The sequence below is a fragment of the Pedobacter sp. Leaf216 genome (assembly GCF_001421515.1).
Taxonomy (GTDB): domain Bacteria; phylum Bacteroidota; class Bacteroidia; order Sphingobacteriales; family Sphingobacteriaceae; genus Pedobacter.
On record NZ_LMKM01000012.1, the window covers coordinates 576,714 to 634,384 of the forward strand.

Consider the following 57,671-nt stretch of genomic DNA (forward strand, 5'->3'; position numbering starts at 1 on the left):
ATGGCTCCGTTAATTTTTGCCGGCACAATTATTACTCATTTATTTGGAGGATCAGCCGGAAGAGAAGGTACTGCCGTTCAAATTGGTGGTGCATTTGCCGATCAGTTTACCAAACTATTGAAACTTAATGCCAGAGACAGGAAAGTTATTCTGATTTGCGGCATCAGTGCTGGCTTCGCCTCCGTTTTTGGAACTCCACTAGCTGGTGCCGTATTTGGGTTGGAGGTTTTTGTGGTTGGAAGTTTAACTTATAGTGCAATTCTACCTTCGTTTATTACCGCAATAATTGCCGATTATGCATGCAAGGCCTGGGGCGTTGGCCATACCCATTATAGTATCTCTGTAATACCTGAACTAAACTCGGTTAACCTGCTGCTATCATTAGGGGCCGGTATATTGTTTGGACTTACAGCAAGATCTTTTTCTGCCTTAAACCATGGTTTATCCAAGATTTTCAGTAAAATTAAGTATCCGCCGCTTCGTCCTTTTATAGGTGGAATAATTTTGATTGGCATTATTTACCTGATTGGAAATACGCGTTACATTGGTTTAGGGATACCTGTTATTTCAGCCTCATTTACACAACAAGAAGCTTACTATACCTTTGCCATTAAATTATTTTTAACAGCTTTAACATTAAGTGCCGGGTTTAAGGGAGGGGAAGTAACCCCACTTTTTTTTATTGGAGCAACATTGGGTAGCTTTTTGAGTTTTTTTATTCCATTGCCATTAGGATTGCTCGCGGGAATGGGTTTTGTAGCTGTTTTTGCAGGCGCAGCAAATACTCCGTTAGCCTGTATTTTTATGGGTGTAGAGTTATTCGGAACCTCCTCGGGAATTTACATCGCCCTTGCCTGTGTTACTGCATACCTGTTCTCGGGCCATACCGGGATTTATCAATCACAAACGATTGGAGCCCCGAAACATTTGTTGCTGAAGAGGCGTTGAGGGAACGGGGGGATTCATAAAGATGGCCGTCATCCCAACTAAAGCACGAGGCACGAAACAATCCTAAAGCACACGCCAGTAGCGATCGTTGTAAGATTGCTTCGTCGGCTGAAAAAGCCTTCTCGCAATGACGATACCCTTAGGATATTCATTTCCTTAAAATCATGTCACTTAGATTGATTGTTATAAAAATTATCCCTCGAAAATACAATCCTGGTTAATATAGTACCCTAAACTTTATGGTTTGTTCAATTTTTTTAAGCGATTTAAACAATTGTTTATCGTATTGGGCATTTATATCGGTAATGGCATAGCCTATTTCGGGGTTGGTCATTAAAAACTGGCTTACAATATTGATATCGTGTTTCGCAAAAACAGTATTAATTTTAGCCATTATACCTGGCACGTTCTTATGAATATGGATTAAACGGTGCGATTTCTCAATTTTTGGCAATTGTAAATTCGGAAAATTACTGCTTAAATAGGTTGCTCCGGTGTTCATAAAATCGGCAACGCGTTTGGGAATAAAATCTATGTTGCGCGGGTTATTTTTTGGATCGTCGAAAACTACGATTCCCTGTTTGGTACAAAGGTCAAGATCTATTTTATTCTTTGCACTTCCTAAATACCCAATTGTTTTAAGTTTGGCTGCATTTTTCAACTGCTCTTTATCTATTTTTTCGCCATCAGCCAACAATATTATGCCAACATCTTTTACATATTTCTCTTCGAAAGTGGTTTTATGGCGAATAGATAATCCATCATTTTTAAGAATTGAGATGGTTAAAGGATCAACTTCGCCAATTACCAGACAAAGAATTCGGTTTTTTGGATAAGAGATTGCCCGTGGAAGATCATTTACATACAAAAACTCATCAAAACTTGGCGTAACATGGTCTGCTTTAGATACAATGCTTTCGCGCGCAATGTTCTCGGTAAAAGCAAAAAATTTATTGATAATTCCGCTTTCACGCAACTGGAAATCTGAGTAACCATCTCCGATGCCAAACAGTTCGCCTTCTAATTTTAAATGTTTAAGCAACTTTACTTTACCACCTTCTTCGCTTAGCGGGTTGGCATGGTCGTAATCTATAATTTTACCATCGCCGGTGGTAACAAAGGTATTGGCATAAATATTTTCTTTCTTAATGTGATATTGGCTTACTACTGGCGTAATAAACTCCTTAAATCCGCCGGAAACAATCAAAACCTCGTCGGCATGTTTTTTAAAAAACTCTGCATTACGCGAAAAAGACGTTGATACTTTCTTTTTTAAATGTTTAATCAGCTGTTTTAAATGCTCCTCATTTGCTTCGAGCAGTTTAACGCGTTGTGCTAAACTTTCGGAGAAGGAAAGTTTCCCTTCCATAGCAAAATTGGTATAATCTTCAATTTTTTGAAAAATCGCTTCTTTATCTGGGTGGTTCTTCAGCGAAATGCGGGCAAGTTCATCAAGTGCTTCTACCTGGGTAAAGGTACTGTCAAAATCGATGATGTAATAGGCTTTTTGTTTGGGCATTATCTTAAATGTTGGGTAATTTCTTTTATGCTTTCGGCAACGGGCTTAAAGTTAATGCCAGTTTCCGTTTTTACTTTATTATTATTGTAATAACTCAAGGTTAAACTGCTTTTTGCTGCATCTTTGGTAATAGAAGGCTGTGTACCGGTAAACAAGGAAGCAAATTTAAGTGCCCGCCAGGCTATTCCGAGCATCCATGGTTTCGCTTCTTTTACAGGTGCTTTAACTCCAAAACCCTGAGCAATTTCGCCAAACAGCGCTTTATAATGATAATCGTCAGCAGATACGATAAAACGTTCACCAGAAACTTCGGCATCCATTAAAAGGATCATGGCTTTTGCCACATCTTCAACATCAACAAAGCCTGATGCGCCATCTGTATAAAACGGAAAACCTCCTTTTACCAATTTAAAAATAGCTCCACTCCCTTCAAAACCTGCATTTTTACCAATAATAACCGATGGATTGACTATAACCGCATCCAAACCTTCAGTTATACCCCGCCATACTTCCATTTCGCCTTCATACTTTGATAATCCATAGGCATGGGCTTTGGCATCATACTCCCAGAAATCTTTTTCCGTTATTTTTTGTCCTTTTTTTGCATTTCCAAGGGCTGCTACCGAACTAACATGCAACAAACGGCAGTTATTTTCGGCACAAAGGTTTACGATGTTAGATGTTCCTTCAATATTTACATGAAAAAGTTGTTTTTTATCTTTTGGGTTAAAAGATACAAATGCAGCGCAATGGTAAACTTTGGTAATTCCCTCAAAGGCATCCTCGAGTATAGAAGGTTCATTAATATCGGCTTCAAACCACTCAATTAATTGAATATCTTTTATCAATGCAGGGACTTTAGATTTCGCCCGCCTCAGTGCCCGCACAGTTAAACCTTTATCAGTTAACTGTTTAATTAATTCAGATCCTAAAAATCCAGTTCCTCCGGTTACCAGTATCATTTTATTTTTTTCGGGCTATATGTGGAAATACGCATTCAAAAATAGATATTTGAGCCGAGAGTTTTAAATATATGTCATTAACGGATTTCTTTTCACCCATAAACCCCGATAGTTTTACACCCAGGCAAGGATTTTTTACAAGTCAGCTGGGTTTAAAAGCGCAGATTTACACCGAAACCTTTCCCGATTTTGAGGAGCATACCTACGATCTGGCTATTTTTGGCGTGCTTGATGGAAGAGGGGCGGTGAATAATGAAGGCAGTGCCCTTGCTCCGGATTATTTTAGAGAGAAATTTTATAAGCTCAATGAAGGTCCTTTTAGTACCAGAATTGTAGATTTAGGCAATATTAAACACGGCGCAACCATTGCTGATACATATATCGCCATTAAAATGGTGGTTTCTGAACTCATCAAAAAAGACATCATCCCAATTATTATTGGTGGCGGGCAGGATTTAACCTATGGCCAGTATCTGGGTTATGAAGATTTAGAGCAAAAAGTAGATCTGGTTGTTATTGATAACCAATTTGATATCGGTGATGATGACCATGAAGGAATTGCCACCCGATCGGACTGTTACCTGAATAAAATTTTCTTACACCAGCCTAATTATCTGTTCAATTTTAGCAATGTAGGTTACCAAACTTATTTTGTAAACCAGGAGAGTTTGAGCGTGATGGATAAACTGTATTTTGATGTACATCGCTTGGGCGAGTTTGCCCAGGATATTACTTTGACTGAACCCATTATCCGCAATGCAAACATGATCAGCTTTGATATAGGCGCAATCCGATCTGCCGATGCTGCCGCAAATGCCAATACCACACCGAATGGTTTTGATGGTGAAGAAGCCTGCCGCATTGCCCGCTATGCAGGCATGAACGATAAATTAACCTCAATTGGCTTTTACGAATTCAACCCTGCTTACGACAATAACGGACAAACGGCTTTTTTACTCGCCCAAATGGTATGGTATTTTATAGAAGGTTATTACGCCCGTAAAAAAGATTTTCCGCTTACACCAAAATCTCAGTTTATGATATACCGTACCAGCTTAAAAGATGGTTCGGGCGAAATGATGTTCGTGAAAAGCAAAAAATCAGACAGGTGGTGGATGCAGGTACCTTATCCATCCGGACAAACTAAAAACGAGCGTTACCACCTTGTACCTTGCCGATATGATGACTACCAGACTGCCGTAAATGGCGAAATGCCTGATTTGTGGTGGAGAACCTATCAGAAATTAAATTAAGAACTGTATTAAAAATAAGTGTTGCTAAAAGAGTTGTCAACTTTAATAACATGGTTGCCAGAAAGTTGACAACTCTTAAATAGTATTATAATAATAAAATTCTGTAAACGATCTGGGCATGCCCCAAGCTGCGCAAGGGTTGGGCTATACGTTCCAATCTTTTTTGATGAAGGATCAAAAAAGGATTTCCACTGCTATCTCTCATGCAAAAAGAAAACCATTGCGCCTTTGTTTTGGGTGGAAAATCCCCATGGTCTGTGGAGAAACAGACCATGGGGATTTTCCCAAAAGAGTTGTCAAATTAATAACACGGTTGCAAGAAGGTTGACAACGCTGAAATTATTTGTTTCATAGTAGAAATAAGTGGAGCTAAATGAGTTGTCAACTTTAATAACATGGTGCCAGAAAGTTGACAACTCTGAAATAGTATTATAATAATAAAATTCTGTAACCGATTTGGGCATGCCCCAAGCTGCGCAAGGGTCGGGCTATACGTTCCAATCTTTTTTGATGAAGGATCAAAAAAAGGATTTCCACTGCTATCCCTCATGCTAAAATAAAACCATTGCGCCTTTGTTTTGGGTGGAAAAGTATTAAATGGTCTGTGGAGACACAGACCACGGGGATTTTTCCTAAAAGAGTTGTCATTGTAATAGCAGGGTTGCAAGAAGGTTGAGAACGCTGAAATCAATATTTGTCTCTTGCTGGTAAAAATAAGTAGTACTAAAAGAGTTGTCAACTTTAATAACACGCTTGCCAGAAAGTTGACAACTCTGAAATAGCCCCAAGCTCCGCAACGTATAGTCCTTATGCAAAAAGAAAATTAGTGAGCCTTTAAATATTCTATCATAATTTTACACAGCTATTTACGTTTTTGCAGTACAGATTTCTATATTTGAAAAACGATTAACAAACCCCACATGAAAAAGATATTATTATCTGCAATGGCACTATTGCCACTTGCAGCTTTAGCACAAAAACCGTTTACCGTTAGCGGTGATATAAAAGGATTAAAAAGTGGCGATAAGGTTTATTTAATCTATCAAAGCGAGGGTAAAAGTGTTACCGATTCTGCAACTGTTGCCAATGGTGCTTTTAACTTTAAAGGTACCTTAGTAAACCCTGCGCAAGGAAGCCTTTACTTAAATAAAAACCCATTTGTAAACCGCCCTGCACAGGGTGAAAAATTAGATGGGCTTTCACTTTACGTAGAACCAGGAAATATTAAACTTGCAGCCGCCGATTCATTAAAAAATGCAACGATAACAGGTTCTGTTGTTAATGACGATGCTAAAAAATTAAAGGCACTAACCAAACCGGTAACCGATAAGCTTGATGCCATTAATGTAGAATATGCTGCTTATACGCCCGAGCAAAAACAAGATAAGGCCCTTATGGGTGCTTTAGGTGCACGTTATGAAAAAGAAGCTGCTGCAATGGCTCCATTGTTGTTACAATACGCTAGCAACAATCCAAAATCTTACATCAGCTTAAGTGCAATTAGCCAGCTGGCTCCAGATCCTGATCAGGCAGTGGCAGCAGAAAAAGCTTTTAACGGTTTATCGTCTGAACTTAAAGAGACTTCAGGAGGTAAAAAAATCGCAAAATTATTCGACGCTGGCAGAAAAACTGCTGTTGGTGCAATGGCGATGGACTTTACACAAAACGACCCTAATGGAAAACCAGTAAAATTATCTGATTTTAAAGGTAAATATGTACTTGTTGATTTCTGGGCATCATGGTGTGGCCCTTGTCGCCAGGAAAACCCTAACGTTGTGGTAGCCTATAATAAATTTAAAGATAAAGGCTTTACTGTTTTAGGTGTATCATTAGATCGTCCGGGGAAAAAAGATGCATGGTTAAAAGCAATTGCTGATGATAAGTTAACCTGGACACACGTTTCTGACTTAAAATTCTGGGAAAACGAAGTGGCACAAATGTATGGCATCCAATCTATCCCTGCCAACTTCTTAATTGATCCAACTGGTAAAATTATCGCTAAAGGATTAAGAGAGCAAGCTTTACAGGATAAACTTCAGGAATTGTTGGGAAGTAAATCGAAATAATAATTCGGTTATCCAATCGCTGTGCCGAAAGAGATTGTTAAGGTATCTCCTATGTTTGAGATCAGCATGTTTCTTTCAAAATAAGCCAAGAAATAAATCCAGGGTGGTGCTCACAAGGATAAATAAACTGATAAAAAAGAACCCCTCAGATCAATTGATCTGAGGGGTTTCTTTTTTATATACCTGATTAGTTTTAAATTAAATCAAAACCGATATCTTCTCTAAAATATTTACCGTCGAAATAAATTCTACCTGCATCGGCAGTGGCTGATTGCAATGCGGTAAACATATCTTTTTGTAAACTTGTAATCGCAATAACCCTTCCACCGTTTGTTTTAACCACATCATTTTCTAACAGCGTACCAGCATGGAAAGCGTTAGAATGGCGAAGGTTTTCTATTCCGGTGATGGCTTTACCTTTTAAATAATCGCCAGGATAGCCTCCAGCCACAATCATTACGGTAGCAGCGGTTTGATCTGAAATAACAAGATTTACTTCGTTCAGTTTTTTATCTGCGGTAGCTAAAAACAGCTCAACCAGATCGTTTTCAATCCTCGGGATTACACTTTCGGTTTCAGGATCGCCCATGCGTGCATTATACTCAATTACAAATGGCTCTTCTCCTACTTTAATCAATCCGAAAAAGATAAATCCTGTATAATCAATATTATCTTTCTTTAATCCTTCAACTGTTGGTTTAATGATGCGTTCTTCTACTTTGGCCAAAAATTCTGGTGTGGCAAAAGGAACCGGAGAAACCGAACCCATACCGCCTGTATTTAATCCGGTATCATTTAATCCGATCCGTTTATAATCTTTAGCAGATGGCAGTGTGATGTAATTTTCTCCATCTGTTAAAATAAATACCGAAAGCTCTATTCCACTTAAAAATTGTTCGATTACAACTGTTGCGCCAGCTGCACCAAATTTACCACCCAGCATCAGCTTTAATTCTTCCTGTGCTTCGATGGTTTCGGTACAGATTAATACACCTTTACCCGCAGCCAAGCCATCGGCTTTTAAAACTACTGGTAAAGCATGGTTTTGTAGATAAGCCAAACCATCTTCTAAAGTAGCTGGCGTGAAAGATTTTGAAGCCGCTGTAGGAATTCCATGGCGTTCCATAAATTGTTTAGAGAAATCTTTACTTCCTTCTAAAATGGCTCCTTCTTTTTTTGGTCCGATTACAGGAATATGTGCAATGGCTTTATCGGCGAGGAAAAAATCGTGAATACCGTTTACCAAAGGCTCTTCTGGCCCTACTACTACAAGCTGGATATTTTCTGTGAGTACTACTTTTTTGATCGAATCAAAATCGTTTACATTGATATTGATGTTGGTACCGTAAGCTCCTGTACCACCGTTTCCTGGAGCAATAATCAATTTATCGCAGTGCGAAGACTGGCTCATTTTCCAAGCGAATGCGCTCTCTCTGCCGCCTGAACCTAAAAGTAAGATATTCATGTTGACAAAGATAGGATTAGTGTTGGAATGTTGAAATTTTGAACGTTGAAATGTTATCGGCTTTTGGCCTATACCTCCCATTAACCGCATTAGGCTTTGCTAGCTCCCTTTCGCACTGCGCGTCATTTGCTCCAGCATATCCCACATTTCATTAGGGATTGCCTCTAAGCCGTTCATCTGGCCTGCACCCTGCAACCATTCGCCACCATCAATTGTAATTACCTCACCGTTAATGTATCCGGAGAAATCGCTCACCAGAAATGCCGCTAAATTGGCAAGTTCCTGATGATCGCCAACTCTTTTCAACGGTACACGGTTTTTGAAATCGAATTTTTTGGCTAAATCGCCAGGCAATAAACGCTCCCATGCGCCTTTGGTTGGGAAAGGACCCGGGGCAATTGCATTGGTACGGATACCATATTTACCCCACTCTACCGCTAAAGATCTGGTTAATGCTAAAACGCCACCTTTTGCACAGGCAGAAGGCACCACATAGGCTGAACCTGTAAATGCATACGTGGTAATGATATTTAATACAGTTGCTGTTTGTTTTTCCTTAATCCAATGTTTGCCAAAGGTAAGTGTACAATTAACGGTACCTTTTAATACAATATCGATAATAGATGAAAATGCGTTGGCAGACAAACGTTCGGTTGGCGAAATAAAATTACCTGCTGCGTTGTTTAATAACACATCAACCGCACCAAATCTTTCTAAAGTTTTGGCCAGTACATTTTCTACCTGTGCTACCTCCCTCACATCGCAAGCTACAGCCAATATTTTACCGCCTGTTTTTTCTTCCATTTCGTCGGCGGTTTTTTGCAGTACATCTTGTTTGCGACTTGTGATGACTAAGTTTGCGCCTAATTTCAGGAAATAAACACCCATTGCTTTTCCCAGTCCCGTTCCACCGCCAGTAATTACAATGGTTTTTCCTTTTAAAGCGTCTTCTCTAAGCATTGGTGAATTATAACTGAACATAGTGTATTTGGTTATTAGTGGTTGATTGTTGAAATTGGTTAACTGTTGAAACCGGTTAATTGATTAAACTGTGAATTTGCCAGCTGAAAACTAACTACTGCAAACTACTTCCGTTGCAGGTTGGCTAAAATTGTTTTCAGTATGTGGCGTGTTGCCGGCGACCACCATTGTGCCAACATTTTCTCAAGTGTAGCCGACTGATCGGCGGTTACAGCAGTGATCAATTCTTCGCGGATATTTAATTTACTTTGCGACCAGGTATTGCTTTCCAGCTCCATAAATTTTTTAATCTTTCGCTCGGCAGCGGTTAACAAACTTTCATTCCTTACCAGCTCATCTACCAAACCTACTTTTAAAGCTTCCTCAGGGTTATAGAGCTTGCCCGAAAGCAGGCTTTTTGTGGCTTCGGCTTTACCAATCCAAAAGGCGTATAACTGAAAAATACTATTGGGAACGATAATTCCTACCGGAACTTCATTTAAGCCGATAATGTATTGCCCTTCGGCCATTACACGGTAATCGCAGGCTAAAGCCATTACGCAACCACCCGCAGGGCTATGCCCGCTTATTGCTGCTACCATTGGCTTTTTAAACGAAACCAGGTTGGCTGTAAAACCCAGGAACAACTGCCAGAAAGATTTTGCTTCTTCTTCGTTATAATTGTAAAGCTCTACCAGATCCAAACCTGCAGAAAAGAAAGGTGCTGTTCCGGTTAAAATTACACCGCCAATGTTATCATCGGCGGTGATGTTTTTGAGCATATCGTCTAATTCGGTAATCAGCTCGCGGTTTAAGGCGTTTGATTTTCCTCTATCTAATGTTATAGTGGCTAAACGGTCTTTAACACTTACTTTTATTGTATTCATATGTTAAATAGTATCAAGATTATAGGTATTGATTAGCATGATATTTAAGCTAAATATAATTATGCATGCATATCAATTCAAATTTATCTATTTTTCCTTATTTAACATCATAAGTGTAAACTTTTCTACCTAAATGCCCAAAGGCATCTATTCCTTCTATCACCACGCGATATTGTGCAGGCTCATCGGCATTGTAAAAATCAAATTTTCCCTTACCATCTTTATCGGCCACAACCTGTGGGTTCCAATAAATGGTTGTTCTTAAATCGGCCCTGTTACTGTTACTTTCTGTATCGTATTTTGGAGAATAAAATTCTCTTGATATGGTGAAGCCTTTTGGATTAAAGGTTACAATTCCTGGTGCATAACGATCGGTACTTCTGCCTCCATCGCCGCGTTTGGTGGTAATAATAATTACCCCACCGCCACCTTGCGAACCATATATTGCGGTATTACCAATGCTTTTTAAAAGCTCGATGGATTCTACATCTGTCGGCGATACGTTATCCAGAAAATCAGACTCCATTTGCATCCCATCAACGATAATACGAATTGGTGTATCCTGACTGCGCATTAAATACGGCACATTGCCTCTAAAAATTACACCTGGCAAACGGCCCTGCAAACATTGAGATAAGGTAACGCAGGTAGACAACTGATCGGCCGTCATTATAAAATCTGCCCTGCCGGCTCCGTTTAGGTTTGATGAATTTTTAGCAGGATTTTTCTTTTCGGTAATGGTTACTTCCTCCAGCTTAATTGTTCGCTCGAGTAATCCTAAACGGGTCATCTCATTAAAATAACTGTCGCTCTCTTTGATGTATTTCATCAATGTATTGTTCACGTTCACCTCAACATCAGCACCATTTTTATTTTTGGTTACAATCTGATTGGGCACTACATCAAGGTTGATATCAACAAATTTCCTTTCGGTTTTGGTTCTTGCCTGTACTACAAATTTTGTACTGTCGCCAAAACTCAAATTATCAAAAACAAACTTACCTTCGGCATTGGTTACGGTATCTAAAATATACATCGTTCCTTTGGTAGCCATAAGCATTACTTTTCCACCGGGTACTGGCTTATTGCCCTTGGTTATTGTACCACTGATGGTGATGGATTGTTCGGCTTTGTAGGTAATGTTAGGGCCAACGTTATTAACGATATTCTTCCAGATAAATCTTCTCCACCCTTGGGTAAGCATCAGGTTATCGAGCTCTTTTTGCGTTTGTAGGTCATCCTTTAAAAAGTAATGGTTGGGTTTTTCTACATATCCGATCAAATCAGATGTAAGCAATAAGGAGGTTAGGATATTTGTTTCATTGTCTTCATCTGGTGTTACCTTATTGGCGTTGGTAACCGAAACAGAAAAGCTGCCCAAAACAGGTTGCCCTTCATTGGCGGCATCAAAGGCAAAACTGGTTTTACCTTTTTTAGCTGTTGAAACGCCTGATGAATTGAGTGAAACGTCTATCAGTCCGGCTTTATTATTTACAAAAATTAAACGCTCGGCAATAGGCTGGTTGCTGCCCGAAAATAAGGTAAACTGAACAATACCTGTTGGTAGATTTTTTTTAGGGATATTGGCCAGCAACACTTGTTTATCCATTTTGGCTTTCGAAACATAATACACATTTCCACCATGCTGTGCCACCACTTTTAGCTCCTCACCATTAACCAGATCGGCACTGCCCATAATTTTAAGTACAACCTTGCCAGTATCCAAACTGTTTAAAGATATGGTGTAACCACTTTTAGCGGCAGCCGGAAGTTTTACGGTTTTTTGCGACCCATCTTTAAACTTAATTTTCGCAGAATATGTTTTTCCTGCCTGGCTGTTAAATACCAGGTTTCCCATTCCTAAATAACTGGTTGCAAAATTGGTTATTTCTGCACCTGCTTCATCAACAATAACTCCTTCTACATCTTCTCCATGTCCGCTTGCATTAACAGCCTTTATGGCCACCTTTTGAGGCAGTTCTTCAACAAGTGTTCCTCCTTCGGGCATAAACTGCACATCAACATCGTTAGAAGTTGAAGTAATGGGGATGGATTTAACTACTTTTTGTTTGTTATCAAGCGTGATGGTGGCAATTATCTTACCCGATTTATTCTGAAAAGGTTGATTATTGGTGAAATTGATTACGGCATCACCGCCTAAACTGGTTTTCACCTTCCCTTTGGCTACCGAACGGTAATCTAACTGCACATCATAACTAATTTCGTTCTCACTATAGGCTACTCCATTCTTATCTTCGAAATGCACGGTGGCACTCACTTTATCGGTATTGTTTTCTTTACTGAAGTTGTAAGTTGTTTTTGTAAAAACTTTGTTAGCCCAGCTATTTCCGATCTTAATTGTTTTATCGAAGAAGAATTCAGTTCCAAAATTCCGCATATAATTGGTGTACGCCCTAATGCGGTAATTGCCCTCTCCTAATGAATCGGTAAGCTTAAAATCTCCCCAGGATATGCCGCCCATTATTGGTAGTTTGACTACTTTTTTAAGCGAATCTTTTTCGTTAATCAGCTCTACGTACAGAATTTTACTGATGCTGGATGGTGTACCGGTTTTAGTATTTACCACATAGGCTTTAAACCAAACATCATCCCCTATGGCATAATAAGGCTTATCTAAATGAAGGTGAACTTTTTCCTGGGGATATTTGCTGGTATAATCATCGAATTTTTGTAGAAGCTGACTAAATGGATCATCATCCATTTTAAATGCAGTAAAGCCGATTAATAAACAAACAAAGCTGAGTGCGAGAATAATTCTGGGTTTCATGAGGTTAGGTACAAATAAATACGCGTCAAGGTACAAAACCTAAAGCATACTTTTATGAAGTTACCGTGAAATTTAGTTTGAATTCTAAGTTTTTAGTTGATGGCCCAACAGCGTGCACATATAGTATTGTTTCCCCGGAGATTCAGGGTGGGCTGCGCCTCAGCAATCACTACCGGTTGTTCATAAACCCGACAGCAGCAGCGGCTCCCGATTTCTTCTATAGGGACCACAGCGAATGGCGGGGCTACAGGCCGCCAAAAGGCTGTAACGTTCGTTTTCAAAAGAAAAATGTTGTTTTTGCTAATTATTTGGAAATGAAAGGGCCTGAGCATTTGGCCCCTCCAGTCCCGCTTTTGTTTCTGCCGATGAAAAATCGGCATTCACGACAATCGGGTTTACAAACAATGTTTAGTGCTCAAAAAACAGATCATTGTTCATAAACCCGACAGCAGCGGCGGCTTCCGATTTCTTCTATCAGGAACACAGCGAATGGCGGGACTACTGGCCGCCAAAAGGCTGTAACGTTCGTTTCCAAAAGAAAAATACCTGATTTGAATCAGATATTATGCTTCCCATCAGATTTATAATAAACAAGCTCTATCGGTGATGAAACCTTCCTGCCATAAGCGGCGGCAAATCATGAGTAAATGACAATTTTCAGTTCGGCATCTGCAATTTACAGTTTACCAAGCTGACATTTACAGTTAACCGATTTAAACAATTAACCAACAAACAATCATTAGAATTTATTCTTCCACATCATGCTCTCTACCGGCCTTGTGGTTTTATTGTTGTATTTCGCATTACCTTTTGTATTGTACATGGTTTCAATTTTACCATCAACAACAAAATAAATCAATTGACCTATCGGCATTCCGGCATAAATTTTTACAGGCTGGGCTACCGATATTTCCAACGTCCAGGTGTTGCAAAAGCCAACATCACCTTTACCTGCTGTTGCATGGATATCGATCCCTAACCTACCGGTACTGCTTTTTCCTTCTAAAAACGGAACATGGCCGTGCGTTTCTGTATATTCTACTGTTACGCCCAGATATAACGTGCCCGGATGAAGGATAAATCCATCTTTCGGAATTTCAAAGTGTTCTATTTCATTATGAGCCTTGGCATCAAGCACGCGGCTTTTGTATGTAGCCAGATATTTCCCTAAATGAACATCATACGAGTTGGTGCCTAAACATTCGCGTTTAAAAGGCTCAATGATGATTGTTCCCTTCTCAATTTCTTCTAATATCCTGCTATCAGATAATATCATTTTTATACGTATTTTTGGCCTAAATTATCATTTATTTAAGATAATTTTGCATGTAATCTCCAATTTAATCAATGCCAATTATTTACAATAAAAATATTGATCAGCATTCTGTTTTAGCAATTTGGAAAATTGAGGAAACAGAGGAAGAATTGTTGGCCGGACTACAGCTTAAGCAACATGAACGCGATATAATTTCTTCATTAAATAGCGGAAAACGTTTGCTGCATTGGTTAAGCACCCGACTTTTGTTGAGAACGATGCTTAAAACAACTGAATATATAGATTGCCAGTTTGATGAACATGGCAAGCCTTATCTTGTTAATTTCGATTACCATATTTCATTAAGTCACTCTTACGATTACGCTGCCGTAATGATTAGCAAAGATCATCCGGTTGGTGTGGATATAGAATTAATTAAACATAAAATAAAAAGCATTAAACATAAGTTTTTGAGCGATGTAGAACTTGCACAAAAACAGATAGGTGATAATACAGATGGCCTGTATGTAGCCTGGTGTGCCAAAGAAGCAATTTATAAATGGCACGGAAAAAAAGGACTGGAGTTTAAACAGCATATTCACATTAAACCTTTTAAGCTGAAAAGCGAGGGTTCTTTAAATGCAATTGTTGAACTTCCTAACGGCACCCGCGAGCTGGCCGTAAACTATTTTAAAACCAAAGACGGCTATATGCTGGGCTATGTAGCAAGCAATTCTTAACCACACAGAGATGAACGCAACAGATGAAAAAGTAATTGCAGCAGATTTGATTCCAACCTTGTTTACAGATTGGGGCTTAACAGATTATCAGCAGGCCTGGGATAAACAGGAAGATTTATTGAATAAAACGGTGGCCATTAAAACCGAAAACCGTGTAAACAATACCCAAAAACCTACCCCAAACCACCTTGTATTTTGCGAACACCCTCACGTTTACACACTGGGCAAAAGCGGGCATCCTGAAAATTTATTGCTGGATGAGCAAGGATTAAAAGCTAAACAGGCTACTTATTATAAAATAAACCGTGGTGGTGATATTACCTATCACGGACCAGGGCAGATTGTAGGTTATCCGATTCTTGATCTTGATAATTTCTTTACCGATATTCATTTATATCTCCGCACACTCGAAGAAGCGGTTATTCTTACTTTGCAGGATTATGGTGTATCAGCAGGCCGCTACCCGGGTTATACTGGTGTTTGGTTGGATGCAGACAATGATAAAGCACGAAAAATATGCGCCATGGGCGTTCGTTGCAGTCGTTGGGTAACCATGCACGGTTTCGCTTTTAATGTAAATGTAGATCTGAATTACTTTAAAAATATTGTTCCATGCGGTATTGATGATAAAGCCGTAACTTCTTTAGCGAAAGAATTGGGCTATCAACCGGATATGGAAGAGGTGAAAGGGAAGCTTAAAAACCATATTGCCAATCTTTTTAAAATGAAGCTGATTTAATGGTTAGGCTTATTCTAATAGTTGCATTAGCTATAGCTACGAAAGCTGCTTTTGCCCAGAATGTGAATGAAATAATCACATTCATAAAAGAGCATCCTAAAAAGGCAGCTATTGTACTGGTAGAGAACAACAAAGAAGTACTTAATCTCAGAGGCAGCCAGGTAATGCCCTTAGCGAGTGCGGCCAAAACCCTAATCGCGATTGAGTTTGCTAATCAGGTTGTTTCGAAAAGGATAAATGCAACGCTAAGTATTCCTATAGCCGAACTTAACAAATATTATATTCCTTTAGATGGAGGTGCACATCCAGCCTGGCTGAAATCGTTAAAAAAGAAAAAAGGCGACAGTGTTTCATTGTTACAGGTTGCTCAGGGCATGATTAGGTTCAGTTCGAATGCCAATACCGAATACCTTGAGGATCTATTAGGCCTGGAAAACATAAACAGCAACATTAAAACACTAAAAATCAGCAAACACACCCCCTATTATTATTTTACCGCTGGCGCACTTATGACATGTTTAAAGCCGGAAAATATTAGCGAAAATTTATGGGCTGCTCAACTGCAGGCAATGCCAATGGATGAATACAGGAAACGCTGCGAAAGCAATCACCTTAAATTAAAAACAGATTCGGCGTTCATTAAAACTCTTAAGCCTGGTGACCTTTCGTTTAGGCTCCAAAAAATATGGTCGGATAAGTTAGTCGCGTCAACCACTGCTGATTATGCAAACATTATGCGGAAAATTAACGATAGAAATTATTTCAAGCCCGAAGTTCAGCAAACATTAGATCAGATTATGGAGTGGCCAATGCTAAATCCTAGCAATCAGGCAGCATTTGAACATTTGGGGCAGAAAGGTGGATCAACCGCATCTATTTTAACAGATACCTTTTATGCTACAGATAAAACTGGCTTCAAATTATCGTGCGCATTTTTCTTTAATAACTTAACTGAAAAAGAAAATCAAATGATCCAAAATAACTTTGGAAATTTTGAGGCAGGGATTATTACAGATGCTGCTTTTAGACAAAAACTGATCATTGCGCTGAAATAAAACTAAGCTCAAAGCTATTTCGTAGATTAAACTATGAAAATTTTGCTGAACATCATTTTATTTTCTTTACTAACTTCGGGCTGCACAAAAAAAGAGCCCATGTATACCGAACCTACTAGCAGTACGCCTACAACAACCCCGGCAACAACCGGCGATTACACTTACCTGGCCCTGGGCGATTCGTACACCATTGGAGAAGCGGTTAAGCAGGCAGAATCTTTCCCTTATCAACTGCAAAACCTGCTCAAGGCTAAAGGCAAAAATGTAGCAAACCCTAAAATTATTGCTGTTACCGGCTGGACCACCGACGAGCTGCAATCTGCCATAAAAAGAGAAGCCTTAACCGGAACATATAGTTTTGTAACGCTTTTAATCGGCGTTAACAATCAATACCGTGGCTACCCGATAAACACTTATAAAAAAGAGTTCGCAGAATTGTTACAAACAGCGATAACGTTTGCCGGAGGCGATAAAAGCAAAGTCTTTGTGGTTTCCATACCCGATTGGGGGGTTACTCCCTTTGCTAAAAATTCTGGAAGAAACTCCCAAACCATTTCAAGCGAAATCGATAGTTTTAACGCTGCAAATCAAGAAATAACGCTTGCAGCAGGTGTTAGCTACACCAACATTACGCCAGCATCCAGAAATGCAGCTACCGATATTTCTTTAATTGCCAACGATGGATTGCATCCAAGTGGTAAAATGTATGCCGAATGGGCAAGTGCTTTATTCACAAATGTTGCTAATGTGTTAAAATAATTTAGCCGCTTATTTATTCTGTTTTTAAATTAAAAAATTTACTTTAGTTCAACTATTTAAATTAATCACCTTTAAAAACATTAAAATTATGAATGAGTATGAATCAGGCGGAGTAGCCGCGGGTATTGGCTTAGTTGGGGGTATTTTTTACCTTGCGATAATCGTTTTGTGGATTGTTGGCATGTGGAAAGTATTCGAAAAAGCAGGTAAACCAGGCTGGGCCGCAATTATCCCTATCTACAACTTGATCATTTTGTTAGAAATTGTAGGCAAACCAATGATCTGGATTTTATGGTTAATAATACCTTGTGTTAATATCGTATTTGCAGTTTGGCTTTATAATTTAGTAAGTAAAAGTTTTGGCAAATCAGAAGGCTTTACAGTTGGTTTAGTTATCTTTCCATACATTTTTTGGCCGATCTTGGGTTTTAGCGATGCTAGATATTTAGGTCCATCAGCGGCAGAAGCACAAAACGGCGGTTTTGGAAATAATCCTTTCAACAATCCTTTTAACAAACCAACTGATAATCAGAATACACCTAACGATACCCCTCCACCGGTAGTTTAATTCAGGATGTTTATCATATTTATATTTTGCAGCTTAATCAACTTTGTTGATTGGCTGCAAAATCATTTAATAGCCTGCCCATTTAAAGCTTTAACTGGCATTGATTGTCCGGGTTGTGGCTTCCAAAGATCTTTAATTGCTCTTGTTCAAGGCAATCTATCAAAAAGCTGGTCACTTTACCCACCAACTATACCACTCTTATTGCTGTTTATCTCTACAGTAATACTTTATAAATTCAACATTAAGCAACGCACACTCCTATTCAGGATAATGGTTATCACTGTTGGCAATTTTGTAATGATTAGCTACCTGCACAAAATGTTTTTCAGCTAAACGCTCATATTAGCGGTTAAGTGATTATAATCTTTTAACACCGTTTCTAAAAACTGTAATTCATTCATTCCGGATGGGACGGTTGCCAGAATATGTGCTTTGGTTTTAGCGGCCATGGCATAAATTAAATCGGCATTTCCTGTTTGATAGTAACCTGTTAATACCTCATGTATTAACTCAATATCCCTATCATTTAAATGCAAAACCTCTTTAAACTGCGCGTTGTACTCTTCTGGCAAATTAAAGCTAAAGGCTACATTGGTAAATTCAGTTCTGGGCTTTGTTTTAATTAAAGTGGTTTTGGCCAGTATATCGCCCACTCTCTGGTGGTTTTTGGTTACCGCTACTGAAACCAGTGCAACCACGCCCCAACCAAAAGGGAAACCAAAATCAATCATCCTGAATAGCCACCTAAAAACATACTGACCTAAAGTAGGTTGGGATCCATCTAAACTAATTACTTTTATTTTTAATATTTTTTTTCCTAAAGTCTGGCCTTCCATTGTAATTTCACATACCAGATCGTAGAAAGCAAAAATGGCCAGAAATATAAAAAAAACAACCATTGCAGCACTACCCGACATTGCCATCTGGGCTGCCCCCATCACCACCATGGTAATAACCGCAATAACTAAAAACCCGGCCAAATCTATGCAGCGGGCAGCTATGCGTTCTCCCAGTCCGGCAATTTCGTAATCAATATCAATATTTTGAGCGGTGCTAATTTTGATGCTATCCATATTCAAACATAATTTTTTTTAAAGATAATTGCTGTATATCGATCTTAAATTATTTTCAACTAATGATTTCTTATATTTCCGCCAATTATTGCATCTGCATTAAAAATGTTTCGAGATGAGAAACAATGTAAATTTCATTTCCACAAAAAATTAACTATTTTAACCCAAGATTTGGTAACGCCTTAAATGAGAGAAGCATTATTTGTTAAACAGAATTCGGAGAAGTGGCAAAATTACGATTCCATGCAACAGGCCAATCCTGATGAAGTTGCCAATCAGTTTATAGAAATAACCAACGACCTTGCTTACTCAAAAACATTTTATCCCAATTCTAAAACCACAGCTTATTTAAACGGTTTGGCCTCCAAACTGCATCAATCAGTTTATAAAAACAAAAAAGAGAAATCGAACCGGTTTATTCATTTCTGGAAAACCGAACTCCCTTTAATTTTTTTACAACACCGCAAACAAATATACTACGCGCTGGCATTTTTCCTGATTTCGTGTGCAATTGGTGCTTTATCAGCCAAGTACGATGATACTTTTGTACGCCTGATTATGGGCGATGGTTATGTAAATATGACTAATGAAAATATTGCAAAAGGCGATCCTTTTGGTGTATACAAGCAAGAAAATGAGCTTATGATGTTTTTCCAAATTGGGGTAAACAATATTTATGTTGCCCTATATACATTTGTTCTGGGCATTATTTTTTCATTTGGCTCGATAGTTTCACTGTTCAGAAATGGCATAATGCTCGGCTCTTTTCAATATTTCTTTTTTAGCAGAGGCTTAGGTTTTCAATCGGTACTGGTAATCTGGATCCATGGAACATTAGAAATATCGGCAATCGTTTTGGCAGGAGCCGCAGGATTGATATTGGGCAATAGTTTTTTATTTCCTAAAACCTATACCCGAATGGCATCTGTACTCAAAGGAGCAAAAGATGGTTTAAAAATCGTGATCGGTTTGATCCCTATTTTTATCGTTGCTGCATTTTTCGAAAGCTTTGTTACACGGCATACCGGAATGCCCCTATGGCTAAGCATTTCGATCCTGTTATCATCCGCAGCTTTTATCATTTGGTATGTATTTATCTACCCTATTAAAATTTACAATAAACAACAATCACTAGATTAAAATGGCAGCAATTGAATTTAAGAAAAGAAGAGATTTCGGACAGGTGATTAATGATACTTTTACCTTTATGCGCCAAAATTTTAAGCCATTAATCAAAGTGTATTTTACATTTTGTGGCTTATTTGTTCTGGCAAGTATGCTAACCATGTTGTTGCAACAATATAAAATGGTAAACATCATCAATACTTTCGGTAGTGGAACGGGTACAAGCGGATTAGCTTTTGGGCGTTTATACGGAATAGAATATTTCTTATCTATCTTATTTTCTTTGGCCACTTATGCAAGTATGAGTGTAGCCATACTCTCTTATATTGCTATTTATGTGCAAAAAGGCAATCAAACGCCTACCATAGATGAGGTTTGGGGATATTTTAAATACTATTTCTTCCGAATTTTTGGCAGCTCTCTTCTATTGATCATCATGTTGTGTGTTGCTTTTATGTTCTGCCTGATACCCGGCTTTTGGCTATTTCCTTTCATTGCGATGATGTTTCCTATTATGGTAATTGAAAACGGCTCTTTAAGTTATTCATTTAGCAGAAGCTTCAAAATTATTAAGGATAATTTCTGGATTACTTTTGGTACACTGATCGTGGTATGGATTATTGTTTATGCCTGCATGAGTATGGTTATTTTGCCTACCAGTTTGTTTAATATGATCGGGATGTTTACACATAAAACACCCCACATGTCGCTAACCCTTACCATGATTACCACTGTGCTACAATCGCTGTGTCAGGTATTTACCATTATACCCATCATCACCATTTCGCTGGCTTATTTTAGTTTGGTAGAACAGAAAGAAAGTACCGGATTGATGGAGCGGATTGCAAATTTCGGCAATACAGAAAAACCAATAGATACCCGACCTGAAGAATATTAAAATGCAACGTGCTGTAATCCGATATTTTCTTGTTTTTCTGTTGTTTTTTATTCCGGTAATCAGCAATGCGCAAGCTATTAAGCCGAAAGCAAAATCTTTGATCGTCGAGGTAGACAGCACCAAAATTACGCCATCAAAATTTGATAAAGATGCCATTAGTGATTACAAGGCGCAAAAAGAATTTCAGTACGACGAGATAGGACAGCAACAATTGTCGCTTTGGGATAAATTTTGGATGTGGTTTTGGCGTTTGATAGGTGATTTGTTTCAAGGTGCATCATCAAACCCATTTTCTCGGTATATTTTTATCGGATTGGGCGTTGCATTAATTTTATACATTGTAATTAAGATTATTGGTGCCGAGAATATTTTCAGGAAGAAATCAAAAGCAACCATACTGCCTTACGATGTGATTACAGAAAATATTCATGAAATTGATTACGAACAGGAATTGCAAAGGTTGGTTTCCGAAAGAAAATTCCGTTTGGCCGTTAGGCTTTTGTATCTCCGTGCGTTAAAACAACTCAGCGATGCCGAAATAATTCAGTGGCAGCCAGATAAAACGAATTACAATTACCTGATGGAGATTAGCAAACCGGAACTTAGAAACGATTTCAGCAGACTTACCCTGCAGTTCGATTACATCTGGTATGGCGATTTCCCTATTGATGAAGTAAAATTCGAGCCTATAAATCAATCGTTTAACCAGTTTAACAGGCAGATTAAATGAAAGGATACAAAATATACCTGGTTATTGGTGCTTTCCTCATCATTGCTTACCTGGTTGCGCAGTATAATAAGCCTACGCCCACTAATTGGGCCCCAACTTATGCTACAAAAGATAAAATTCCTTACGGAACTTTTATTTTGTACAATAGAATTAAAGATATTTTACCCGCAGCAGATGTTCAGCTATCAAAAATTGCCATTTACAATACCTTAAAAGGAAAAAAACTGAATAAAACAGCCTATTTAATTGTTGCTCAAAAGGCAGAGATCAGCAAAACCGATTTCGGCCAGATGGTTAAATACATGCAGGCCGGAAACGATGTATTTATTGCCAGTTACGATTTAGGTAATTTGGAAAAAGACCTTAAGATACAAACTTCTACCTCGATGACGGCTGAAGGTAATAACCTGAATTTCACTAATCCAAATTTAAAAACCGAAGCCAACTATGGCTTTGAACGAGGCATAGGCAGTCAGTATTTTAGCAAGTTAGATAGCAGCAAAACCACCATACTTGGTGTAAACGGAAAAGGCAGACCTAACTTTATCCGTTACAGTTACGGCAAAGGCAATCTTTACCTGATTGCAGAACCTGGATTTTACACCAATTTTAACCTGTTAAATAAATACGGTGCAGAATATGCCGCAAAAACTTTAAGTTATCTACATGGCAGCAAGCAGGTTATTTTCGACGAATATTTTTCTGTCCAAAAAAATACCACAACCGATATGCTTAGGGTATTTTTTAAACATCCCGAACTTGAGTTTGCCTATTACCTGGCCATTTTTAGCCTGATTCTTTTTGTGCTCTACGAGAGCAAACGCAGGCAAAGAATTATTCCGATAGCAGATCCTTTTATCAATTCTTCGCTGGCATTTGTTAATGTAGTGGGAAGTGTATATTACCACGAACGGAATAACCTGGATATTGGCTTAAAGAAAATAAATTATTTTATGGAGTATTTAAGAACAAGGTACTACTTAAAAACCAATGAGATCGACAGCAACTTTGCGCAGTTGTTAATGGAAAAAACAGGCATTAATGAGGCCCTGGCTAAAACATTGACCAAACATTTTATTCAAACGCCAAAAATGAGCGAATTGAGCGATACACAATTGATTAATTTAAACGAAAGCATAGAACAGTTTTATAAAAATACGCAAAGCAATGGAACAAGAACAGTTTAACCCACGTACCGATTTAAGCGCACTCAATGCGGCGGTGAATCAGATAAGAAACGTACTTGGAAATATTATTGTAGGCCAAAAACAGGTTATCGACTTCCTAATTGTTGGTTTGCTTGCCGATGGACATATTTTAATTGAGGGTGTACCCGGTGTGGCAAAAACGTTAAGTGCCAAATTGCTCGCAAAATCGATTGATGCACAGTTTTCGAGGGTTCAGTTTACGCCTGATTTAATGCCATCAGATGTTTTGGGCACACCCATTTTTAATACTAAAACAGGAGATTTCGAATTTAGAAAAGGTCCGATTTTTGGCAATATTATTTTGGTTGATGAGATTAACCGTGCACCTGCAAAAACGCAATCGGCCTTATTCGAGGTGATGGAAGAACGTCAGGTTACTATTGATGGCCAAACCTATATCATGGATGAGCCGTTTATGGTATTGGCCACACAAAACCCAATAGAACAGGAAGGGACTTATCGTTTGCCGGAGGCACAATTGGATAGGTTTTTATTTAAAATAGAAGTAAAATATCCTTCATTAGAGGAAGAAACGGCCATTCTGATGGCTCAGCACACTTTGGTAAATAAAACACTTTTAAGTGAAGTAAAACCAGTATTATCTGTTCAGCAAATACAGGAAGCCAGGGCCATTATCCGTAATTTATTTGTGGAGCCTAAACTTTTAGAGTTTATTGCAAAAATTGTAAACGAAACCCGTAATAATTCATCGCTTTATTTAGGTGCATCGCCAAGAGCATCATTAGCAATTGTACATAGTGCTAAAGCTTTTGCAGCCATCCAAGACAGAGATTTTGTTACACCTGAAGATATTATTGCTGTTGCAGGCCCGGTGCTTGCCCACAGGATATTGTTATCACCAGAGAAAGAAATGGAAGGATTAACCACAACCGATATTGTTAACCAGATTATTAAAAAAATTGAAGTACCAAGATAGTTTTGAATACCAGAGCTTGAAACCTTAAGTAATATTTAGCCGCAGCAATTATCCAGTTAAAACAATTAGCCGATTAAACAACATTGAAAAAATTCTTTCAGCAATATTATAGCAATCTGTTCCTAACCAACCGGTTATTTATGGCCTTGGGGTTTTGCATTGTGCTTTTTCTGCTGAAATTCTTTTTTGCCTGGCTAGGCGATATTCCTGAAATTGCAACAGGAACAGTAATTATTTTGTTTTTTACCGATATTTTTATTCTTTACCGAAATATCGAAGGTATAGAAGCAAAAAGATTCACCTCAAAACGTTTAAGCAACGGCGACGAAAACCCGGTACAGATTGAGATTAAAAATCATTATGGATTTGGCATAAAAGCAAGAGTAATTGATGAGGTACCTTTCCAGTTTCAGTTACGCGATAAAGATTTTAAACTTCATTTAAAACCTGCAGAAATCAAGTCAATTCATTATAATTTGCGTCCAACCAAACGTGGGGAGTATGATTTTGGATTTATCAGAACTTATATTGGTTCACCCCTGGGTTTAATTAATCGCCGCTATAATTTTGATGGTTCAAAAATTCTACCTGTATTCCCATCCTTTATCAACCTTGGGCAATACGAATTGATGGCTGTTTCACGCTATTTAACTGAATTTGGCATAAAAAAAATCAGGAAAATTGGCCAGAGCAGCGAGTTCGATCAGATTAAAAATTACGTCGGAGGTGATGATATACGCACCATAAACTGGAAAGCTACTGCCAGAAAAGGCGGTTTAATGGTAAATACTTATACAGACGAGAAATCGCAGAATATTTATTGCGTTATTGATAAATCGCGTGTAATGCGCATGCCTTTTGAAGGGTTAAGTTTGCTTGATTATGCCATAAATGCTACTGTAGCACTTTCAAAAGTGGCAATGCTTAAAGAAGATAAGGCCGGTTTAATTACAATAGCTGAAAATATCGGATCGGTTGTTCCTGCAGACCGTAAGGCATCACAGCTGGGCACTATTATGAATGTGCTTTATAAAGAAAAAACACGGTATCTGGAGAGTAACCTCGAAGCCTTATATTCAGCCGTGCGCTCGGTAGTAAAACAACGCGGGCTCCTGGTTTTCTTTACCAATTTTGAAAGCTTATCGGCACTACAAAGGCAATTGCCCTACCTGAAAAGGATTGCCAGATACCATTTGTTAGTGGTTGTCTTTTTCGAAAATACTGAACTGAAAGAATTAAGCACTGAACCTGCAAAAAATGTGGAAGGTATTTATCACAAAACAATTGCAGAGAAATTTATCTACGAGAAAAAGTTAATGGTTAAAGAGCTTAACAAAAATGGCATTCTCGCTATTCTTACGCCTCCACAAAAATTAACGGTTAATGTAATTAATCAGTATCTGGCCTTAAAGGCACAACAGCGGATTTAGTTTGGCGCTTGGAGTAATGAGTTTGGATGCGATGATCCACTGAAACATGCTTAAACCTTGCATTTCATTTTGTCTGTAGGCACACGAACTGAGGGTACGGGGGCGATGCCATACTGAACCATGCCAGGCAACTCCAAACCCCAAACTCATAACCCCAAACTCAAAAACCCTCTATTCCTCTTCCCTAAAATACACTTTATAAAAGTTCATCGATTTATCATCATCGTAACCTTTTTCGATCATATCTTTATTGCCATGTATGTAAATGTGGAAGTTTTTATCCAGCTTTAACACGCTTTTATAGGCACGCGCCTGTTTTTTAACGGCAGATTCTGCAATTTCAAAATTATCAGCAATCGGACTTTCAAATTCCTGCTCGTAATTTTTCTTGTAGTTTTTAAACGACTCGATCCCCTCCGCATTACCAATTACCTCATTACCGAACTCTTCAATATCGAAGGTTTCTTTTTCCTTAAAATACTTCATCGAGCGGTTCAGCAGGTCAATTTTATCTGCTTTGCTGATTTCGTAATCATCATCCAGCTTCTGTGTGACGAAGTTTTTATAAACGCCTAAAACATTATTGGTTTGGTTATAGCTATCGTTTCTGATCTTCAGCTTTAAAAATTCATCTTTCCAGTAAACAGCAGAATCGTTGCTGCTTTTCGATTGATCCAGTACCACAACTTTATAACCTTCTTCTCTATCTACATTAAAAATCAAACAGCCTTTATCCAGTTTGTTAATGCTAATCGCTTCCTGTTCGTAGCTAACGTTAAAGCCATCCTGCTCCGGAAAAACTTTTAAATAAGTATCCTTCGTTTCAGATTTAAAAACGCCTACAACATCCAGTTGCTCTCCTTCTATCTGCACTTTTTCGAAATAAGCAACATACAACTCTCCTGATTTAATTTTCGGATGGTTGGCTACATCATAAAGATGTTTAGCCAATTGCTGTGAATCTTCATGAAAAAGTTCGTTGTTCTCAAAAATTTCGTGAACAAAATGGAACACTTCATTAAGTTCTAAATTATCGTTAGGATGGTAAAAACGGTAAACTTCATTTACCTTTTCGAAAGGCTTTAAGAAATACTGCATCAATAGGTTACCTAACACTTCATCATCAATTTTTAGAGGAGCATCAGATAATTTATAATATTCTTCAAGCAGTTTGTTGCCTGTATGGTGGATGGAAAGTTGCTTGAGTGAAGCCTCGAAAAATGAAATCATGGGGACAAAAATAACAAAATCATTGATTAACCCTTCCGTCATTCAATCTATTGCATTCTCTAGCTAATTGGATGGTTTTTACAAGAATATTCAAATTATGATTTAAACGACCTATTAATTGCCGTTTTTTAATTTATTAAGGAAATCAACAAACTTTTTATCTGCATAATTAGCCACACCTTCATGTTTAAAAGATAATCTTCCTTGTTTATCAAAAATAACGGTTGTGGGCAAAGATCCGGCGAATAGCTTTTCAGGAATATTACTTTCTACTTTAAAAACACGCATGGCATATTTCCGCTCGGTCATAAACCCGGTTGATTTTACAAGGTCGCCATCTGCGTCGGCAAAAATAAAAACAACATCCCTATCATCTTTAAACTGATTATACAATTTGCTGATTGATGGCATTTCAGCCCTGCATGGCGGGCACCAGGTTGCCCAGAAATTAATAAAAATTACTTTTCCTTTTAAATCACCGAGATCTACAATTTTACCTTTTGCATCTTTAAACTGAATGCCGTTAAGATTTGTAAAGTTTTCTTTCGGTACATCAACAGCAGGTTTATAAAAACCTACTTCTATTAATCCTTTAATGAAAAAGGCTTTTGCATCAGGCACAAAAACAATTACCAAAAGGGTAATGATAAACAAAGCATTTAAAATGTTCTTTCTAACAAACCTCATTATTAGTCAATTTTATTTGATGCAAACCATAAAGCGAACATATTACTATTGGTTAAATTCCTTTTAAACTTTTAATAAAACCGTCAGTCATAACATCATAAATACAATGTTACTTTGTAAATATATATAATTGCTTAGGATTTACTACTTTTGGACTGTTGAAAAAGCACAAGCAAAACATTAAGAAATACCTGTCGGCATTTATGCTGATCGTATTTGCTATTGCCTTAACTCCGTGGAGTGTGCTTCATCATCATCCGGCAGCACCAATTGTTCCGAAAGAAGCGCATTGTAAACATGTTAGTCATGTGCAGTCGCACGGCGATACCTGTTTAATCTGTAATGCCAGCTTTGAGAAAAATTATGTGCAAACCCATCACATTTACAGGATTTTCTTATCGGCAAAAATTTTCAGCCGTACTGAGCCTACATTGAAAAATGCCTTTACCGAAATTAAGCGTACTTGCTTACGCGGCCCCCCTTTAGCTTAATTTTTCTTGTAGCGCATTCGCGCTGAACCAATTATTTATAAGAAAAACTGAAACAAGCTTTATTCAAGCTATTGTTTTGGCTTTCCATCATTTTTATTTACACACAAAACATGAAAAAATTACAGCTTATTGGCTTGGTAATTCTATATACATTATTGAGCAGCACCGTTTTTGCTGCAGTACTGAAAGATATAAAAGGTAAGGTTATTGATGCCAGTACCAAACAAACACTGCCTGGTGCAACCATTTTTATACCCGATTTAAAAGTTACAGCCGTTACCAATAATGATGGCGAGTTTGTCATTAATAACCTTCCAACCAAAGGAAGTTATTTAGTAGAAGTGCATTATGTTGGTTATAAAACCGCAACCAAAGTAGTAAATTTGGCCGATGCGGGTGGATTGGAGTTTGCGCTGCAACCTACCGCAATTGAAACGAAGGAAATTGTAATTACCGGAAGTTTAATCAGCAGTACAAGTAAACGAAATAGCGCTTCTTCGGCAGTTATCGGTAAAGATCAGTTGCTTCAGCCTTCTACCAACTTAATCGATGCCCTGACCAAAATTCCTGGTGTATCACAAATTACCACCGGCCCATCCATTTCCAAACCCGTAATCAGGGGATTAGGTTACAACAGAATTGTAACTTTGGATGACGGAATTAAACAACAGGGACAGCAGTGGGGTGATGAACATGGTATTGAAATCGATCAGTTTAAATCAGACCGTGTGGAGGTTTTACGTGGCGCAGCTTCATTAATGTATGGTTCTGACGCACTTGGCGGTGTAATTAATTTACTGGAGCCAAGTTCTGCGCCCGAAGGACAGATAAAAGGTGAATTTATAACCAATTACTCAACCAACAATGGCTTAAGCGCCAACTCTTTAATGTTGAATGGTAATGAAAACGGTTTTGTTTGGAGAGCACGCGGAACCTATAAAAATGCCTATTCTTTTAAAACACCAACAGGGTATTTTCCTAACTCTGGTTTTAATGAAACCGACTTAAGTGGTATGGTAGGCTTAAATAAAAGTTGGGGATACACACATTTAAACGTTTCAAGCTTCCGCAACAATATTGGTTTTTATGAGCCAACGCTTGATGACAATGGAAATTTTGTTAAAGAAGATGGCAGCCCATTTACCAATGACGACAATAAAAGCCGCACTTTAGCATATCCGCGTCAGGATATCCGCCACTACAAAATTGCTTTAAACAACAATTTCATAATAGGAAATGGCAACTTGAAAGCCGATTTTGGATATCAGCAAAACCAACGCCGGGAGTTGGATGGTCCAGATCCAGCTTTATTTTTTGACCTAAAAACCTACAATGCAGATTTAAAATACTATATCCACGAAACCAATGGATGGCAACCAGTATTTGGCCTAAGTGTAGACGATGCCCATAGCCAAAACAAAGGAACAGAATTTTTAATTCCGGCGTATGATACGTTTGGATTGGGTGTTTTCGCCTTTGCAAAGAAAAACTGGGATAACAACACTTTCAGCATCGGTGCACGTTACGATTTTAGAAAAAACAACGGAAAACAACTATTCGATGATGGAGAAGAACTTTTTGCACCATTTAAAAATAAATTTTCCAATGTGAGTGGCGCACTGGGTTTTACGCACCAATTTAATGATGAACTTAACTTTAAGGCTAACGCTGGTAGTGCGTTTCGTGCCCCGAATCCTGCTGAGTTAGGATCTAACGGTGTGCATGAAGGTACTTTTAGATACGAAATTGGTAATTCGGCCTTAAGTCCTGAACGCAGTTACCAAATAGATGCAGCATTAGAATATGAAGGGAAAATTGTTAGTGCAAGTGCCAGCATTTATAATAATTACATCCACAACTACATTTATGCATCAAATAATGGCGAACAGCGCGAGGTTGACGGTACACTTTTCGATGTTTACCGCTACGGACAGGTAAATGCAAATCTTTACGGTGCTGAAGCAAGTTTAACCATTCACCCGGTTCCATTTATCCATTTCGAAAATACATTTGGATATGTACACGCTCAAAACAATACTTTAAACAGGCCCCTTTCATTTATTCCTGCCGGAACATTGAGAAATGAGTTACGTTTTGAACCTAAACTTAAAGGAACAAATGATGCTTACCTATCGGTTGGTATTAACTCTGCATTTAAGCAAACCCGTGTTGATGATGTTTTTGAAACCCCCACAAGTGGTTATACATTGTTAAATGCTGGCATTGGTGCTACATTTAATTTAGGCAAGCAACCTGTAAAATTATCGGTATCAGCCAACAACTTGTTAAATCAGAAATATTATGATGCTTTAAGCAGGTTTAAACCAGGCCGTTTTGACCAGGAAAACCCAAATTTAGGAGTTTATAACACTGGAAGAAATATCACATTCGGACTTTATGTTCCTTTTACCCTGGTAAAATAATTTAAACCAGCAAAATCTTCAATAACAAAAGCGCGACTGGTCGATAAGATTAGTCGCGCTTTTTTTTGTTTCCCTTAAATTATGTAAAATCACAAAACAAACATATCTAAGCAATTGACTGTTAGTAGAGTAGATAAAACCAATCGTTAACCAATAAAACCTACTATGAAAACATCTTTTAAAACCTTTGCATTAGGCCTACTGATACTATTTTGTTTAATATCCTGTTCTAAAAATAGTGACGAAATGGATCCTGAAAACCCAACTTTCACAGGGCCAAATCCAAGTCCGGCAAATTTAAGTGTGAGGGTAATTTATATCGTTCCATCAGATCGATCACTAAATAAAGCATATACAGATGCTGCCGGAAACTGCATTACTCAATTAACACCATGGTATAAAAATACATTGGGCAGCAACAAAACTTTTCATATAAATGGCAATATGCTGGTAGAAACGATGCAGAGTTCGCATCCTGCCGCATGGTTTAATGCACAAAATGGTAATACAGGTGATGCACAATTTTATTTCTATTCTAATGCAAAAAATGATGCTAAAGCTTTACTTGGAAGCAGTTATGATGAAACAAAATACATTTATTTAACCTATGTAGATGCAGCAGGAACAACTGGTGCAGGCGCAGCAGGTTTTACGGCCATGCCAGAAAATGACCTTAAAGGATTAACCGGACAAATGACCGAAGCTGTTCCGAGATGGATTGGTGGTGCCGGCCACGAATTGGGGCATGCTTTCGGGATGCCGCATCCAGCAAATGAAAATCCTCAGGCCTTAATGTGGACGGGTTATACGATTTATCCAAACTGTATTTTACAGGATAACGATAAAGCGATTTTAAATGCCAGTAAATTTTTCTATTAAGGAACCACAGCAATAAGTAGCTTATCTCGAAAAATGTTCACATTGTGAAGTAGAAAGCAATCTTAAAACTCTTGCTATAAGCTCAAGTTTTAAGATTGCTTCTTCAAAAAGGATTGGGGTTAGTAGACATTGAAATCAATTCAGGGTTATTTCTTAGCCGTTTCCCGCCTAGCCCTCACGTATTGATTTGGCCATTCCGTATCATCGCCAAGTACTTGTGCGGCATGAGTAGGGAAATAGGCATCACGCAACGATTCGCGGGCTATAAAAATGAGATCTGCCTTGCCTTGTTCCAAAATTTCTTCAGCCTGGTTGGCTTCTACAATAATGCCAACGGCACCCGTGTAAATGCCAATTTCATTCCTGATTTTATCGGCAAAAGGAACCTGATAATTAGGCCCCGCCGGAATGAAAGCATCAGGTACGTTTCCGCCGGAAGAGGTATCAATTAAATCCACCCCACGATCTTTCAATACTGCAACCAACTGCAATGAATCATTTTCATTCCAGCCGCCTTCTGTCCAATCTGTTGCCGAAATACGCACAAATAACGGCAAATTTTCTGGCCAAACCGATTGTACTGCTTCAACTACATCAATTACCAAACGGATGCGGTTTTCGAAACTACCACCATATATATCAGTACGTTTATTGCTGAGTGGACTAAAAAATTCGTGCAGTAAATAACCATGTGCAGCATGTATTTCTACTACTTTATAACCAGCATCTAAAGCACGTTTTGCCGCAGCCCTGAAAGCAAATACAATATCCTGAATTTCTGAAATCGTTAATTCATGCGGCTCTACCTGGCCTTGTTTGAAAGGGATAGGTGATGGACCAACAGGTTTCCAGCTATTTTCGCCTGAGGCAATCTGCTCTCCGCCATTCCATGGCACTTCGCAACTTGCTTTTCTACCTGCATGTGCCAGTTGAATGCCTGCAATTGCTCCATTGTTGTGAATAAAAGAAACAATCTGTTTCAATTTATCTACATGCTCATCTTTCCAGATGCCTAAATCAGCATAAGTAATTCTTCCATCTTCGGTAACTGCAGAAGCTTCCTGGATAATTAATCCGGCACCACCAACAGCCCGGCTGCCTAAATGCACCAAATGCCAATCGTTTGCAAAGCCATCTATTGAAGAATACTGGCACATTGGAGAAATAACTAATCTATTTTTTAAGGTTACATCCTTTATAGTAAAAGGAGAAAATAATTTCGACATATCTTTTTAATATTTTAACCACGAAGGGCAGAGAGAAATAAACAGAGGATTAAAAATCAGCATGCGCCAGTTCAGTATCAATAAATTGAATTTCTTCAGCATTTAATTTTACGTTTATGGCCTCAGCATTCTGAATGGCTTGTTTTTCATTTCTCGCACCCACCAAAGCAATGGTAATGCCTGGTTGTTCAACCGTCCAACGTAAAACCAGCTGAGATAGGGTTGCATTTTTTTCATCGGCCAATGGCTTAATTTTAGCCAAAAAAGCATTTGTTTTTTCAATGCTTTCTGGTGAGAAGAATTTATTGCCCTGGCGGTGATCGCCTTCTTCAAATTTATAATCTGCCGTCATTTTTCCGGTTAACAAACCCCGTTCCATCGGACTGTAAGCTAAAACTGATTTATTATTTTCGATGCAATAAGGAACAATCTCATCCTCTACACCACGGTTTACCATACTAAATGGAATCTGGTTTGATACAAGTGTTAACGTTTGATCTGCTTCTTTTAATTGTGCTACATCGTAATTGCACACTCCTGCATAACGTACTTTACCCTGCTCAATTAATCTGCTTACCGCTTCAAAAGTTTCATTAATAGGTGTTGTAACATCTGGCCAGTGAATTTGATACAGATCGATGTAATCAGTACCTAAACGCTTTAAGGATTGTTCGCATTCATAAATTACACTCTCTTTACCGGCATATTTATAGATATCGATTTCTTTTCCGTCATTGTTTTTACTTTTAAAGCCGAAATCGCCTTTGGCCAAATCCCACCGCATCCCAAATTTAGTTACCAGTTGCAATTTATCGCGTGAGATGCCTTTTATTGCCTCCCCTACAATCTCTTCACTTTCTCCTTGGCCGTAAATTGGTGCAGTATCAATTGAGGTAACGCCTAAATCGTATCCGGCTTTAATTGCGTTTATGGCATCATTTCTATCCGTACTCCCCCACATCCAACCACCAGCAGCCCATGCACCAAAAGTAATTACCGAGAGTTCTAAATCTGAATTTCCTATTTTTCTGTATTCCATCATTATTTTTTTATGATTTTATCAACCGCATAACTGTTATGCGGTAAGTAAGCCAACAACACCGATAAAAATGCAACATGCAAAAGTTGAGATGGCAATGCTTCCCAGTTTTCAATCAGGGTGGTGCCAAAAATAAGTGCCAAAGTAACTGCCCCAGCTAAAAGCAATCCCTGCCTTGTAAATAAGCCAACAATAATAAGTATCCCGGCCATAAATTCTGCAACAGGCAAAACATAGCTAAAGGGAATTACCAGGGCTTCAGGCAGAATTGATTTAGAAAATTGCCCAACCATCCAGCTGCTGAAACCGGCAAGTTTAGGCAAACGCACCAAGCCATGCCCAAAAAAACTTATGCCTATTGCCAAACGGCCAAGCAAGTATGCCCATTTTGTATCCATTGTTTATCGATCTCTTACAAACATACAATCTACCAGTTAAGGATGTTTTATTGCACCATTATTTAATGGATATTTTACCTTCCAATGGCGGAGGAGATGGCGAAGAGCGCCAAGCGTGTAGCGTTTAGGGTTAACGTATAAATGAAAAACGCCAGCCGCTCTCCACCCAACGTGAAACTTTTTTCGGCAAAAATTTGGAGATAACCGAACAACATCATACATTAGTGTATTATTTAACTAATACAGTAGATATGATCAACATTAACAATCTTAATTTTGGCTACAGCAAGCATAAGCCATTATTTAAAAATATGAGCATGCGGTTAAGCAACGGCCATATTTATGGCTTGCTTGGTAAAAATGGTGCAGGTAAATCTACCTTGCTAAAAAACCTGGCTGGTTTGGTTTATGCGCAAAGTGGCAGTTTGGAGGTAATGGGTTTTAATCCTGCTAAACGGCAACCGGCACTTTTGGAGCAAATCTGTTTTATTCCTGAAGAGTTTTATCTACCATCCGTGAAAATTGATGCTTACTTAAAAGCTAATGCTCCTTTTTACAAAAACTTCGATCATGCTTATTTCGCTAACCTGATAAAAGAATTCGACATTCCGGTTGAACAGAAACTTATTAATATGAGTTATGGACAAAAGAAAAAGGTAATAATTGCTTTCGGACTGGCTACACAAGCAAAACTGGTTATTATGGATGAACCCACAAACGGTTTGGATATTCCATCTAAGGCGCAGTTTAGAAAAATTATGGCTTCGGCCATGACAGATGAACGTTGCATTATCATTTCAACACACCAGGTGAGGGATCTGGATAACCTAATCGACACGGTGATTATGCTTGATGATAATGACATTGCCCTCAAAGCTACTGTAGAAGAAATTACGGCAAAGTTAACTTTCAAAAAAGTGAAGGAAATTGATGATAGTATTATATACGCCGAACCTTCGCTCTCTGGTTATAACGCCGTAATGCCAAACTACCACCAGGAGGAAAGCAAGCTGGATATGGAACTTTTATTTAATGCCATACTTGCAGAAAAAATCAAATTTAAACCTTTATTCAGTTAAGCGATGAACAACACATTTAATATCAATCGATTTGGCTTATTGCTTAGAAGACAATGGCTTGATTTTGGCAAAATTTATTTGATCAGTTTTGGTGTATTAATCGGGATTTTAGCCTTCATTTATGCCATAAGTTTAACTGATGAAAGACTAAAATATATTTCTTTTAACACATTGAACTTCAGGTATCCACTGTTTTTGATTACAGGCTTGCTTTTCGTAAGCATCATAGCAAACAGTTATTTTATGCAATTAGGTCAAAAATCAAAAGCAATAATTAACATTTTGACACCTGCATCCACCATTGAAAAATTTTTATGTGGTATCTTTTACACTGTAATAGTTGCATTACCAAGCTACCTGTTGTGCTTCTACTTAACCGATCTTATTTTTGTTTCTTCTATTAGGGCAACTCATACACTAGTAACAAGTTATAATGATTACAATGGAAAAAAAGTTGTTATAGATAACCTTGCATATTTCTTTTCTACACCTACGGTTAAGCAGTTTCTTCAATTTTATTATGTGCCCTTTTTAATCAACGCAGTTTTTTTACTTGGATCTATTTTTTTCCAAAGCTTCCATTACATTAAAACGGCAATATCGGTAATGGCATTTGGGGTAATTTGGGTTACGCTGACAATTTTTATCATAAAAAAATTAACAGATAACACCGTTTGGGTGGGAAGCCATTATTGGCAGGATGAACAAAATATTTATTTCTTAATAAGTTTAATGAGCATATTAATAACACTGGTATTCTGGTTTATCTCATTTATACGATTAAAAGAAAAGGAGGCCTAAATGGAGTTTAATAATAACAAGGCCATTTACTTACAGATAGCGGAGTATGTTTGCGAACAAATATTGTTGGGTAAATGGAAAGCTGACGAAAAAATTCCATCGGTAAGGGAAATGGCAATAGAAATGGAAGTTAATCCGAATACAGTAATGCGTACCTACGAATTGCTTCAAAGTAAAAATATTCTCAATAACAAAAGGGGAATTGGTTTTTTCCTGGCTGATAATACAATCGATCAGGTAAAACAATATCGTAAAACAACTTTTATAGACGATGAATTGCCCAATCTGTTCAGGAATATTTATCTGCTGGAAATTGATTTCGACGAGCTGAAATCCCGCTACCAAACTTTTGTATCACAAAACTTTAACGCCTAAAAAATGAAAACAAGCAATAAACTTTTAATAGGGTTAGCACTTACCCTACTTATTGTTCCTTTAACAGTAATGATTTTGATTGCCAAAGCGAACCGCATCGACGACAAAACGTATAATAAAATGCTAATGGGAGCCGAAAATATTAATAGTGATTTAGATCGGTTCATTAAAAAATATCCGGTCAAGGCATTTCATAACGTAGTGATTAACGGTTCGGAATCATCATTTCTAAACATAAAAATTATTGCCAGTGATAAGTTCTTGTTTAAGGCAACCAAAGGTATTGCACCAGATATTGATTATAAAATAGATAATGATGGGAAATTGCATATCTCTTTAAAAGAAAGAAGCAAATATCAATATGGAACATTGTTGATTTTCTCGCCAAACCTGAATAGTATCACTTTTAATAATGTATCGATTGATGAGTTATCAGCGAATCAGGAAAGTTTAAATGTGGAAATTGTAAAAGGCATAAACTTCAGATTTGGAGCAGGTTTGAAAATTAAAGACCTGAACCTTTTAAAGCAAACCCTTGATAAACAACAAAATGTAATAATACCAAACATAATGATTGAAGATGCGGAGATCAATAATTTGAAAGTGAATATTAATACCGGACACCTAACTGTAAATAATACTACAATAGGGAATTTAAATCTAAACTTAAAAAATGCAAATGCAGAATTTCAAAATGAGGAAAACAAAAATGTAGCCCCAATAGATTCGCTTATATTAAATAGTATGGGTAAAAATGAAGTTAATTTTCAGCACATCAAGATTAAAAACGCTAAGGGTATGCTCTCTGACGAAACAACGATCCAAATACCTATGGTTAATTTAAAGCAAATAATTAAATAGTGATTTTGCCTGAATGGATAAATAACATTTAAAAATTAACCTAATTATTGTAAAAAAGGGCATGATTTTTAAGCTAACTAATTGGCAAAAGTTTAACTTGGGTCAATTAGCTTTTTTAGTTTTAATATCATTACCCCCATTATGAAGAGATACTTTTTTTTATTTGCCCTATGCCTGTTCGTTTTTAGCCAAGTACACGCACAAAAAACAGATACTTTATCTATTACTTTGGATAATGTTAAATATCCTTACCCTGTTAAATATTTCCCGATCAATACTGAGGGGCAGGATGTAAAAATGGCTTATATGGATGTTGCGCCAACGGCCAATGCAAATGGAAAAACAGCCATCCTGTTTCATGGAAAAAATTTTGGGGGATATTATTGGACAAACGTAATTAAAGCTTTAACCAATGTAGGCTACCGCGTTATTGTACCCGATCAAATTGGCTTTGGTAAATCATCTAAAGCATATATTCATTACAGTTTCCACCAAATGGCCGCCTGGAACAAAAAATTGCTGGACACCCTTGGCATTCGAAAAACAGTAGTTTTAGGCCATAGCATGGGCGGGATGCTGGCCACGCGTTTTGCTTTAATGTACCCCGAAACAACAGAAAAACTGCTGCTCGAAAACCCAATCGGACTGGAGGATTACAAAACATTTATTCCTTACATTACAACAGCACAACAATACCAAACCGAACTTAAAACCACTGCAGAGAGTGTTCGGAAATATTATCAGGGATCTTACTTTACCTATTGGAAACCTGAATACGAATACCTGGTAAATATTGCAGGCGGCGTAACCAATAGCGCCGACTATCCACGATGGGCAAAAGTTGCGGCACTAACTTACACCATGATTTATGAGCAGCCAGTTGTATATGAATTTCAGAATTTAAAAGTACCTACCGTTTTATTTATCGGTAAAGAAGATAAAACCATCGTTGGAAAAGGGTTGCTTACACCCGATCAACAAGCATTGCATGGGCAATACCGACTTTTAGGAAAGCAAACGGCAGCCAAAATTATTGGAGCTAAAATTATAGAGTTTGATGCCTGCGGACACATCCCGCATATTGAAATCCCGACAGAATTTTTGGTGGCTTTAACGGGAAGCTTGTAACTTCATAAAAAGACCTCGCAGGTTTTTAAACGGCAAACTCCGGATTAACCTGCGAGGCCTCGGTCTAAATAAATTAATTAATCTCTTTCCCTACAATCTTATTAATGCCCTGCATTTCGAAATCAATATCTTTACCCATTGATTTCATTTTGCCGTAGAGCTCAACCCTTAGGTGGCTGTTAAGCACAATACCAGTTTTAATATTAAGGAGCGTTTCTCCAGAGTTGGTTCCACTTAAATCAGTTTCCGTTTTATTGCCCATCATTTCAAAAATTCCTTTAGATACCAATGTTCCCTTCACGCTCAATGTGGCAATATCATCTTTCACTTCTTTTAAAGTATACTGCGTAATGGTCTCAATTGGCATGCTCATTTGCATTTTGGTATCAACCGTCCAACTGTCGCCAATTTTAACAGCTCTTTCCGGATAAATTTTAAATGACGACTCCATCGTCTGTTTTACAATATCCATACTAAACTGCTTATTTAAAGCCGCTTTAATCTGCTCAACCTTATTGCTATCTGTACTCATTTTTTTCGCCATATTGTTAAGCATACGATCAATTCCGGCTACTGATTTAATACTTCCATTAGGTGTAACAATCATATAAAATGTTGCCCCCTTTAAACCTCCAAATGGATTTTTCATGGTACTGTCCTGGTCATCCGAATTGTAGGTCAACGTATTCCCCATACCAACAGATTTCATAAAAATCCTGTTATACGTTACCTTAACATCCTTTTCACCACTATGGCCTTCAGTTATGTCAAAAGTATAATCTGTACCAATATTTTGAGTTAAATGTATTTCCTGTGCATCAATTTTCTGGTTAATGATCTGATCAGAAGTAATAGAAAAATCGTATTTATAACCAGTCGGATAATTTTGCTTCAATACATAAGTCTTTTGCGCAAAGGCACTGATTGAGATCAGCCCACAAATAATTGTTGTTACTATTTTCATTTGATAATTATCATTTTACCCTGCAGGCTGTTGCGCAAAAATGCGGCTTAACTGAAAATAAAGTTCGGGATGTTTATCTCTTAACTGTTCAGGTTTTTCAAAGAAATATTCTGAAACCACAGCAAAAAATTCTGCCTCATTGGTGATGGCATAAGGATTAATATCCGATTTGTTATCTTCGATTTTTTGCATCTCCTCATGCATCATTTTAACCCAAGGCAAAGTATATTCGTGGGCAATTAAATTTTCAGGTACGCCATCCGTTGCACCATCCGATTTATCTAAAAGATGTACAAATTCATGTATTGCTGTATTTTCTTTTCCGGCACTTTTAGAAAAACCATGGCGAAGTGCAGAACGCGATAAAATCATCTGCCCGTTCATGTAACCCGTTCCCACCATGCCCATAATATTTCTTTCTCCACCTTCTTCAAACTGAAAATCTTTGTTAAAAGTATCCGGATACAATAAAACGCTTGTTAAGTTTTTGTATTGCCAGTCGTCGAAGCCAAAAATCGGAATCACCGCACTGGAGGCAATCAATAATTCATCTAAGGTGGTCATTTCCAACCCTACTGCTTCAATTTTAACGGTACTAAAAAATGAAGCTACTTTTTGTTCAAACCGAAGTTTATCCGTCGAATCGAGATTGTGGTAATAGCCCACATAATCATCCAATATTTTCTTGTCCACATCTGTTAATGGATCAACAACAACCTTTTTCTTTTTAAGGATGAGGTAAAGGGCAATCAGAAAAATCGGGATCAGGTAGGCAAATGGAAGGGAATTCATAAAAGGGATTACACGGGTTTATAGTAATTACACAGATTTAACAGATGGCACAATAGTGCCTAGCTTTCGATAATTTCTAATTGGGTTAAAACATTTTCGCGGGTAACCGGATAGGGTTTATTGTTAATTATCGCCTGATAAATGGCTTCGAACAGCGGCAGATAACTTCCTACCTCCGATTGGATAATTTCCGCTGTCTTATTTCCATCGGCATCAATGGTGGTTAACGAACACTCTTTACCATCGGCCTCAATTCCGTAACCCTCGTCGCTAAGTTTCATACCCGCCAACAATTGTTCTTCCTGGCTATCGGCTCTTTGCTTAATAAAACTACCATTAACACCGTGCAGCACAAAAGCAGCCTGAGGATCTACCACCAACATGCTCGAGGTAACAAAAACCTGTACACTATCCGGATAACTCAACTGGATGGAAAAATAATCATCAACCAGGGTTCCTACCCTATTTTTACCTAAAATTTTATGGAAACTTAGCGGCTTGCCAAATAAACTGATGACCTGATCCAATAGATGCGGACCTAAATCGTATAAAAGTCCGCTTGCCTCAACCGGATTTTCTTTAAAAGCTTTCGGTCCGATTACATTACGGTAACGATCGTAGCGTAAATGCATTTCATTGAGTTTACCAAGTTTACCGCTTTCTAAAACTTTTTTAACCGAGGTAAAATCGCTGTCCCAGCGGCGGTTTTGATAAAAGAAAATCTGTTTGCCAATACTATCGGCCAATTCAAAAAGTTCTTTGGCCTGTGCCACTGTAGCGGTAAAAGGCTTTTCTACTAAAATGTGTTTATGCTTGGCTAAAGCCGCTTTGGAATGCTCGTAATGTAAATTATTCGGGGTATTAATTACCACTAATTCTATTTCCTCATCATTTAAAAGTTCATCAACACTATTATAACTTGTAATATTTGGGTAATCATTTACCGCATTTTTCTGGCTTCGCTCTACAATCGCTTTTAAATTAAAACCGCTGTGTGCCTGTAAAAATGGTGCATGAAAAACCTTACCCGACATGCCGTAAGCTAATAAACCTGCATTAATTGTTTTATTGATATTCGTATCCATAGATTATAAATGTAACTAAAAATACATTTATCATTCAAGCTTTAATGTTAAAACCGTAAAGCTTTTACTTAAGCCTTACACCATTTTACACTATCTTTGTACACATGAAGCCATCGGAGATTAATGCCAAGTGGAAAGTTTTACAGGAAAGGATTTCTACTGAATTTGATTCGGATTTTCCTGATTTAAAAGTAATGCTTTTCCTTATTGGTGTACAGGAATTGGGCAAAGGGCCGAAGAAATATAGCAAACGTCAAAAAGAAGAGCTGATGCATATTGCTACCTGCCGCTTATTAAGCGAAATGGGTTTTTATGAATTAGAAGGTCTTGATCAGGACGGCTGGCCGCACTGGAAATTGATCAAAGCTATTCCTCCTTACACCATGCTTGAACAGGAAATGTTAATGAAATCGCTTATGGTGAGCTATTTTGAGGATATTTATTCTGAAGATTAACTCCTATCCTACGCTCAGATCTTCCTGTTTCAAAAAAAATAAAATTATTAAGTGGCTTATCTAATAATTTGTCACCTTGTTCTCCTTCGACTTGATCAAAGTTTTGGAAAGCAAAGCCATCTGCATTTTTTAATGGTAGCCGGGCTTTTCGCTATATCTCCCCATCCGATGAAGAATCGGGATCGGGAGGATGCCGCTTCAATCCCGTTTAAGTAATTCTTTTAGTGGTGATATTTGAGGTTGCAGGGCGGCCGGAGTAATGTGCACTACCCTAGGTTAGCTAAACCTGATAGCAACGGAAAGCCCGTAATGAAGTGATGGCTTGAAGTGGATAGCAGGACTACCCTAACCGATAAACACAGGAACCTGATTTTCAAAAAAAATATGTTATCTCCATTTAAAGTTTGTCACCTTGTTCTCCTTCGACTTGATCAAAGTTTTGGAAAGCAAAGCCACCTGCATTTTTTAATGGTAGCCGGGCTTTTTGCTATATCTCCCCACCCGATGAAGAATCGGGATCGGGAGGATGCCGCTTCAATCCCGTTTAAGTAATTCTTTTAGTGGTGCTATTTGAGGTTGCAGGGCGGCCGGAGTAGTGTGCAGTACCCTAGGTTAGCTAAACCTCCTATGAATAAACCTCTTTTTTCAGTGGCTTTGAAAGCTTTTCCTTTTTAATGAGCAAAATAATGCCCTTGCCCTGAGAATTAGCGCTATCTAGAATTTAAATTAATGCCTCTCAGAAGCTGTTTTTTATAAAAGTATTAAAAACTTAGCTATATCCTCCTATTAGCGGTCATTAATTTGCCGCAGGTATTTATTAATACTCAAGTTTAAAGATAGCCGCACACTGATTAAAGCAGGTTGACCCGCAAGGTTTAGAAAGCAGTCTATCATATCTTTACAGCTAGTTTATTTTTTTATTTAACCAGACCCGGCGCATATGGTACCGAATGAATCCAGACATGTCTTATCCTTTGTAATAACTTCCTGGCTACTTTGATTACAGCCCTGCGGGAGCCAATCCTTGCAGACCATTTGCTGTAGCACAGGGTTAGAGCCGGATCTGTTCTTATCCCTACCCAGGCAGACTCCACAAGTAAATACCTGAGCCTGCGGTGCTGTCTGGTTGTTATACTTCCTTTTCTATCGTCCTCACCTGAGGAGTGCTGCATTGGGCATAACCCGACAAATGAATTGAGCCTATCTGATTTCTCAAAGCGGGTAATATCAACGATTTCTACAATCAGCACAGCTGCTGTTACAGGCCCTATACCCGGTATTGAGCAGAGCAGTCTGGAAATATTTTGATAACGTACCTTGTGCATAAGCTTGCGTATCTCCCTTAAGGTATCCAGTTTCTGAGCTCTGATGGTTTCCATTATCGAGAGCTGCCTGTCCAACACAACTCTGATGCTCGACTCCCCACAGCTAACCTGTTTTAACCAGTCCACAAATGCATTGCTCCAGTTGGCCTTCGCAAATCTATGGGGTATTTCAATACCCATCAGGCGCAGAAGCCCCTTTATCCTGTTTTTTGCCCGGGTGAGGTCATTACTGTAGCGCTCGTTAAGGCGTACAAGTTGTCGATCCGCCTCCAGCTCAGGATCAGGAACATAAACACCTTCCAGCTGGCCAGCCTGAAGCGCCTCTGCTATTCGCCGGGAATCATTTCTGTCATTCTTGTTCTTTGTACTCTTATCAGTCCTGGGAACATCTGCTGCATTCACAGCAATGCAGCTTATCGATAGGGCAGCAAAAGCACGCTGTATCCAAAATCCACAGAATCCACTCTCATAGGCACATTCATAATTCGCCTTAGGATAACTGGTTAAAAGAAAATTCCGCAGGCCCTCAACAGAGGGAGGAGACTGAACAAAACTTTTAAGGTACTGCTTCCCCAGGTAAAGGGAAACAGTCCAACTTTTAAGGTGCACGTCGATACCGCAACTTATCGTGTGACCGCTAAAATCTAATTTTTCTGCTAAATTTGTCATGATCTTAGTTCTCTTGTTTATATAAATTTAACTATTGTGGCTTGCAAAAGACCACTCGAACTAAGATCACTTTTATTACATAGATACTGATAGCAACGGAAAGCCCGTAATGAAGTGAAGGCTTGAAGTGGATAGCAGGACTACCCTAACCGATAAACACAGGAACCTGATTTTCAAAAAAAATAGAATTATTAAGTGGCTTATCTAATAATTTCAACAATACATATTTTAAAGAGTTATCAACTTGAATAGCAGGTTTGCGAGAAAGTTGACGACTCATAAACAAAAAACCCCGGTGGATGTACACCGGGGCTGCATTTATAATGACCTCATAGGTAGAGGGAAATTGCGATATTATCCTTGTTTTTGTGCGCTCGCTTTTAATGCATCGTTAGCAACGATAACAATTTCTACACGACGGTTTGCTGCACGGCCTGCATCAGTTTCGTTATCTGCAATTGGCTCTGCAAAACCTTTACCAATGGTAACTAACCTTGATGATGGAACACCTTGAGAAACTGCATAAGCTTTAACTGCTGCTGCTCTTCTTTCTGATAAGCCCATGTTATATTGCTCTGTACCACGGCTATCGGTATGGCCAATAATTTTGATATCTGTATCAGGGTATTGGTTCAATGAAGAAGCTAAACTCTGGATATTTGTTTTAGCTGCATCTTTCAAAGCCGTTTTATCAAAATCGAATAAAATACCACTATCAAATTTTACGATAATTCCTTCTCCCTCACGAATAACCTCTGCATTAGGAATAGCTTTCTGGATTTCAGCTGCCTGCCTGTCCATTCTACGGCCGATAAAAGCTCCCGCTGTACCGCCAATAGCACCACCAATTAAAGCACCAACTGCTGTATTACCGGCTTTTTTACCGATTAATGCACCAATAACACCACCAGCTGCAGCACCGATACCAGCTCCTTTTTGTGTTTTAGTTAAACTATCACAACTTTGGAATGCCATCGAACCTACTGCTAATCCTATACTTAATGTCGCTATTCTTACTCTTGAAATACTCATAATAATTTACATTTATAATTTCTACTCGTGCTATTCAAACACAATGCCAAAAACCACCTGAACTACATTTTATATACATTTTGAACGAATATTGCCACAAACCCGTACATTAAGCATAAAAAAAGAGCCCCTGTTTATGGTAACTCTTTGATAATGTATCATTCTTAGTACAAAAAACTAAGCAGAGAAATAACTCTCCAATTCTTTTAATGTATTCTCGTCTGTTTTAAAATCTTTGATTACCTGTCCTTTTTCTACCAGTACAATCCTACTGCAAACATCTGTAACGTGATTTAAATCATGACTGGAAATAAAAGTGGTCATGTTTCCTGCCTGGTCTTTCAAAAGTTTCTTCAAGCGGATTTGCGTTGTTGGGTCAAGGTTGGCGAAGGGTTCATCTAAGATTAAGATTTCGGGCTTCTGCATCAGTGCAGCAGCTATACCAACTTTAACCTGGTTTCCTTTACTAAAATCGCGGATGTATTTGCCACTGTTCAGAATTTCTGCATTAAAAAATTCATTATACTGCTGTAGGTATGCAGAAACATCGGCAATGCTCATGCTATGTAAACTACCGATAAATATAAAATATTCTTCGGGCGTCAAATAATCGATCAGGAAACCTTCATCTAAAAACGATGCGGTGTAATTTTTCCAATTGTCGCTTTGCATTACGTTTTCACCTTTTGATAAAACTTCGCCATTTGTGGGGCGGATTAAATCTAAAAGCATCCTGAAGAAAGTGGTTTTACCAGCGCCGTTATTCCCCACTAAACCAACAGTTTCGCCGGCAGCAATCTGCAAATCTTCGATGTTTACAACGGTTTTATCGCCATAAACTTTCTGTAAATTCTTAACTTCTAAAATCATAATTATTCTCTAAAGCCTTCGGCTATTTTATATCGTTGTTTTTCAAGTCGTTTTGCAATGTAGTTTACCCAAAACCCACGCAGAAATAACATGGCAAGGCCAAAAATGCCCACTACCGCCAAACCCCAATAAGGTTTATTTAACATGCCAAATGGTACATACATTAAAATTGGAGTTAGTGCATAAGGAAACATTAAAAGCCATTGCGTAGCTCCTGTGCCCTGGTAATTAAAACTTGCTGCTTTTGTAATATCCAGTCTTTTATAATTCAAAGTGGCCAGATAAAGCACCACCACCGTTCCGAAACCGATATTGTATAAATATGCCGCCAGGTGTAATAACAGCAATTTTGGACTTAAAAAGCCATAAAAACTGGCCAATAGGGTAATAATGGTGCAGCCGATGGTAAAAAGCAGGAATTTAGCTTTAATGTAATCTTTAAAGTTAATTTTATTGGCCAATATCCCGTCGAAATGGGCACTTTGCCATGCAAACATAAACTGCCCATAAATAATGATGGATACCCCCGTCATAAAGATTGCGCCAAACATCATCTGCCCAAACGAATCAGTATTTATTGCTTTTTCTTTGTAGAAGATAAATCCATAAAAAAGGAAAAAGAAACCAAGAATGACTGCAGAACGTGGCCTTTTGTGGCGGAGAATTAATTTCAATTCAAGCGCGGCCAACTCGCCTACTTTTCCAAAACGGTTAAGAAAAGCATAATCGGTACTTCCTTTTTTCTCTTGCTTTTTGCTTAACTCTTCTACATATAAATTTTTACGTAAAAAATTAGTGTTAACGAAAAATATGGCAACCGCAGCGATGGTGAAACCAAATGCATATACCGGATGGGCAGCAATGGCCCTGAACACAAAATCAGAAGCGGCCATAATCGAAATTACCTTATAATATTCCAGGGCTGCAAATGCGGCGATAACCACTAGGCCAACAAAAGTATAAAGGGTATTGGTAATCGATTTGCGCTTAATATACAGCACGAGGTAATTGTTAAAAATCATTACCGAAAATATCGCCACAATGTACATCAATGTAACCAGGCCACCATATAGAGGCAGAATTTTAATAAAAAAGAACGGAAGAAAGATAAAGAACGGCCAAAGGTTAAACACCGAAAAGAGGGCTTTAACATTCAAAAATCTAATAATCTTACTTCTTTTTATCCGAAGGTGGAGATACGGTATTATACTAAGTGTTGGTAGTTCCTGAAATTGCAAACGCATAATAAAATCGAATGCGAAGTAAAAAAGAATAATGCCGTTGAAGCTTTTTATTACATCCTGATCAGGAAAAAAGTAATTCAGCAGATGAGACATTCCGAAACCTGCCCCAAGCGCCAAAATAAAAAAATAGAGCATAAAAAACCCCAAAACAACCTGTCCGGCTATACTACTGCCACGGTTCCGCGAACGCCAAAATGATTTTCTTTGATGGCTTAAAAAAGTACTCAGCATATTTAGTTTAGATGTTTGATTTAGTCAATATACCTATTAGTATGCATTATGCAGAAAATGTTACACTAATATTTGTATTTGTCTTTCCAGTTTTGCCTAAGTTTTTCTCTCAGCTTCTCTTCTGCGGCATTTTTACCCGGATCGTAAAGTTTAGTACCACTTAATTCATCAGGAAAATATTCCTGTGGAGAAAAATTTCCTTCATAGCCATGCGAATACTGATAATCTTTTCCATAACCGATATTTTTCATCAGTTTGGTAGGTGCATTACGGATATGCAAGGGTACAGGTAAATTGCCCGTTTGTTTAACCAAAGCCTGCGCTTTATTAATGGCTTCGTATGATGCATTACTTTTAGGCGAACTGGCCAAATAGGTTACACATTGGGAAAGAATTATCCGTGCCTCGGGATAACCGATTACATTTACTGCGGTAAAACAGTTATTGGCCAATAATAAGGCATTTGGGTTGGCATTACCAATATCTTCTGAAGATAAAATCAATAACCTGCGTGCAATAAACAGCGGGTCTTCGCCACCTTCTATCATCCGCGCCAGCCAGTAAACCGCCGCATTGGGATCGCTTCCACGGATAGATTTTATAAATGCCGAAATAATATCGTAATGCTGTTCTCCGGCTTTATCATACAAGGCAAGGTTCTGCTGTGCGTGTGCCAGCACATTTTCGTTGGTGAGCACAATTTTATTTCCGCCAATACCGTTGATGGCAATTTCGAGTACGTTTAATAATTTTCGCGCATCGCCACCAGATAATCGGATTAAAGCTTCGTGCTCTTTTATCGTTATTTTTTTCTCTGCAAGTATTATATCTTTTTTAATGGCCGTTTGCAATAAACCAACCAGTTCGGTTTCTGTTAAAGACTTTAAAATGTATACCTGGCAGCGGGAAAGTAATGCGGAAATGACTTCGAAAGATGGATTTTCGGTTGTTGCACCAATTAGTGTAACTAAGCCCCGCTCTACCGCACCGAGCAAGCTATCTTGCTGCGATTTACTGAAACGGTGAATCTCATCGATAAATAGAATTGGCAAACCCAAAAAGCTGTCTTTTAACTGCGCCGCACGGTCAATTACTTCTCGAATATCTTTTACACCACTATTTATGGCACTCAAATTAAAGAAAGGGCGATCTAATGCCTGCGAAATGATATAGGCTAAAGTTGTTTTGCCAACGCCTGGCGGACCCCAAAAAATCATGGACGGCAGTTGACTGCTTTCTATTGCTTTACGTAAAACTGCTCCTTCTCCAACCAGATGCTGTTGACCAACATATTCATCAAGATTTTGAGGGCGCATACGTTCGGCTAATGGAGGCAGGTTTTGCATAATGGTAAATATATAAAAATTGAGTATTTTGTTTGTCGATTATTTACTAACCAAATATCGACAGCACTTGCTCCTGGCTAAAACAAAAGGACAGCTGCTTTAGTTCTAATTTAATATTATGGACATTAAAAACTTAGATCACCTTGTACTAACAGTTGCCAATTTAGAAAGCACATGCAAATTTTACAGCCTTGCCCTGGGAATGGAAATTATTGAGTTTGGCGAAAACAGAAAAGCTTTAAAATTTGGCGATCAAAAAATTAACCTTCACCAATACGGAAGCGAAATTGAGCCTAAAGCCTTTAAACCCATGCCCGGAACGGCCGATTTATGTTTTATTACCGATTTTCCACTACGTGAAGTAATGCAGGAACTTAAAGAAAAATGCATCGAAATTGAAGAAGGACCTGTGGAACGGACAGGCGCAAATGGAAAAATTACATCCATTTACCTTCGCGATCCGGATATGAATTTAATTGAAGTGAGTAATTACTTGTAACCAAGCAGTTTTTTTGCCACGGAGACACTGATTGACAAGGAAATTATTCAGCGTCATTTCCACGCAAGTGGGAATCATAATGCGCATTACAATACTGAGTAATTTGCTACTAAGTTTTTTCATCCCATCCTTTACTTGCATTAAGATAGCCAATCAAGTTCGGAATGACGTTACTAGGGAATTATGCTTCAAAATCTAATCCTCTATTTTCGAATGGTGTTTGGTATCTTTCATGGTTGTGTACAAAATCAACGAGATTAAAATACATCCGGTTACATACCAATAAAAATAACTTTCGTGCCCTATATTTTTAAACCACAAGGCAAAATATTCTGCCGTGCCACCGAAAATGGCAACAGTTAAAGCATAAGGCAAACCTACGCCTAAAGCCCTGATTTCGGCAGGAAACAGCTCTGCCTTAACTACAGCATTAATGCTGGTATAACCACTTACAATAATTAAAGCACCGATCATCAATAAAAAAATGATTGTGGTATTTGTTTCGCCTGCCAATCCATTTAAAATTGGATAAGTACATAAAGTACCTAGTACACCAAAGCCGATCAATAAGGGTTTGCGGCCTATTTTATCGGATAGTAAACCAAATAAAGGCTGCAGAATGGCAAAAACCAGTAACGAGATAAAGGATAATGTGGTAGAAGTTTCCTTGGTAAGGTGCACTGTATTTACCAGGAATTTCTGCATATAAGTACTAAACGTGTAAAATGCGATTGTTCCGCCTAAGGTTAAGCCTACTACGGTAAAAACTTCTTTTGGGTATTTTAACAATACCGCTATACCGCCTTTTTTATCTGCCGAGCTTTTGTTTTTAAATGCAGCAGTTTCGTCTATATGCCTGCGCAGATACAAAGCGATAAAAGAGAGTATAGCCCCAATAAAAAAAGGAATGCGCCAGCCCCAATCGTGCAGTTCGGCAGGCGTAAGTAACCAGTTTTGTAAAATGAGCTGAATGCCTAAAGCCAACAATTGTCCGCCGATTAGCGTAACGTATTGAAAACTGGAGTAAAAGCCACGGTGTTTTTTGGTAGCCATTTCACTCAAGTAAGTTGCTGAGGTTCCGTATTCTCCACCGGTACTCAAGCCTTGAATTAACCTGGCAAAAATCAGCAATAATGGAGCGGCAATACCAATCTGTTTGTAGCCTGGCGTTAAGCCAATAATTAGTGAGCCTATCGCCATAATGAGCACAGAAAGCGTCATTGATTTTTTCCTACCCAATTTGTCGGCAATACTCCCAAACAACCAACCACCAATAGGCCGCATTAAAAAACCTACGGCAAAAATTCCGGCGGTATCCAATAATTGTGCTGTTGGGTTGCTATTCGGGAAAAATGCTGGAGAAAAGTAAAGGGCAAAAGCCGAATAGGTGTACCAATCGTACCACTCTACAAGGTTACCCACTGAACCACCAAAGATTGATTTCAAACGGTATTCTACACCTTTGATTTCGTTCTGATTTGATGTTTTTTCCATATGGTGAATTATTGGTGAGAAAATTGGACTAACCGAGTTTGTACCGCCAGAAATGAAACTTAAATCAATACCGGTTGTTAATCAAAAATATGATATTTTTATAAAGAAAGAGCGAAGTTATTTTCATTCTGATGTTATTTACTCCTTCTTTCATCAACACTCAATCATAATAAAATGAAAGATAATTTTTCTTCACAATCAGCAGAATATGCGATATACAGACCAACTTATCCGCAGGAGCTGTATGAATATTTATTCACTTTAGTAAAAAACAAGGATGCAGCTTGGGATTGTGCCACAGGAAATGGGCAGGTTGCGCGTATATTGGCCAATCATTTTACGGCTGTTTACGCAACAGATATTAGTGAGAATCAGTTAAAAAATGCTTTACAACTTCCAAATATCACTTACAAAGTTGAACCTGCAGAACAAACTTCGGTAGCCGACAATACTTTCGACTTGATTACTGTTGCACAAGCCATCCATTGGTTTAATTTTGAAGCATTTTATGCAGAAGTTAAGAGAACCTTAAAACCTGATGGCCTTTTCGCAGTAATTGGCTACGGCATCATGTTTATTGATAAAAAAGTTGATAAAGCGGTACATAAGCTTTATGAGGACATTTTAGGCAAGTATTGGGACAGCGAACGGCGATATATTGAGGAGGGTTATAAAACAATCCCTTTCCCTTTTGAAGAAATTGCTGCACCTCATTTCCAAATTAAAACTACCTGGAATTTTAACCAATTAATTGGCTATTTAAATACCTGGTCATCCTTGCAGCACTATAAAAAAGCCAATGACCGTAATCCATTGGAGTATATGTTTACTGAACTTAAAGAAGCCTGGGGCAATGATGCCGAGAAAGGTGTTCACTTTCCGGTTTTATTGCGTATTGGGAGGTAAGTTTAACCACAAAGCAAAAGAAGAAAAATACAATGATCGCAAAGCTGGATATTATCAGTACTCTGCGCTTCTTGGCGAAGTCCTCCATGTTCTTTGCGGTAAAAATCAAAGAACTATTTCAATAATTCAATAATACCTAAAACAGTTAGTTTTTACCACCGAGAGAACAGAGGTAAGGCACAGAAAAAACTGAGTTATTTCCAGGCGGAATATTTATTAACCTCTATGTTCTCTGTGGTTAATTAATCTTTTAGCCAACTTTAAAGAACCTAAAACAGTCAGTTTTTACCACCGAGAGAACAGAGGTAAGGCACAGAAAACACTGAGTTAATTTCCAGTTAGGATAGTTATTAAACTCTATGTTCTCTGTGGTTAATTAATCTTTTAGCAACTCCAGAATACCTAAAACAGTCAGTTTTTTCTGCTCACCACTTTGCATATCTTTTAGGGTAAGTTCGCCACTGGCAATTTCATCTCCTCCGATTAATATCACATAAGGGATTTTTTTCGCATCAGCATAAGCCATCTGTTTTTTCAATTTCGCTGCACTTGGGTATAATTCGGCAGAAATACCTGCATTTCTTAATTGTTGAACAATTGGCAAAGCATATTTTTCAGCTTCTGCATCGAAGTTGCTAATCAATACTTTTGTACCAACTTCTGTAGTGGCAGGGAAAAGGTTCAGTTCTTCCAATACATCGTAAATGCGGTCGGCCCCGAAAGAAACACCAACTCCGGTTAAATCTTTTAACCCAAACATTCCTGTTAAATCATCGTATCTACCGCCACCGCCAATACTGCCCATGGCTACTTCGTTGGTTTTAACTTCGAAAATACAGCCGGTATAATAGTTTAAGCCCCGAGCCAATGTAATATCGAGTTCCAATTTAGCGGTTAGTGGCAAGCCATAAGAAATCAGACTTTCTACATATTCAAAAACCTGCTCAATTTCTGCTATACCTTTTAAACCTGTTTCAGATTCTGCCAATACATCTTTTAAACTGGCTATTTTTTCTTCGTTACGGCCTTCCAGTAAAATTACCGGACGGAGTTTTTCTAAATCAGTTTCAGTAAAACCACGCTCAATAAGTTCTTTACTTACTCCATCCAAACCAATTTTATCCAGTTTATCAATGGCAACAGTCATATCGATAATTAAATCTGGTTTGCCAATAATTTCAGCGATGCCAGATAAAATTTTACGGTTGTTAATTTTTATTGTAAAATCTTTTAGTCCCAATTTGCTCAAAGCTTCATTGTAGATTAAAATAAATTCGGCTTCGTTCAGCAAACTTTCAGATCCTACTACATCTACATCGCATTGATAAAACTCGCGATAACGGCCTTTTTGCGGTCGATCGGCCCGCCATACGGGTTGCACCTGAAAACGTTTAAAAGGTAATGTAATTTCGTGCTGGTGCATTACTACATAGCGTGCAAAAGGCACAGTTAAATCGTAACGGAGGGCTTTTTCAGAGATTAAGGGAATAAGCTTATTGCTATTGTCATCTTCAGCGAAATCGAAAGATTTTTTTTTAGGATCTTTAAGATACTCACCGCTATTTAGAATTTTAAAAATCAGTTTATCGCCTTCGTCGCCATACTTACCGGTTAAAGTAGAGAGATTTTCGAAGCTTGGGGTCTGGATTTCTGCATAACCATATTTCCTGAAAACCGTTTTAATGGTATCATAAATAAAATTGCGTTTTACCATTTCAACCGGAGTAAAATCGCGGGTACCTTTAGCTAATGAGGGTTTAATAACTGACATAGCCGCAAAAGTACAAAAATGTAAGGTTTAAACCGATCAGGTTTTTAAATGTAATATTAAATAAACTTGCAGATGCTAATTGTAAACTGCCGAGGTTTGAAAAGTCATTTCCCTAACACTTCTTTTACCATTTCCCTGTTTGGTTTAGAAACGGGTATTTTATCGCCATTATTCATTAAAAGCGTCCCGCCATCTTCTTTTAGCCAGCTTTTTACAAATTTTGGGTTAACCAGATGGCTTTGGTGTGCCCGCAAAAAACCATGTGGTTTTAGCAGATCGGAGTATTCTTTTAATGATTTGGCAATTAACAATTTACCACCATCACTAAAGAAGAAATTGGTATAGTTGTTATCGGCTTCGCATCTGATGATTCCATCAATATCCACATATCTAATTTCATTCTGTTGAGGTAGTGCTATCCTGGTATTTCCTTTAACCACTTCCTTTTTATCGACTCTTTCTTCAACTGTAGCGTTTTGATAAGTAAGCGGAGGGGCAAAGTTTATTGCTAATGTATTCGGAGCAGGATTTGATGATGTACTCCGATTTTTTTTAATCAAAAAGTAGATCAGCATAAAAATGCCACCAAAAAATACGAAAAAGACAAGGCCTGCTACCAAAAGCATAATTATTTCGGGTGCCCCTAACATAGCAGCATGAGCTGCCTGTATGCCATACGCAACAATAAAAGTTAATCCGAAAACTATCCTATTTTTCATTTCCTACCCGCTTAAATCTTTTGAATAAATATAGACATAAGAAAACAAAACCGATCATTACAGCTATAGAGATAAAGCCGACCATAGTTAGGAGAATTATTTCTGGCCCACCAATAGTTGCAGCGTGAACAATTTGCAGGCCTAGAAAAATGATAAAGAAAAATAAAATTAATAACTGTTTCATGTTGATTGATTAATGTTTAACTAAAGTAATCACGTATCATTCATTTAAAAATCAACATTGACGAGGTTTGAAAAGTCATTTCCCTAACACTTCTTTTACCATTTCCCTGTTTGGTTTAGAAACGGGTATTTTATCGCCATTATTCATTAAAAGCGTCCCACCATCTTCTTTTAGCCAGCTTTTTACAAATTTTGGGTTAACCAAATGGCTTTGGTGTGCCCGCACAAAACCGTGCGGTTTTAGCAGATCGGAGTATTCTTTCAGTGGTTTTGAAATCAGCACTTGATCACCGTTGCTTAGAAAGAAAAAAGTATAGGTATTATCGGCCACACAGCGCACAATATCATCAACCGAAACATAACGGATTTCGTGCTGCTGTGGTAAGGCAATTTTCGGAATCCCAGGTTCATTTTTTTTGATCTGACTCAGTAAAAAATTGAGCTGCTCGCCATGTATTTTGTTTTTGATCCTAATTTCGGCCTTTGCAACAGCGGCTTTCAACTCCTCAGCATCTACTGGCTTAAGCAGGTAATCTAAAGCTGCGGATTTTACAGCCTGAATACCATAATTATCGTAGGCGGTTACAAAAACAACTTCAAAAGTTTTCTCATTAAGTTGGTTTAATAAATCGAAACCAGTTGTTTTACCCATCTGTATGTCTAAAAAAAGCAGATCGGGATGATGGAGATTAACCTGGTAAAAAGCATCTTGTACATTGCTCGCGCTGGCTACTACTTTAATATCCGGACAATGTTTACCCAATAAAATCTTTAAATTTTCTAAATTGGCTGCTTCATCGTCTACTAAAATTGCCCGCATCTTATAACCATTGGCTTAGTGTAATTTTAATTATTGTTCCTTCATTATTTGCTTTCACATCCAGCAAAAATGGGGTTTCCTTATAAATCGAATTTAGTAAAGATATTCTGTTCTTGGTTAATGCCAAGCCCAAACCCGTATAATCTTTTGCAACATCGAAACCGCTGCCATTATCTTTTACACTCAATATAAGATCTGTGGATTTTTTAATAAAATTAATTTCGATCCTACCATCATTTCCCTTTTCGGCAATACCATGTTTTACGGCATTTTCTACAAAGGGCTGTAAGAGCATAGCCGGAATTTCGATATTCTCCACATCTAAATCAGGCGAAGCACTAATCTGATATTGAAAACCAAAACGCAGTTGCTCCATCTGCAAATAATCATCAAGCAAGGTCTTCTCAGAAGTTAAACTGATGAGTTCTTTATGATCTAACACATTCCGTGTTAGTCGTGCAAATTTAACAAGGTAGCGATTGGCATTATCGATTTCATTTTTGTTCATCAGTGTTTGGATACCTGCAAGTGCATTAAATAAAAAATGCGGGTTTAATTGCGAACGAACAGATTCTAACCGGAGTTTCGCAATTTCTTTTTCCCGAGATTTCTGAGCAAGTAACTTGGCTGCCTTTTTTTTTCGGTTATTAAGGATTAGAACCGCAATAAATGCACAAAACCCACCAATTATGGCACTTCTCCATAGGTCCTTGGATGTGAAAAAATTTTCTTTTGGTTTTTCTACTGTGAAATGAAAAGTCCTAGCCAATGTATTATCCATCCAATAAGAATAAGTACGCGTTTTGGGATATACGATAATCTCATATTTACCGGAACTAGTAAAATTTTCAACATTGATATCCCCAATTACCAAATTAGTACCCTTAATCAATTTCCATTTAGGTTCTAGCGTAGCAGAAGAACGGGCATCAACATGATCAACAGTTACTGAGTATAGAATATTAAAATCTGTATTTTTCATCGTAACTCTAATCCCCTTTACTTTTTCATTTACGATTATGGTGGCCCTATTTTTAATATCCTTGGTTATTTTTTTTTCTAATACCTTAAATGATAAAGATTGCGGTAATAAAATTGGTTTATTGTATATAAATACTCGGTTAACTCTTTTTTTATTATCAATTCTAAATATTTGAACTTCGATTTTCTTATTTACAACATTAAACGTACCTAAATCTACAGCTACGTAATTTGGCAATACACTGCCTTTGCCCCACTTATATTTTATTTTAGTTGGGATTTCATCCTTTTTAAGTATTACAGAATCATTCTCTATAATTGAAAACCTGTAAAAACTCAAACTGTCTTTCTGGATCCGGCTTTCAAGCTCAATTGATGTTGCACCTTTTAATAAAACTACATTCCCTAAAGCAAGATTGTTTAAGTATTCGAATGGGGTAACCTGTTTAGTACCACTATCTACCACTAGAAATATATTGCATTTAGAAAATTTATTTGCAATAGAATAGTGCATCGGATTACCATATTCATCAACCAGATATTTATTTTTCTGTGCATTCGCCACTAAAGCAAAAAGCAATAAAGAAAAGGAAAGAATTAATTTTTTCATGCGTTTAATTTTCCATAAACATCTTGTAAAAAATCTGCTTAAGAAACCTTAAAACAGGATGTGGCATGAATAAACTTGTAAAAGTGGGCGTTGAGACAGGATTTAGATTTGAGAGGAATTATATTTTTCGAAGAGATGTATTTCACTACCATTGACTGGGTTGAAAAGAAAAATCGTCATCTCGACTGAAGCGTAGTCCCGAACGTTCGGGAGAGAGACCTATGTTAGATAGATTTCTCGGCTGCGCTGCACTTCGCTCGAAATGACGGTAAGCTGGAGATAATATCGCTTTAATTACCCTCCAGCTTTTTTTACTTTATAGCCATCTTTCTGAAGGATACCCATTACTTTATCGCGTACATCGCCCTGGATCATGATTTCGCCATCTTTAACGGAGCCGCCTACACCACATTTTGTTTTTAGCATTTTGCCTAAAACGTCTAAATCTTCTGATTTACCCCTGAAACCTGTAATTAATGTTACTGCCTTACCCCCCCTGTTTTTTTTATCGAGCATTACCCTTAAATCCTGCTGATTGTTTGGCGAGGTAACGGTATCATCAACTTCTTCTTCGTATTCGAATTCAGGATTGGTAGAATACATAATTCCGCCAAGATCACTTAAACTATTTTTCTTTGGTTTCATGTTTTATAAAATTCATTGGTTTACTGGCAATTGGTTAAGTCGTTGATGGTTTGACGGTCGGATTGTTCTAAATCCTCAACTCCAAATTTAACTAAGGCACAATCACTTTTAAAGAAAGCGGCTTTATCATTGCTTCTATCTCTGTACCCATTTGTAAAGGTTCGCCATCTACATGCACCGCGCCTGCTTCTTCCCTAATAATTTTAATATTTTTTCCTTTAATAATTTCAATCATGTCTGATGTTTCGGCTTTGCCCCTTAACATTACATAACCCAAAACCGGCAATTTTATTATTGGAAAAGGTTTAATAATACAAACATCAAGCAAACCATCTTTTACTGATGCATTAGGCGAAATAAAAACATCGTTTCCGTATTGAGAGGAATTAGCAATGCTAATGGCAAAAGCTTTTCTTGAATATTCAACACCATCGATATTTAACAGGTAAGTTTGTGCTTTATAGTTAAAAACTTCTTTAAAACCCAGCTTTACATAACCCGATAATCCGCGTTTTTTATCTTTCGAAAAAACAGCACTCAAGTGTGCATCGAAACCCATTCCTGCCAAATTAAAAAAGCATTTCTGGTTAAATTCGGCAGTATCAATTTCATCTATTTTAAAATTATTGATGATGGAAAGGGCATACTTCAAATTTTTCGAAATATTTAAAAACCTGGCCAGGCCATTGCCTGATCCCAGTGGCAGAATGCCTAAAGTTTTATCATGCTTTAAAACTTTTGTGGCCACTTCGTTTATTGTTCCATCCCCTCCCGCAGCAATAATTACATCGAAATTTTTGGTTGCTGCTTCATCAGCAAGTTCGCCGGCATGGCCAACGTATTCGCTAAAAACGAAATTCGGGCTAAACTTTTCTTTATCCAGATATTTATCAATAAAATCGGGAATACGTAATTTCCCTCTCCCACCAGAGATAGGGTTTATGATAAAGAGGATATTGATCTTTGTGTGCAAAGTGTAAGAATGAGTGCACAAAATAATCTATAATTTTTGAAATAAAGAAAATATGCTAATTTTGCGACAGTAAAA

The 57,671-nt window shown here is 37.9% G+C and carries 55 protein-coding genes (1 of these 55 only partly in view); 26 read left to right on the forward strand and 29 right to left on the reverse strand.

Features of this window, described 5'->3' with window-relative positions:
• On the forward strand, positions 1-948 hold the 3' portion of the coding sequence (locus ASE74_RS12330) for a voltage-gated chloride channel family protein (RefSeq protein WP_082458755.1). It extends 330 nt beyond the left edge of the window; only the last 948 of its 1,278 coding nucleotides appear in the window; its start codon lies beyond the left edge, outside the window; the stop codon is at positions 946-948.
• Between the two features lie 217 nt (positions 949-1,165).
• On the opposite strand, the gene ASE74_RS12335 is transcribed toward ASE74_RS12330, so the two are convergent.
• A complete protein-coding gene (locus ASE74_RS12335; RefSeq protein ID WP_055909241.1) occupies positions 1,166-2,467 on the reverse strand; it encodes an HAD-IB family phosphatase in 1,302 nt (433 codons plus the stop codon).
• A complete protein-coding gene (locus ASE74_RS12340; protein WP_055909244.1) occupies positions 2,467-3,429 on the reverse strand; it encodes an NAD-dependent epimerase/dehydratase family protein in 963 nt (320 codons plus the stop codon). Before ASE74_RS12340 ends, ASE74_RS12335 begins: the two co-directional genes overlap by 1 nt.
• A gap of 71 nt (positions 3,430-3,500) precedes the next feature.
• On the opposite strand from ASE74_RS12340, the gene ASE74_RS12345 reads away from it, so the two are divergent.
• A complete protein-coding gene (locus ASE74_RS12345; RefSeq protein ID WP_055909247.1) occupies positions 3,501-4,682 on the forward strand; it encodes a formimidoylglutamase in 1,182 nt (393 codons plus the stop codon).
• 920 nt (positions 4,683-5,602) lie between these two features.
• Positions 5,603-6,748: a TlpA disulfide reductase family protein gene (locus ASE74_RS12355; RefSeq protein ID WP_055909255.1), complete on the forward strand. Its 1,146-nt coding sequence runs from the start codon at positions 5,603-5,605 to the stop codon at positions 6,746-6,748.
• Positions 6,749-6,941: 193 nt separating this feature from the next.
• Here the strand turns inward: ASE74_RS12355 and purD are convergent, their stop codons facing one another.
• From purD to dcd, 5 genes are all read right to left on the reverse strand, one after another.
• Positions 6,942-8,213: a phosphoribosylamine--glycine ligase gene (gene purD / locus ASE74_RS12360; RefSeq protein WP_055909258.1), complete on the reverse strand. Its 1,272-nt coding sequence runs from the start codon at positions 8,211-8,213 to the stop codon at positions 6,942-6,944.
• 99 nt (positions 8,214-8,312) lie between these two features.
• The gene (locus ASE74_RS12365) at positions 8,313-9,194 is read right to left on the reverse strand and encodes an SDR family oxidoreductase (protein WP_055909260.1); all 882 of its coding nucleotides are present in this window, start codon (positions 9,192-9,194) and stop codon (positions 8,313-8,315) included.
• 104 nt (positions 9,195-9,298) lie between these two features.
• Positions 9,299-10,060: an enoyl-CoA hydratase/isomerase family protein gene (locus ASE74_RS12370; protein WP_055909261.1), complete on the reverse strand. Its 762-nt coding sequence runs from the start codon at positions 10,058-10,060 to the stop codon at positions 9,299-9,301.
• A gap of 97 nt (positions 10,061-10,157) precedes the next feature.
• On the reverse strand, positions 10,158-12,848 hold the full coding sequence (locus ASE74_RS12375) for a carboxypeptidase-like regulatory domain-containing protein (protein WP_055909263.1): 2,691 nt from the start codon (positions 12,846-12,848) through the stop codon (positions 10,158-10,160).
• A 739-nt stretch (positions 12,849-13,587) separates the two neighbouring features.
• The gene (dcd, locus tag ASE74_RS12385) at positions 13,588-14,124 is read right to left on the reverse strand and encodes a dCTP deaminase (RefSeq protein ID WP_055909269.1); all 537 of its coding nucleotides are present in this window, start codon (positions 14,122-14,124) and stop codon (positions 13,588-13,590) included.
• 71 nt (positions 14,125-14,195) lie between these two features.
• Here dcd and ASE74_RS12390 point away from each other — a divergent pair, with 71 nt between their 5' ends.
• The 6 genes from ASE74_RS12390 (at position 14,196) to ASE74_RS12415 (ending at position 18,297) form a co-directional block, all read left to right on the forward strand.
• A complete protein-coding gene (locus tag ASE74_RS12390) occupies positions 14,196-14,843 on the forward strand; it encodes a 4'-phosphopantetheinyl transferase superfamily protein (RefSeq protein ID WP_055909273.1) in 648 nt (215 codons plus the stop codon).
• 10 nt (positions 14,844-14,853) lie between these two features.
• The gene (gene lipB, locus ASE74_RS12395; RefSeq protein ID WP_055909276.1) at positions 14,854-15,582 is read left to right on the forward strand and encodes a lipoyl(octanoyl) transferase LipB; all 729 of its coding nucleotides are present in this window, start codon (positions 14,854-14,856) and stop codon (positions 15,580-15,582) included.
• The gene (locus ASE74_RS12400; RefSeq protein ID WP_055909279.1) at positions 15,582-16,637 is read left to right on the forward strand and encodes a serine hydrolase; all 1,056 of its coding nucleotides are present in this window, start codon (positions 15,582-15,584) and stop codon (positions 16,635-16,637) included. Before lipB ends, ASE74_RS12400 begins: the two co-directional genes overlap by 1 nt.
• Before the next feature lie 33 nt (positions 16,638-16,670).
• The gene (locus tag ASE74_RS12405) at positions 16,671-17,396 is read left to right on the forward strand and encodes an SGNH/GDSL hydrolase family protein (protein ID WP_055909283.1); all 726 of its coding nucleotides are present in this window, start codon (positions 16,671-16,673) and stop codon (positions 17,394-17,396) included.
• An 88-nt stretch (positions 17,397-17,484) separates the two neighbouring features.
• A complete protein-coding gene (locus ASE74_RS12410; protein ID WP_055909285.1) occupies positions 17,485-17,964 on the forward strand; it encodes a DUF5684 domain-containing protein in 480 nt (159 codons plus the stop codon).
• 6 nt (positions 17,965-17,970) lie between these two features.
• Complete coding sequence (locus ASE74_RS12415; RefSeq protein WP_055909288.1) at positions 17,971-18,297, forward strand: DUF2752 domain-containing protein; 327 nt, start codon at positions 17,971-17,973, stop codon at positions 18,295-18,297.
• Here ASE74_RS12415 and ASE74_RS12420 read toward each other — a convergent pair.
• Positions 18,294-19,037 carry an RDD family protein gene (locus tag ASE74_RS12420; RefSeq protein WP_055909290.1) on the reverse strand — a complete coding sequence of 248 codons (744 nt, stop codon included), beginning with the start codon at positions 19,035-19,037 and terminating at the stop codon, positions 18,294-18,296. The two genes, ASE74_RS12415 and ASE74_RS12420, sit on opposite strands and share 4 nt — an antisense overlap.
• A 186-nt stretch (positions 19,038-19,223) precedes the next feature.
• Here ASE74_RS12420 and ASE74_RS12425 point away from each other — a divergent pair, with 186 nt between their 5' ends.
• The 6 genes from ASE74_RS12425 (at position 19,224) to ASE74_RS12450 (ending at position 25,365) form a co-directional block, all read left to right on the forward strand.
• Positions 19,224-20,177, forward strand: coding sequence for a stage II sporulation protein M (locus ASE74_RS12425; RefSeq protein WP_055909294.1), 954 nt, complete (start codon positions 19,224-19,226; stop codon positions 20,175-20,177).
• Position 20,178: 1 nt separating this feature from the next.
• Positions 20,179-21,060, forward strand: coding sequence for a hypothetical protein (locus tag ASE74_RS12430; RefSeq protein ID WP_055909297.1), 882 nt, complete (start codon positions 20,179-20,181; stop codon positions 21,058-21,060).
• Between the two features lies 1 nt (position 21,061).
• A complete protein-coding gene (locus tag ASE74_RS12435; protein WP_055909300.1) occupies positions 21,062-21,790 on the forward strand; it encodes a DUF4129 domain-containing protein in 729 nt (242 codons plus the stop codon).
• Positions 21,787-22,977, forward strand: coding sequence for a DUF4350 domain-containing protein (locus tag ASE74_RS12440; RefSeq protein WP_055909304.1), 1,191 nt, complete (start codon positions 21,787-21,789; stop codon positions 22,975-22,977). Before ASE74_RS12435 ends, ASE74_RS12440 begins: the two co-directional genes overlap by 4 nt.
• On the forward strand, positions 22,958-23,935 hold the full coding sequence (locus ASE74_RS12445; protein ID WP_055909306.1) for a MoxR family ATPase: 978 nt from the start codon (positions 22,958-22,960) through the stop codon (positions 23,933-23,935). Before ASE74_RS12440 ends, ASE74_RS12445 begins: the two co-directional genes overlap by 20 nt.
• Before the next feature lie 83 nt (positions 23,936-24,018).
• The gene (locus tag ASE74_RS12450; protein ID WP_055909309.1) at positions 24,019-25,365 is read left to right on the forward strand and encodes a DUF58 domain-containing protein; all 1,347 of its coding nucleotides are present in this window, start codon (positions 24,019-24,021) and stop codon (positions 25,363-25,365) included.
• Positions 25,366-25,536: 171 nt separating this feature from the next.
• Here ASE74_RS12450 and ASE74_RS12455 read toward each other — a convergent pair whose 3' ends face one another.
• Entirely contained in the window at positions 25,537-26,595 is a 1,059-nt protein-coding gene (locus ASE74_RS12455) for a nucleoid-associated protein (protein WP_055909543.1), read from the reverse strand.
• Between the two features lie 114 nt (positions 26,596-26,709).
• Positions 26,710-27,282, reverse strand: coding sequence for a TlpA disulfide reductase family protein (locus ASE74_RS12460; RefSeq protein ID WP_055909311.1), 573 nt, complete (start codon positions 27,280-27,282; stop codon positions 26,710-26,712).
• A gap of 158 nt (positions 27,283-27,440) precedes the next feature.
• Between ASE74_RS12460 and ASE74_RS12465 the strand changes: the two genes are divergently transcribed.
• The 3 genes from ASE74_RS12465 to ASE74_RS12475 all read left to right on the forward strand — a co-directional run bounded on the left by ASE74_RS12465 (position 27,441) and on the right by ASE74_RS12475 (position 31,075).
• Positions 27,441-27,773: a hypothetical protein gene (locus ASE74_RS12465; RefSeq protein WP_055909314.1), complete on the forward strand. Its 333-nt coding sequence runs from the start codon at positions 27,441-27,443 to the stop codon at positions 27,771-27,773.
• Between the two features lie 110 nt (positions 27,774-27,883).
• Positions 27,884-30,196, forward strand: a complete 2,313-nt coding sequence (locus tag ASE74_RS12470) for a TonB-dependent receptor (RefSeq protein WP_055909316.1) — start codon at positions 27,884-27,886, stop codon at positions 30,194-30,196.
• A 165-nt stretch (positions 30,197-30,361) separates the two neighbouring features.
• Positions 30,362-31,075 (forward strand): hypothetical protein, encoded by a 714-nt coding sequence (locus ASE74_RS12475; RefSeq protein WP_157255411.1) that lies wholly within the window; start codon positions 30,362-30,364, stop codon positions 31,073-31,075.
• Between the two features lie 146 nt (positions 31,076-31,221).
• Here ASE74_RS12475 and ASE74_RS12480 read toward each other — a convergent pair whose 3' ends face one another.
• The 3 genes from ASE74_RS12480 to ASE74_RS12490 are packed head-to-tail and all read right to left on the reverse strand — an operon-like array spanning position 31,222 to position 33,738.
• Positions 31,222-32,301 carry an NADH:flavin oxidoreductase/NADH oxidase gene (locus tag ASE74_RS12480; RefSeq protein ID WP_055909323.1) on the reverse strand — a complete coding sequence of 360 codons (1,080 nt, stop codon included), beginning with the start codon at positions 32,299-32,301 and terminating at the stop codon, positions 31,222-31,224.
• Positions 32,302-32,350: 49 nt separating this feature from the next.
• Positions 32,351-33,343, reverse strand: coding sequence for an aldo/keto reductase (locus tag ASE74_RS12485; protein WP_369800163.1), 993 nt, complete (start codon positions 33,341-33,343; stop codon positions 32,351-32,353).
• The gene (locus ASE74_RS12490) at positions 33,343-33,738 is read right to left on the reverse strand and encodes a DoxX family protein (RefSeq protein WP_055909326.1); all 396 of its coding nucleotides are present in this window, start codon (positions 33,736-33,738) and stop codon (positions 33,343-33,345) included. The genes ASE74_RS12485 and ASE74_RS12490 overlap by 1 nt, the downstream gene beginning before the upstream one ends.
• A 251-nt stretch (positions 33,739-33,989) precedes the next feature.
• On the opposite strand from ASE74_RS12490, the gene ASE74_RS12495 reads away from it, so the two are divergent.
• From ASE74_RS12495 to ASE74_RS12515, 5 genes are all read left to right on the forward strand, one after another.
• Entirely contained in the window at positions 33,990-34,817 is an 828-nt protein-coding gene (locus ASE74_RS12495; RefSeq protein WP_055909328.1) for an ATP-binding cassette domain-containing protein, read from the forward strand.
• Between the two features lie 3 nt (positions 34,818-34,820).
• Positions 34,821-35,618: a hypothetical protein gene (locus tag ASE74_RS12500; RefSeq protein WP_055909330.1), complete on the forward strand. Its 798-nt coding sequence runs from the start codon at positions 34,821-34,823 to the stop codon at positions 35,616-35,618.
• Positions 35,619-35,993, forward strand: coding sequence for a GntR family transcriptional regulator (locus ASE74_RS12505; RefSeq protein WP_055909332.1), 375 nt, complete (start codon positions 35,619-35,621; stop codon positions 35,991-35,993).
• A gap of 3 nt (positions 35,994-35,996) precedes the next feature.
• Complete coding sequence (locus ASE74_RS12510; RefSeq protein WP_055909335.1) at positions 35,997-36,854, forward strand: DUF4097 family beta strand repeat-containing protein; 858 nt, start codon at positions 35,997-35,999, stop codon at positions 36,852-36,854.
• A gap of 141 nt (positions 36,855-36,995) precedes the next feature.
• On the forward strand, positions 36,996-37,982 hold the full coding sequence (locus ASE74_RS12515) for an alpha/beta fold hydrolase (RefSeq protein WP_055909339.1): 987 nt from the start codon (positions 36,996-36,998) through the stop codon (positions 37,980-37,982).
• A gap of 73 nt (positions 37,983-38,055) precedes the next feature.
• On the opposite strand, the gene ASE74_RS12520 is transcribed toward ASE74_RS12515, so the two are convergent.
• From ASE74_RS12520 to ASE74_RS12530, 3 genes are read right to left on the reverse strand one after another with little or no spacing between them, the layout of a single operon-like run.
• The gene (locus ASE74_RS12520) at positions 38,056-38,946 is read right to left on the reverse strand and encodes a DUF6263 family protein (RefSeq protein WP_055909343.1); all 891 of its coding nucleotides are present in this window, start codon (positions 38,944-38,946) and stop codon (positions 38,056-38,058) included.
• 15 nt (positions 38,947-38,961) lie between these two features.
• A complete protein-coding gene (locus ASE74_RS12525) occupies positions 38,962-39,738 on the reverse strand; it encodes a zinc-dependent peptidase (RefSeq protein WP_055909345.1) in 777 nt (258 codons plus the stop codon).
• A 59-nt stretch (positions 39,739-39,797) separates the two neighbouring features.
• Complete coding sequence (locus ASE74_RS12530; RefSeq protein WP_055909356.1) at positions 39,798-40,823, reverse strand: Gfo/Idh/MocA family oxidoreductase; 1,026 nt, start codon at positions 40,821-40,823, stop codon at positions 39,798-39,800.
• A gap of 104 nt (positions 40,824-40,927) precedes the next feature.
• Here ASE74_RS12530 and ASE74_RS12535 point away from each other — a divergent pair, with 104 nt between their 5' ends.
• Entirely contained in the window at positions 40,928-41,278 is a 351-nt protein-coding gene (locus tag ASE74_RS12535) for a hypothetical protein (protein WP_055909358.1), read from the forward strand.
• 917 nt (positions 41,279-42,195) lie between these two features.
• Here ASE74_RS12535 and ASE74_RS12540 read toward each other — a convergent pair.
• The 5 genes from ASE74_RS12540 to ASE74_RS12560 form a co-directional block, all read right to left on the reverse strand.
• Complete coding sequence (locus ASE74_RS12540; RefSeq protein WP_055909361.1) at positions 42,196-43,272, reverse strand: IS110 family transposase; 1,077 nt, start codon at positions 43,270-43,272, stop codon at positions 42,196-42,198.
• Between the two features lie 354 nt (positions 43,273-43,626).
• Positions 43,627-44,304 carry an OmpA family protein gene (locus ASE74_RS12545; protein ID WP_200912303.1) on the reverse strand — a complete coding sequence of 226 codons (678 nt, stop codon included), beginning with the start codon at positions 44,302-44,304 and terminating at the stop codon, positions 43,627-43,629.
• Between the two features lie 177 nt (positions 44,305-44,481).
• The gene (locus tag ASE74_RS12550; RefSeq protein ID WP_055909365.1) at positions 44,482-45,174 is read right to left on the reverse strand and encodes an ABC transporter ATP-binding protein; all 693 of its coding nucleotides are present in this window, start codon (positions 45,172-45,174) and stop codon (positions 44,482-44,484) included.
• Between the two features lie 2 nt (positions 45,175-45,176).
• Positions 45,177-46,649: a DUF5687 family protein gene (locus ASE74_RS12555; protein WP_055909369.1), complete on the reverse strand. Its 1,473-nt coding sequence runs from the start codon at positions 46,647-46,649 to the stop codon at positions 45,177-45,179.
• 65 nt (positions 46,650-46,714) lie between these two features.
• Positions 46,715-47,995, reverse strand: a complete 1,281-nt coding sequence (locus ASE74_RS12560; RefSeq protein WP_055909373.1) for a replication-associated recombination protein A — start codon at positions 47,993-47,995, stop codon at positions 46,715-46,717.
• Between the two features lie 118 nt (positions 47,996-48,113).
• Between ASE74_RS12560 and ASE74_RS12565 the strand changes: the two genes are divergently transcribed.
• Complete coding sequence (locus ASE74_RS12565; protein WP_055909375.1) at positions 48,114-48,494, forward strand: VOC family protein; 381 nt, start codon at positions 48,114-48,116, stop codon at positions 48,492-48,494.
• Between the two features lie 195 nt (positions 48,495-48,689).
• Here the strand turns inward: ASE74_RS12565 and ASE74_RS12570 are convergent, their stop codons facing one another.
• Positions 48,690-49,988: an MFS transporter gene (locus ASE74_RS12570; protein WP_055909376.1), complete on the reverse strand. Its 1,299-nt coding sequence runs from the start codon at positions 49,986-49,988 to the stop codon at positions 48,690-48,692.
• Between the two features lie 174 nt (positions 49,989-50,162).
• On the opposite strand from ASE74_RS12570, the gene ASE74_RS12575 reads away from it, so the two are divergent.
• Complete coding sequence (locus tag ASE74_RS12575; protein WP_055909380.1) at positions 50,163-50,894, forward strand: class I SAM-dependent methyltransferase; 732 nt, start codon at positions 50,163-50,165, stop codon at positions 50,892-50,894.
• Between the two features lie 376 nt (positions 50,895-51,270).
• Here the strand turns inward: ASE74_RS12575 and hisS are convergent, their stop codons facing one another.
• The 7 genes from hisS to ASE74_RS12610 all read right to left on the reverse strand — a co-directional run bounded on the left by hisS (position 51,271) and on the right by ASE74_RS12610 (position 57,596).
• Positions 51,271-52,665, reverse strand: coding sequence for a histidine--tRNA ligase (hisS, locus tag ASE74_RS12580; protein WP_055909383.1), 1,395 nt, complete (start codon positions 52,663-52,665; stop codon positions 51,271-51,273).
• 104 nt (positions 52,666-52,769) lie between these two features.
• Positions 52,770-53,384, reverse strand: a complete 615-nt coding sequence (locus tag ASE74_RS24405; RefSeq protein WP_082458756.1) for a LytTR family DNA-binding domain-containing protein — start codon at positions 53,382-53,384, stop codon at positions 52,770-52,772.
• Positions 53,374-53,568 (reverse strand): hypothetical protein, encoded by a 195-nt coding sequence (locus ASE74_RS12590; protein WP_055909386.1) that lies wholly within the window; start codon positions 53,566-53,568, stop codon positions 53,374-53,376. Before ASE74_RS12590 ends, ASE74_RS24405 begins: the two co-directional genes overlap by 11 nt.
• Positions 53,569-53,643: 75 nt before the next feature.
• Positions 53,644-54,387, reverse strand: coding sequence for a LytTR family DNA-binding domain-containing protein (locus ASE74_RS12595; RefSeq protein WP_055909388.1), 744 nt, complete (start codon positions 54,385-54,387; stop codon positions 53,644-53,646).
• Position 54,388: 1 nt separating this feature from the next.
• On the reverse strand, positions 54,389-55,978 hold the full coding sequence (locus ASE74_RS12600; RefSeq protein WP_055909391.1) for a sensor histidine kinase: 1,590 nt from the start codon (positions 55,976-55,978) through the stop codon (positions 54,389-54,391).
• A 294-nt stretch (positions 55,979-56,272) separates the two neighbouring features.
• Positions 56,273-56,623 (reverse strand): translation initiation factor, encoded by a 351-nt coding sequence (locus tag ASE74_RS12605; RefSeq protein ID WP_055909394.1) that lies wholly within the window; start codon positions 56,621-56,623, stop codon positions 56,273-56,275.
• A gap of 91 nt (positions 56,624-56,714) precedes the next feature.
• On the reverse strand, positions 56,715-57,596 hold the full coding sequence (locus tag ASE74_RS12610; protein WP_235526074.1) for a diacylglycerol kinase family protein: 882 nt from the start codon (positions 57,594-57,596) through the stop codon (positions 56,715-56,717).
• Positions 57,597-57,671: the final 75 nt, after the last annotated feature.

Coding starts and splice junctions, on each gene's coding strand:
- ASE74_RS12440 (WP_055909304.1), top strand. CDS start 21,787: ATGAAAGGATACAAAATATACCTGGTTATTGGTGCTTTCCTCATCATT.
- ASE74_RS12375 (WP_055909263.1), bottom strand. CDS start 12,848: ATGAAACCCAGAATTATTCTCGCACTCAGCTTTGTTTGTTTATTAATC.
- ASE74_RS12430 (WP_055909297.1), top strand. CDS start 20,179: ATGGCAGCAATTGAATTTAAGAAAAGAAGAGATTTCGGACAGGTGATT.
- ASE74_RS12555 (WP_055909369.1), bottom strand. CDS start 46,649: ATGCTGAGTACTTTTTTAAGCCATCAAAGAAAATCATTTTGGCGTTCG.
- ASE74_RS12355 (WP_055909255.1), top strand. CDS start 5,603: ATGAAAAAGATATTATTATCTGCAATGGCACTATTGCCACTTGCAGCT.
- ASE74_RS12370 (WP_055909261.1), bottom strand. CDS start 10,060: ATGAATACAATAAAAGTAAGTGTTAAAGACCGTTTAGCCACTATAACA.
- ASE74_RS12590 (WP_055909386.1), bottom strand. CDS start 53,568: ATGAAACAGTTATTAATTTTATTTTTCTTTATCATTTTTCTAGGCCTG.
- ASE74_RS12540 (WP_055909361.1), bottom strand. CDS start 43,272: ATGACAAATTTAGCAGAAAAATTAGATTTTAGCGGTCACACGATAAGT.
- ASE74_RS12510 (WP_055909335.1), top strand. CDS start 35,997: ATGAAAACAAGCAATAAACTTTTAATAGGGTTAGCACTTACCCTACTT.
- lipB (WP_055909276.1), top strand. CDS start 14,854: ATGAACGCAACAGATGAAAAAGTAATTGCAGCAGATTTGATTCCAACC.
- ASE74_RS12605 (WP_055909394.1), bottom strand. CDS start 56,623: ATGAAACCAAAGAAAAATAGTTTAAGTGATCTTGGCGGAATTATGTAT.
- ASE74_RS12515 (WP_055909339.1), top strand. CDS start 36,996: ATGAAGAGATACTTTTTTTTATTTGCCCTATGCCTGTTCGTTTTTAGC.
- ASE74_RS12420 (WP_055909290.1), bottom strand. CDS start 19,037: ATGGATAGCATCAAAATTAGCACCGCTCAAAATATTGATATTGATTAC.
- ASE74_RS12495 (WP_055909328.1), top strand. CDS start 33,990: ATGATCAACATTAACAATCTTAATTTTGGCTACAGCAAGCATAAGCCA.
- ASE74_RS12445 (WP_055909306.1), top strand. CDS start 22,958: ATGGAACAAGAACAGTTTAACCCACGTACCGATTTAAGCGCACTCAAT.
- ASE74_RS12365 (WP_055909260.1), bottom strand. CDS start 9,194: ATGTTCAGTTATAATTCACCAATGCTTAGAGAAGACGCTTTAAAAGGA.
- ASE74_RS12335 (WP_055909241.1), bottom strand. CDS start 2,467: ATGCCCAAACAAAAAGCCTATTACATCATCGATTTTGACAGTACCTTT.
- ASE74_RS12575 (WP_055909380.1), top strand. CDS start 50,163: ATGAAAGATAATTTTTCTTCACAATCAGCAGAATATGCGATATACAGA.
- ASE74_RS12545 (WP_200912303.1), bottom strand. CDS start 44,304: ATGAGTATTTCAAGAGTAAGAATAGCGACATTAAGTATAGGATTAGCA.
- ASE74_RS12600 (WP_055909391.1), bottom strand. CDS start 55,978: ATGAAAAAATTAATTCTTTCCTTTTCTTTATTGCTTTTTGCTTTAGTG.
- ASE74_RS12595 (WP_055909388.1), bottom strand. CDS start 54,387: ATGCGGGCAATTTTAGTAGACGATGAAGCAGCCAATTTAGAAAATTTA.
- ASE74_RS24405 (WP_082458756.1), bottom strand. CDS start 53,384: ATGAAAAATAGGATAGTTTTCGGATTAACTTTTATTGTTGCGTATGGC.
- ASE74_RS12485 (WP_369800163.1), bottom strand. CDS start 33,343: ATGATGGAATACAGAAAAATAGGAAATTCAGATTTAGAACTCTCGGTA.
- ASE74_RS12500 (WP_055909330.1), top strand. CDS start 34,821: ATGAACAACACATTTAATATCAATCGATTTGGCTTATTGCTTAGAAGA.
- ASE74_RS12475 (WP_157255411.1), top strand. CDS start 30,362: ATGAAAACATCTTTTAAAACCTTTGCATTAGGCCTACTGATACTATTT.
- ASE74_RS12525 (WP_055909345.1), bottom strand. CDS start 39,738: ATGAATTCCCTTCCATTTGCCTACCTGATCCCGATTTTTCTGATTGCC.
- ASE74_RS12570 (WP_055909376.1), bottom strand. CDS start 49,988: ATGGAAAAAACATCAAATCAGAACGAAATCAAAGGTGTAGAATACCGT.
- ASE74_RS12480 (WP_055909323.1), bottom strand. CDS start 32,301: ATGTCGAAATTATTTTCTCCTTTTACTATAAAGGATGTAACCTTAAAA.
- purD (WP_055909258.1), bottom strand. CDS start 8,213: ATGAATATCTTACTTTTAGGTTCAGGCGGCAGAGAGAGCGCATTCGCT.
- ASE74_RS12505 (WP_055909332.1), top strand. CDS start 35,619: ATGGAGTTTAATAATAACAAGGCCATTTACTTACAGATAGCGGAGTAT.
- ASE74_RS12340 (WP_055909244.1), bottom strand. CDS start 3,429: ATGATACTGGTAACCGGAGGAACTGGATTTTTAGGATCTGAATTAATT.
- ASE74_RS12400 (WP_055909279.1), top strand. CDS start 15,582: ATGGTTAGGCTTATTCTAATAGTTGCATTAGCTATAGCTACGAAAGCT.
- ASE74_RS12410 (WP_055909285.1), top strand. CDS start 17,485: ATGAATGAGTATGAATCAGGCGGAGTAGCCGCGGGTATTGGCTTAGTT.
- ASE74_RS12435 (WP_055909300.1), top strand. CDS start 21,062: ATGCAACGTGCTGTAATCCGATATTTTCTTGTTTTTCTGTTGTTTTTT.
- ASE74_RS12520 (WP_055909343.1), bottom strand. CDS start 38,946: ATGAAAATAGTAACAACAATTATTTGTGGGCTGATCTCAATCAGTGCC.
- ASE74_RS12550 (WP_055909365.1), bottom strand. CDS start 45,174: ATGATTTTAGAAGTTAAGAATTTACAGAAAGTTTATGGCGATAAAACC.
- ASE74_RS12565 (WP_055909375.1), top strand. CDS start 48,114: ATGGACATTAAAAACTTAGATCACCTTGTACTAACAGTTGCCAATTTA.
- ASE74_RS12490 (WP_055909326.1), bottom strand. CDS start 33,738: ATGGATACAAAATGGGCATACTTGCTTGGCCGTTTGGCAATAGGCATA.
- ASE74_RS12390 (WP_055909273.1), top strand. CDS start 14,196: ATGCCAATTATTTACAATAAAAATATTGATCAGCATTCTGTTTTAGCA.
- ASE74_RS12470 (WP_055909316.1), top strand. CDS start 27,884: ATGAAAAAATTACAGCTTATTGGCTTGGTAATTCTATATACATTATTG.
- hisS (WP_055909383.1), bottom strand. CDS start 52,665: ATGTCAGTTATTAAACCCTCATTAGCTAAAGGTACCCGCGATTTTACT.
- ASE74_RS12530 (WP_055909356.1), bottom strand. CDS start 40,823: ATGGATACGAATATCAATAAAACAATTAATGCAGGTTTATTAGCTTAC.
- ASE74_RS12345 (WP_055909247.1), top strand. CDS start 3,501: ATGTCATTAACGGATTTCTTTTCACCCATAAACCCCGATAGTTTTACA.
- ASE74_RS12535 (WP_055909358.1), top strand. CDS start 40,928: ATGAAGCCATCGGAGATTAATGCCAAGTGGAAAGTTTTACAGGAAAGG.
- ASE74_RS12455 (WP_055909543.1), bottom strand. CDS start 26,595: ATGATTTCATTTTTCGAGGCTTCACTCAAGCAACTTTCCATCCACCAT.
- ASE74_RS12415 (WP_055909288.1), top strand. CDS start 17,971: ATGTTTATCATATTTATATTTTGCAGCTTAATCAACTTTGTTGATTGG.
- ASE74_RS12405 (WP_055909283.1), top strand. CDS start 16,671: ATGAAAATTTTGCTGAACATCATTTTATTTTCTTTACTAACTTCGGGC.
- ASE74_RS12460 (WP_055909311.1), bottom strand. CDS start 27,282: ATGAGGTTTGTTAGAAAGAACATTTTAAATGCTTTGTTTATCATTACC.
- ASE74_RS12425 (WP_055909294.1), top strand. CDS start 19,224: ATGAGAGAAGCATTATTTGTTAAACAGAATTCGGAGAAGTGGCAAAAT.
- ASE74_RS12560 (WP_055909373.1), bottom strand. CDS start 47,995: ATGCAAAACCTGCCTCCATTAGCCGAACGTATGCGCCCTCAAAATCTT.
- dcd (WP_055909269.1), bottom strand. CDS start 14,124: ATGATATTATCTGATAGCAGGATATTAGAAGAAATTGAGAAGGGAACA.